This is a genomic window from Pseudomonas sp. UBT (assembly GCF_050915955.1).
In the GTDB taxonomy this organism is placed as follows: Bacteria; Pseudomonadota; Gammaproteobacteria; order Pseudomonadales; family Pseudomonadaceae; genus Aquipseudomonas; species Aquipseudomonas antarctica_A.
Genome location: NZ_CP168079.1, coordinates 4,686,061 through 4,743,731 on the forward strand (window position 1 = coordinate 4,686,061; position 57,671 = coordinate 4,743,731).

Consider the following 57,671-nt stretch of genomic DNA (forward strand, 5'->3'; position numbering starts at 1 on the left):
GGCGCACGGTTCTTCCAGGGTTGCACCCTGTCGTCATCGGCATTGGCGGTGGCCAAGGAAGTAGACAAGGTCGGCGGCGTGTTCATGACCCCGGTAGGTGCCGATGAAGTCACCGGCAAGGACTGCAACAAGGCGACCTTCCGCTGGTCGGTACCCACCTACGGCGCGATCCGCGAAACCATCGTGCCGTTGATCAAGCTGCTGCCGGACGCCAAGCGCTGGTACACCATCACCCCGCAATATGTATTCGGCGAAGCCTTGCTCGAAGGCGCGAAAACCGTGCTCAAGGACAACGGCCTGGAACACGTCGGCAACAGCTATCACTCATTACAGGAGCAAGAGTTCTCCGGCTACCTGACCAACGCCATCGCGGCCAAACCCGATGTGCTGGTCCTGCTCAACTTCGGCAGCCAGTCGTCCAACACGCTGCGCCAGGCGGTGAACTTCGGCATCAAGGAGCGCATGAAAGTGCTGCTGGTGTGGTCCGCCGGCCTTGATCAATTCCAGGAATTGGGCAGCGATGTGCTCGAAGGCGTGTACCTCGGTGCGCAGTATTGGCACCAGGTCGACAGCCCGCTCAACCGTGAACTGGTCAAGCTGACCCAGGCCAAGTACGGCATCAACCCAACCTACCCGTTGGCCGCCGACTACATCAGCACCAAGGTCATGCTCGACACCATTATCGCTACCGGCAGCTTCGACGGCCCGACCGTCGCCAAGGCCATGCAAGGCCTGAGCTTCGAAGGCCCGACCGGCAAGGAGCAAATCCGCGCCGGTGACCACCAGGTGATCAAGGACTACTACCTGATGATCGGCAAAGCCAGCGCCGACATGGCCGACAAGGACGACCTGGCCAAAGTGCTCAGCGCCGGCCAGTCCTTCCCGCCGGTGGAAGCCACGAGCTGCGTGCTCGGCTGATCCGCTGAACCATCACCGGTTGCACACGACAGGGCCGCCCCCGCGGCCACCTGTCCGAGGGTTTCTGCATGCTTAATCTTTACCTGTTCCAGATACTCAACGGCCTTGGGCTGGGGATGATCTACTTTTTGATCGCGGTCGGGCTGACGATCATTTTCGGTCTGCTCAACTTCGTCAACTTCGCCCACGGCGCGTTTTTCCTGCTGGGGGCCTACATCTGCTACACCGCCGTGAGCCTCACCGGCAACTTCTGGCTGGCGCTGCTGATCGCGCCGCTGGTGGTGGCCGCACTGGCCTGGGTCATCGAGCGATTATTGATCCAGCGGATTTATCACTTGCCGCACATGTTCCAGATTCTGGTGACCTTAGGGATTGCGCTGATCATCCAGGAAGCCAGCGTGATGATCTGGGGTCCGGTGGGCAAAAGCGTCGCCGTACCGGAACTGCTGCGCGGCGTGCTGGTGGTGGGTGATTTCGTCTACCCCTACTACCGCCTGTTTCTGATCGTGTTTTCCGGGATGGTGGGCCTGGGTCTGTGGCTGCTGCTGGAGCGCACGCGCTTTGGCGCCCTGGTGCGCGCGGGCAGTGAAAGCACTGAAACCGTATCGCTGCTGGGCACCAATATCTTCCGTCTGTTTTCGATGACCTTTGCCCTGGGCGTGGCCCTGGCCGGCGTCGCCGGCGTGCTGTTCGCTCCGTTGCGTGGCGCCCAACCCTTCGTCGGCCCGGAAATTCTCGGGGTCGCCTTCGTGGTGGTGGTGATCGGCGGCATGGGCTCCTTCAGCGGCGCACTGGTCGGCGGTTTACTGGTAGGCGTGGTGCAAAGCCTGATGACCACACTCTGGCCCCAAGGCGCGAGCCTGATGATCTACGGCGCGATGGCCGTGGTGATTCTGGTGCGTCCTTACGGCCTGTTCGGGAGAGCCTGACATGAGCGAGAAAAACCCCCTGCCGTTTGCCAAGACCCAGTCCAAGGCCATGCTGCTATGGGTCCTGGCGGTGCTGATCGGCCTGCCGTTGGTATTACCGTCGGCAACCCTGGCCACCGAAATCCTGATCTTTGCCATGGCCGCCCTGGCCTGCAACCTGTTGCTGGGCTACACCGGGCTGTTGTCGTTTGGCCAAGGCATCTTTTTCGGAGCGGGCGCCTATTGCGCGGCACTGTTGATGATCCACCTGCAACTGGGTCTGTTCACCGCCCTGCTCGGCGCCGCCGTGGCCGGTGGTTTCCTGGCGCTGTTGGTGGGTGCCCTGGCGATCCGGCGTACCGGCATTTACTTCGTGATGCTGACTCTGGCGTTCAGCCAGATGGCCTACTTCGTCGCCTACACCCTCAGCGACTGGACCGGCGGCGACAACGGCCTGCTCAGCGTGCCGCGCCCGGAAATCCGCGTCGGTGACACCGTGTTGTTGTCGTTGAGCGACGCCCGCGCGTTCTACGGCTTTGTCGCAGTGCTGTTCCTGCTGATCTTTATCGGCGCACGCCGCGTGATCGCGTCGCCATTCGGCAGCACCTTGATGGCGATCCGCGAAAACGAGACCCGCGCCTCGGCCATCGGCTACGACACGCGCCATTTCAAGATCCTGGTGTTCGTGCTGTCCGGCGCGGTCACCGGGATTGCGGGCGCGCTGTACGCCATGCTGCTGCACTTTGTACCCCTGTCGAATATCGACCTGGCGATGTCCGAGAACATCCTGATCATGACCATCGTCGGCGGCACCGGCTCGCTGTTCGGCTCGTTGCTGGGCGCCGGTTCCATCGTGCTGCTGGGGGACTTCCTCTCTGACCTGTGGCCGCGCTGGCTGATGCTGCTCGGGGTGATTCTGATCCTGGTGGTGATCTTCATGCGTGGTGGGTTGTGGGGCGGTTTGTCGTCGCTGTTCGAACGCGTACGTGGCAGCCGCAAAACCGCCGCCGTCGTCGTCAAGGAGGAAGGGCTATGAGCATCCTGCTGGAAACCAAAAACCTGGAACTGGCCTATGGCGCGTTCCACGCGGTGAATGGGGTCAACCTCAAGGTCGAAGCCGGCACCATCCACACCATCATCGGCCCTAACGGCGCGGGCAAGACCAGCCTGTTCCACTGCCTGACCGGCGAACGCCAGGCCACCGCCGGGGCGATTCATTTCGACGGCAAGAACCTGATGCGTAAACCCGCCCACGCCCGCGTCGGCCTGGGCATGGCGCGCTCGTTCCAGCTCACCAGCCTGTTCCAGAACCTCAGCGTGCGCGAGAACCTGCGCCTCGCGGCGCAAGGCCGCGACGGCGCCAAGGCGCTGAATTTCTGGCGTCGGGTGGACAGCAAGCGCGAACACCTGGAGATGGCCGACCAAGTGCTCGAACGCCTGCAGCTCACTGCCCGCGCCGACACCCTGGCCGGCGAATTGTCCCACGGCCAGCAGCGGGTGCTGGAGGTGGGCATGTCGATCTGCTCCAAACCAAAACTGTTGATGCTCGACGAGCCCACCTCGGGCATGGGCATCGATGACATCCCGATCATGACCCAACTGATCAGCGACCTCGGCCGCGACCACACGGTGCTGCTGATCGAACACAACATGAGCATCGTCATGTCCATCAGCCAACGCATCACGGTGATGAGCCACGGGCAGATCCTGGTGGAAGGCACGCCGGAATTCGTGCGCGCCGATGAACGCGTGCGCACCGCTTACCTGGGAGAAGCCGCCTGATGCTGATCGTCGAGAATATCCACTCCTACTACGACAAGAGCCACGTGCTCGAAGGCGTGTCGCTGACCGTCAACCCCGGCGAACTGGTGACCCTGCTCGGCCGCAACGGCGCCGGCAAGACCACCACGCTGCGCAGCATCCTCGGCATTATCTGCCCGCGTCAGGGCCAGATTCACTTCAACGGCCAGGCGCTGGTCGGGCAAAAAATCTTTGAAATCGCTCGCCAGGGTTTGGCATTGGTGCCGGAGAACCGCGGGATTTTCCGCCTGCTTACCGTAGAGGAAAATCTGCGCATCGCCGTGCGCAAGACCAGCCGCTGGCAGATGGACGACGTGTACGGCATGTTCCCGCGCCTCAAGGAACGCCGTAAAAACGCCGGCCACGCCCTGTCCGGTGGCGAACAACAGATGCTCGCTATCGCCCGCGCCCTGCTCAACGACCCCAAGTTGCTGATTCTCGATGAGCCCACCGAAGGCCTCGCCCCGGTGATCGTCGACGAGCTGGTGAAGATCCTGCGCAAGGTCAAGGACGATGGCCTGCCGGTGCTGCTGGTGGAACAGAACCTGGTGGTCTGCGACAAGCTCGCCGACCGCCATTACGTGCTCGAACAGGGCCGCGTGGTGTACGAAGGCAGCGCCGCCGCCTTCCGCGCCGACCCGACGATCAAGAACCGCTACCTGGCCCTGAGTGCCTGACCGGAGATTGCACATGAACAGTTTTGCGCAACCACTCAAGAGCAACGCCCCGCTGATCAACCGCGACCGCCTGTGGCAATCGTTGATGGACCTGGCCCAGCTCGGCGCCACCGTTAAAGGCGGCGTGTGCCGCCTGGCGCTCACCGACCTCGACCGCCAGGCCCGCGACCTGTTCGTGCAATGGTGCGAGGCGGCCGGGTGCAGCGTCAGTGTCGACGCCATCGGTAATATCTTTGCACGCCGGGCCGGGCGTAACCCCGCCCTGCCCCCGGTCATGACCGGCAGCCATATCGACACCCAACCCACCGGCGGCAAGTTCGACGGCTGCTACGGGGTGATGGCCGGGCTGGAAGTGATCCGCACGCTCAATGACTTGCAGCTGGAAACTGAAGCGCCGATCGAAGTGGTGGTGTGGACCAACGAAGAAGGCTCGCGTTTCCCGCCGTGCATGATGGGCTCCGGGGTGTTTGCCGGTAAGTTCGACTTGCAGGACACCCTCGACAAACAGGACGAGCAAGGCCTGTCGGTGGGTGCCGAATTGCAGCGCATCGGCTATGCCGGTTCGCGTGCGGTGCTCGGCCACCCGGTGGGCGCATATTTCGAGGCGCATATCGAGCAAGGCCCGGTACTGGAAGACCAGGCCACCACGATTGGCGTGGTCATGGGTTGCCTCGGCCAGAAGTGGTTCGACCTGACCCTAACCGGCGTCGAAGCCCACGCCGGCCCCACCCCGATGCACCTGCGCAAGGACGCCCTGGTGGGCGCCGCCGAGGTGGTCAGCGCGGTCAACCGTATCGCCCATCAGCAACAGCCCCACGCCTGTGGCACCGTCGGTTGCCTGAACCTGCACCCGGGCTCGCGCAACGTGATTCCCGGCCAGGTGCACATGACCATCGACCTGCGCCACCTGCATACCGACACCCTGCAGGCGATGGTGGATGAGGTACGCGGTGTGATCGAAGCCACGGCCCAACGCCACGGCCTGAGTTTTGAACTGACGCCGACCGCCGACTTCCCGCCACTGGACTTCGCCCCGACCTGCGTCAGCGCCGTGCGTGACGCCGCGAGCACCCTGGGCCTGAGCCATATGGACATTGTCAGCGGCGCCGGGCACGACGCGATTTTCGTCGCCGAACTGGGCCCGGCCGGGATGATCTTTGTGCCGTGCGAAGGCGGCATCAGCCATAACGAAATCGAAAACGCTGCGCCGGATGACCTGGCGGCGGGCTGCGCGGTATTGCTGCGCGCCATGGTCAACGCAGCCCAGGGGGACCTGGCATGAGTGAGATTGGCCAACTGACGGCAGTGCAACTGCTGGAGTATTTTCGCGACAAAACCCTGTCGCCGGTGGAAGTCACCGAGGACGCGCTGTTGCGTATCGAACGCTACAACCCGGTGGTGAATGCCTACTGCCATGTTGACCCTGAAGGGGCATTGCAGGCTGCGCGGGCGTCGGAACAACGTTGGATAAAAGGTCAACCGTGCGGGGCACTGGATGGGGTGCCGTCATCAATAAAAGACCTCACGCTGACCATTGGCATGCCCACCCGCAAGGGTTCACGCACCTCCTCAACCGAAGGCCCATGGGACGTGGACGCGCCCTTCTCGGCCTTGATGCGCAAAGCCGGCGCGGTACTGTTGGGCAAGACCACCACCCCTGAATTCGGCTGGAAAGGCGTCACCGATAACCCGTTGTACGGCATCACCCGTAACCCATGGGACACCCGCACCACAGCGGGCGGCTCGTCCGGTGGTGCTGGCGCGGCGGCGGCGCTGAACCTTGGCGTACTGCACCAGGGCAGCGATGCCGGCGGCTCGATCCGAATTCCGTGTGCATTCACCGGCACCTTCGGCCTCAAGCCGACCTTTGGGTATGTACCGCAATGGCCGGCCAGCTCCATGACGATCCTGTCGCACCTGGGGCCGATGACCCGCACCGTCGAAGACAGCGTGCTGATGCTGCAAACCGTCGCTCAACCGGATGCGCGCGATGGCCTGATCGGTGCGCCGCGAACCTCGCCGTGGCTCACGCCGAGTACGGACTTGAAGGGCCTGCGTGTTGCCTATAGCCCGACCTTCGGCTACGTGGATGTTGATCCGCACGTCGCCAAGGTGGTCGCACAAGCAGTTGAGGGCCTGGTGCAATTGGGCGCGCATGTCGAGCAGATCGACCCGGGTTTCAGCGACCCACTGGAGGTGTTCAGCACCTTGTGGGCCGCCGGTGCCGCACGCCTGACCGGGCCGATGAGCGAGGCGCAAAAACAGCTGCTGGACCCGGGCTTGCTGCGTATTGCGCAACGCGGCGAACAGCTCAGCCTCTGCGACTACAGCGCTGCCCTCGAAACCCGCGCGGCACTGGTCGCCAGGATGGCGGCCTTCCATGAGCACTACGACGTGCTGGTCTCGCCGATGATGCCGATCACTGCGTTCGAGGCCGGGCACAACGTGCCACCGGGTTCGGGCATGCATGAGTGGATGGAGTGGACGCCGTTTACCTATCCCTTCAACCTGACACAGCAACCCACGGCATCGGTGCCGTGCGGGTTGGCGGCGAATGGCTTGCCGGTGGGTTTGCATGTGGTGGGCGCGCGGTTTGCCGATGAGCAGGTGCTGCGGGTTTGCCAGGTGTATGCCAAGGCATTTCCCACCGAACACCTTGAAGCACCGCGCATGCTCTGAATGGCGCTTTTCGACCGGGGATTGCCGTGTGCATCACCGGTCGCGTTTGGCTTATAATTCGCGCCTCATTTTTTGTTGCGCGGATTGTTTCAAATGGTATTCACAAGGACCGTTCTGGCGAGTGCGCTGCTCACCCTCCTGCCCTTCATGGCCTGCCACGCGGCGCTGGACCTGACCTACACAGCCCCTGAGCCCAAGGCTGTACCGTCTGATGCAACACCCCAACCCAAATCGCTGTTCCCCATGCAAACCTTGCCGCCTTTGAAGCTCGAATACAGTTGCGAAGGCCCGCAGTGCCAATACGAAACCGATATCGACAAACGTCACGAAGACCAGACGACCCGTCACTGGTCGATCGGCATCCAATGATCAACTGGCTCAAGTCGATCTGGTGCACCACGCCGTCGCAGGCACTCGCCCTGATGATTCTCAGTACCCGACGTAACAAGAACAGGACAAGCCTGCTGCTGGTACTGATCATGGTGAGCACCGCGATCAACTATGCGCTGTTAATCCGTGAGGTGTTCGAGCCCGCCGACCAGACGAACCCGGCGATCTACTCCCTCATGACGTCCGATGAGTTTCGGCAGAATACCTCCGTCCTGTTCGATCAGTTGAATGCATACAACCGTGAGCCGAGCCAGGAACGGCTGGACGTGCTCTCCGGCTTCATCGTGCCCGACCGGGGCAATCTCTGGGTGTATGTCAGCCTTAGGTTCCAATTGCTCCCACAGGCCGAAAAAACCGGCAACTCGCTCCCCCGATACCGTTACGAACCGCAAATCACCATACGCCCGGCATTGCCAGGGCTGTTGCTGTTCATCCTCGTCGAAACCATCTTGCTGTTGTTGCTGATCTACACGAGGCTGAAAGAACCGGCGGCTATCCTCGCGTTTGAAGAGCGCCAACTGGCGCGTTTTTTTGATGATGAGCCGAACGCACCTGCCCCCTCGCCGCTCGACACCGTGCGGCACCTGCTGCATCACTTCCATCGTTTCTGTCTTGCTCTGAACCAGCGACAGAACGGCCGAACAGGCCTTTCGGTGAAAAACGAACCGGATGTGCAAGACCTTCTGCGCGCACTCCTGAGCCTGCACATCGCCGACGTGCGTGCCGAAGAGCCCGTGCCCAGCTGCGCAGGCGCCTCATCGCGTATGGACTTCCTGCTGCATGACCTGCAAGTCGCCATTGAGGTGAAGATGACCCGCGCTGGGCTGAAGGACAAAAAGCTGGGTGAGGAGCTGATTGTCGATATCGCCCGCTATGCGGAACATCCGCACTGCCAACATTTAATCTGTTTCGTCTATGATCCCGGCTACCTCATCCGCAATCGAGAGGCCTTGCAGGAGTACATCCTGCGCCAGGGGCATCGCATTGATGTCGAACTGATCTTTTCGCCCGCCTGAAGGCTTACACTGCCGGGCTTGAGCAACCAGCGAGACCTGCATGGACATCGAACTGGCACGCACTTTTCTCGAAATCACCCGCTGCGGCAGCCTGGCTGCGACGGCCGAGAAACTGCACGTCACCCAGACCGCCATCACCGCACGCGTAAAAAACCTCGAGAGCCAGTTGGGCAGCACGCTGTTTGTGCGCAACCGTGCCGGTGCGCGGCTGACCGCCGATGGCGAAGCCTTTGTGGTCTACGCCAACCAGTTGCTGCAAACCTGGGAATCCGCCAAGCGTGACCTGCCGCTACCGGATGGCTACCGCAATGTGCTGCATATCGGCGGCGAGGTGAGCCTGTGCAACCCGCTGATGCTCGGCTGGGCGCAGGCCCTGCGCGAACACATCCCGGGGCACGCCCTGCGCACCGAAGTGCGCGAAGGCGACTACCTGCTGCGTCAATTGGAACTGGGCGTGCTCGATGCGGCCTTGGTGTTCCAACCGCAGTACTGGCCGGGGTTGCAGGTGGAACAGGTGCTGGAAGAAAAACTGATCCTGGTGCAACTGGCGAGTCAGCCGGCCCCGTACGTCTACATCGACTGGGGCCCGGGTTTTCGCCAGCAACATGATGCTGCCCTGCCCGACAAAGCCCGTGCCGCGCTGAGCTTCAACCTCGGGCCGCTGGCGTTGCAGTACATCCTGGAGAATGGCGGTGCCGGGTATTTCCGCACGCGCGTGGTGCAGAGCTACCTGGACAGCGGCGTGATGCAGCGGGTGCCGAAGGCGCCGGAATTCAGTTTCCCGACCTACCTGGTGTACTCACGCGCACGCGATTGTGCAGTGTTGCAGCAGGCGGTGGCGCTGCTGCGCGATGTGGTCAAAGCCGAAGGTGACTGGTCACAACGCTGGGACCCGCTGATTTGAATCACCGTACACCACTGCGCGTGCTAGCCTGCGGGTGTTTCCTTTCGCAGCCTTACCGATGAACAAGAAAAAGTCTGTCACCATCAGCGACATTGCCAAACGGGTCGGCATGACCACCATCACGGTCTCGCGGGCGCTGAACAAACCTGATCAGGTCAAACCCGCCACCCTGGCGCGCATCCTCGAAGTCGCGCGGGAGTTGGACTATGTGCCCAACGCCTTCGCCCGTGGGCTCAAACGCAGTGAAAGCCTGATCATTGGCGTGATCACCGCCTCGGTGGACAACCCGTTCTACAGCGAAATGATCAAGGCGATTTCCCGCGAGGCGAAACAGCACGGCTACACCATCATGCTGGTGGACACCGACGAACTGGCCGAGCTGGAAAGCAAAGCCGTCGACACGTTGCTGGGCTACCGCGTGGCAGGGATCATCCTGTCGCCGGTCTCTGATGAGCCGAGCTACCAGCCCGATTACCTGGAGCGCCTGGGCAACGGCAAGACCCCGGTGGTGCTGCTCGACCGTACGATCCACGACAGCCCGTTCAGCCGCGTGGTGCTCGACAATTACCACAGCGGCATTCAGGCCGCGCACTACCTGTTGCGCCAGACGCCCGACCTCAAGCGCCTGCTGGTGCTGACCGGCCCCGAGCATTCACGGATCACCGTGGAGCGCCTCAAGGGCCTGCGCGAAGTACTGGCCGAACACCCCCACATTCAGGTCGAAGTGCAGGCCGGCGACTACACGCTGATGCCGTCTTACCTGCATACCCTCGACTACCTCGCCGAACACTGCGCGCCGGACGCGATCATGGGCTTTAACCAGTTGATCACCCTCGGCGCCCTGCGTGCCTTGCGCATGCACAACATCCCCCATGAAAGCCTGACCATCTGCGGCATCGACCGCCTGCCCTTCGCCGATATCTTTGGTGTGCCAATCGCCTGCGTGGCCCACGACGCCTCCCTGGCCGGCAGCAGCGCGGTACGCCTGTTGCTTGACCGCCTGGAAGACCCGTACAAGCCACGGGACAAGGTGGTCATCGCCGGCCAGTTGGAAAACGGCTAGCGACTGGTGTAGCCGCCATCGATCGGCAGGCTTATACCGCTGATCATGCCGGCGGCATCGCTGAGCAGGAACAGCACCGGCAGCGCCACGTCCAGCGTCTCAGCAAAACGCCCCAAGGGGATGGCTGCCAGCGCCGGGTCGCGCTTGGCCGGGTCGGACCAGGCCATGGCGGCCATCGGCGTGAGGGTGACCGTGGGGTTGACGCTGTTGACGCGAATGCCGAAGCGGCCCCACTCGGCGCATTGCACGCGGGTGATGGCGTCCAGTGCAGCCTTGGAGGCGCAGTAGCTGAGGTGATCATCCAACGCCACCAGCGAGGCCTGGCTGGAGACGTTGACGATGCTGCCGGCAATCTTTGCCTCGATCATTTTTGCAGCGACCCGGCTCGCGACCTGGGCGGCGGCGCGGGCATTAACGTTCATCACCTGGTCGAACGCGGCAGCGCTGATGGCGGCGGCGGGTTCAAGACGGGAAATGCCGGCGCAGTTGACCAGGCCGTGCAGTGGCGGCAGGTCGTGCAGGGCGTTGTCGAGGGCGGCGCTGTCGGCGATGTCCACGCATAAGGTGTTGCAGCCCAACTTGGCCAAGGCCTCGGCGTCGCGGCCGAGGGCGAAGACTTCGGCGCCGCTGTTGATGAGCTGAAGGGCAATTTCATGGCCAATGCCGCTGGTGGCGCCAGTGACGAGGATGCGCTGGTGGGTGAAGTTGAAGGTGGTGGTCATGGTCACTCTTCCATAGACAATAAAGGTCCACTGTGGGAGCTGGCTTGCCTGCGATTACGGTGGGTCAGTTAGCCCATTTGCCACTGATACACCGCTATCGCAGGCAAGCCAGCTCCCACATTCGGACCGTGTTGAATCAGTCGGATTGCAAGCTGTGCATGATCGGTTTCAGCGCGGGATACAGCTTCAAATACTCGCCAAACGCGCGGTCATAGGTCATGACATTTTCGCGCTTTGGCTGCGCGCGCAGCTCCAATTGCACCCAGCCCTTCTCCATCGCCCCATCACTCACCAACCCCACCGTATGCGCGGCCAGCAACGCTGCGCCCATCGCCGCCTCAACTTCTTGAACGATGGTGTAAACCGGGTACCGCGTGATGTCCGCAATAATCTGCATCCACAAATCCGAATGACTCGCGCCACCGACCACAATCAGGCGCGGGTCCAGCGATTGCGCGCCCTGGGTGCCGGCTTCGATATTGTGCCGCAGGGCAAAACTTACCCCCTCCAACACCGCGCGGTACAGGTGAATGCGGCTGTGATACAGGTTCAGCCCGACAAAACTGCCGCTGGCGTGGTCATCCCATACCGGGCTGCGTTCGCCCATCAGGTACGGCAGGAACAACAAGCCTTCGCTGCCTGCCGGGATCTTCATTGCGCTCTGTTCCAGCAACACCAGGCTGTCCTGGCCACTGGCCTGGGCCTGTTGCTCTTCGGCCTGGCAGAACTGCTCGCGAAACCAGCTGACCGATGCCCCGGCGGTGATTGCACCGCCGAAGATGTACAAGTCCTGATGGCCGTTGTAGACATGCGGCATGCTCACCAGGCCGTGGCGTGCATCGACGTGCTGGTTCAAATAACCCCAGCACATGCTGGTGCCGATCATCGCCACGTGATTGCCCGGCTGCGTAACGCCTGCGGCCAGAGTGGCCATGGCCGCGTCCACGCCACCGGCGAGGATCGGTGTGCCTGCCTGCAGGCCCAGGCGCAGGGCCCAGCTCTCCAACAGCCCGCCCACCACCTCACCGGAATACACCAGCCGCTCGGGCATCATCGCCATGGGAATCTGCAGCGCCGCGAGCATCTCCTCGGACCAGCCCCGCTGCGCCACGTCATAGACGCCGCCGATATTGCCGGCGCTGCTATGGTCCACCGCCAACTCACCGGTCAGGCACCAATTGATATAGCTGTTCGGCGGCAGCAGGTAACGCGTATTGGCCCACACCTGCGGCTGATGCTGCTTGAGCCAGAGCATCTTGGTGAAGCCGTAGTAGCTGTCCACCGAGTTGCCGGTGACCGCAAACAAGCGCTCAAGGTCGACATGCTCGCGCACCCAGGCCACCTGCTCGCCGGCACGGCGGTCCATCCAGATCAGGCACGGGTGCAGCGGCGTGATCTGCGCATCCACCGCAATTCCCGAGCCGCCGTACAGGCTGCTGATGCACAGCGCCTTGACCTGCTCCGCTGCCACGCCGGCCCTGGCCATGCACTGCGCCACGCAGGCCTCGACCGCATCGAGCCAGACCTGCGGCCATTGCTCGGCCCAGCGCACTTTCGGGGTATCCACGCGATACCCCTGGCTGTGCTGCGCGATGATCGTGCCTTGACCATCCACCAGCAGCGCCTTGGTGCTCTGGGTTCCAATGTCGACACCCATGACGTAGTTCATCTCAAAGCACCGGCTTCAACAGCACCTTGATCGACTTCGTCGAGTTGGCCAACTCGAACGCTTCGGCAAAGTTATCCAGCGGGAAGTCATGGGTGACGATGCCTTTGGAGGTGACCAGGCCGCGCTCGAACAGGTCAATGGCAATCGGGTAGCAATAGGGGCCCAGGTGCGCGCCGCGTACGTCCAGCTCCTTGCGGTCGCCGATGATCGACCAGTCGACACTGGTTTCGGCGCCGAATACGCTGAACTCGACAAAGCGCCCGAGCTTGCGGATCAGGTCCAGGCCCTGGGTCACGCCGGCCGGTACGCCGGTGGTTTCGATGTACACGTCGCAGCCGTAGTTGTCGGTGAGACCGTTGATGATCTCGCGGGCATTGTCGCGGGATGGGTTGATCACCACGTCGGCGCCGAATTGCCTGGCCAGTTCGAGGCGCTCATCGACCATGTCGATCACCACCAGTTTTTTCGGGGTCTTCAGCGCGGCCACCTGGACCATGCACAGCCCGAGGGTGCCCGCACCGGCGATCACCACCACGTCATCCAGCTGGATTTCGCCTCGGTTGACGGTATGAATCGAGCAGGCCATGGGCTCCACCAGCGCCGAGTCTTCCAGCGACACCGACTCCGGAATCTTGTGCACGATAGCGGTTTTGGGAATGCGCATGTACTGGGCCATGCCGCCTTCGGCCACTTCACGCTGGAAACCGAAGATGTTGTGCACCTCGCACATCCAGTATTTACCCGACTTGCAGAAGCGGCACTTGCCGCACGGCACGATCTGTTCGGCGATGACCTTGTCGCCGACCGCGACTTCAAAGTGCTCTTCAGCGCCCTCGCCCACTTCCACCACGTAGCCAAAAAACTCGTGGCCCGGCACCACGGGTGCCTTGACCCACGGGTTGTCGCCGCCCCAGAACATCGCCGCACCCGAGTGGCATTTGCAGTCGCTGGCGCAGATGCCGCAGGCGGCGATGCGGATCACCAGTTCATTGGGGCGTGCCTGGGGTTTGCTGATGCGTTGCAGGCGGTAGTCCTTCGGGCCGTGGCAGACGACGGCTTGCATTTCGGTGTGCTTGTCCATGGTGTTCGATCCTGTCTTGAGAGGCATTTATTTATGGCGCTGACGGCTGATAAAGATCGCCAGCAAGATGATTGCGCCCTTGATCACGCTCTGGACGTAGGGCGAGACGCCGAGCATGTTCAGGCCGTTGTTCAATACGCCAAGCAACATCGCGCCGAGCAACGTGCCGACGATCACGCCGCGCCCACCGGCAATCGAGGCTCCGCCGAGCACCACGGCCGCAATCGCATCCAGCTCGAACGACACGCCGGCATTCGGCTGGCCGCTCATCAGGCGTGAGGTCAGCACCAGCCCGGCAATCGCCGCCGTCAGGCCACTGATGCCGTACACCAGCAACTTGAAACGCGCCGCGCGCACCCCGGACAAACGCACCGCTTCTTCGTTGCCGCCGATGGCGTAGATGTAGCGGCCGATGCGCGTGTGTTGCAGCAACACGTAGGCGGCAAAGTAGGTGATCAGCATGATCAGGATCGGCACTTCGATGCCGAACAGGCTCTGGCGACCGAAGAAGCCGAACCACTCCGGCAGTCCGGAAATCGGGTAACCGTCGGTGTACATCAGGCCCAGGCCACGGGCGATGCCCATGGTCGCCAGGGTGACGATGATCGGCGGCATATGCAGGTACGCGACGAACAGCCCGTTGCCAATGCCAAAGGCCACGCCGATCAACATCCCGGCGCCAATCGCCAAGCCCGGCGGCAGGCCTGCGACCATCAGGCCGGCGGTCAGGGTGCCGGACAGCGCCATCACCGGCCCCACCGACAGGTCGATGCCGCCGGTGAGAATCACGCAGGTCATGCCCACCGCGATAATCGCGTTGATCGACACTTGGCGGGCGATGTTCGACAAGTTGCTGGCGGTGAGGAAAGTGTCGCTGGCGAGGATCATCACCAGGGTCACCACCACCAGTCCGACAAAGGGATAAAACGCCGGCGAACGCACCAGCCGCGCCAGGTTCAGGCGCAGTCGGCCGGTGTCGCCGGTGTTAATGGACGTATTCACTTGAGCCCCCTGTTGCATGGCGCATGACCTCTTGAGGATTGACGGAGGACGCTTCAAGTACCTTGACGATGGCGCCCTTGTGGAACACGGCGACGCGGTCGCACATGCCGATGACTTCCGGCAGTTCGGAGGAAATCATGATGATTGCGTAGCCCTGTTCGGTGAGGCTGCGCATGAGTGCGTAGATCTGTGCCTTGGCGCCGACGTCGATGCCGCGTGTGGGCTCGTCGAACACCAGCACGTCGCAGTGGTGGTTGATCCAGCGTGCAATCACCACCTTTTGCTGGTTGCCGCCGCTGAGGTTGAACACCCGGCTTTCGCCGCTGGGGGCTTTGATCGACAGCTGCGTCATGAGGCTGTCGACGCTGGCGCATTCGCGGCCCTTATCGATCAAGCCACTGGCGTTCTGGTATTTCGGCAGATTGTTCAGGGTAATGTTTTCGCGAATGCTGAAATCAGTGATCAGCCCTTCACTCTTACGGCTTTCCGGAAGCAGGCCGATGCCTTGGGCCAGGGCCTGCGCCGGGTCATCCAGCGTGACTTTTTCGCCGCGCAGCCAAACGTCTTTGCTCACTGACGGCAGCGCGCCCATCATGCCCAGCGCCAGTTCGGTGCGGCCTGAGCCCACCAGCCCGGCGAAGCCGAGGATCTCGCCTTTGTGCAGCTGGAAGCTGTTGTGGGGGCCGTTGCGCACCAGTTGGATGTCCTTGACCTCCAGTAACAGCGGGCCGCGCTCGGTAGTCGGCTTGGGTGGAAAGCTGCATTCCAAGCGGCGGCCCACCATCATCTCGACCAGGTGGTCGATATCGCTGTCGGCCACATCGGTCACGCCCACATTGCCGCCGTCGCGCAGCACACTGATGCGGTCGCACACCTGGAAAATCTCCTCCAGGTGATGCGAGATAAAAATCACCGCCACGCCCTGGCGCTTGAGCTCGCGCATGATGTCGAACAGCAGCTCGGCTTCGCTGGGCGTGAGGGTAGCGGTCGGCTCATCAAGCACCAGCAAGCGCGCATCCAGGGCCAGGGCCTTGGCGATTTCGACAAACTGCTGCTCGGCCACACTCAAGTGCTTGACCGCACATTGCAGGTCGATCGTCACGCCCAGGCGCTTGAACAACGCCTCGGATGCTTCGACCATCTCACGCTTGCGCAACAGGCCGAAGCGGTTGCTCAACTCATGGCCGAGGAAGATATTTTCCACGGCCGTGAGGTAGGGAATCAGGCTGAATTCCTGGAACACAATGCCGATACCGGCGGCAATCGCATCGCGGTAGGTCGCGAACTGCCGCGCCTGGCCGTCGATCAGGATTTGCCCTTCGTCCTGATGCTCGACGCCGCCGAGGATCTTCATCAGGGTCGATTTGCCCGCGCCATTTTCCCCGAGCAGCGCATGGATCTCGCCGCGCTCCACTTGCAGGTTGATGGATTTGAGGGCCTGTACGCCCGGGTAACGCTTACAGATATTTTCCAGCTTCAGAAGACTGCTCATACCGCCGACCTCGTATTCAGTAGGTGACCTTAAGCCCCACGGGTTGCGTGGGGCCTGGGCGAATTACCAGCTGAAGTCCTTGGCCTTGGCCTGATCGATCAAAGTGATGTCCACCGGGACAGTGGCGGGTACTTGCGAGCCCCACTTCCTGGCCAGGGCGATGCCCAGGGCGAGGCGGATCTGGTCGCGGGGGTATTGCGCCGAGGTGGCGATGAATTTGCTGCCGGGTTTCTGGATCGCCTTGATCGCTTCCGGCGCGCCGTCGACGCTGACCAATTTCACGTCCAGCCCGCTGGCTTCGATGGCCGAGAGTGCACCGAGGGAGCCGTTGTCATTCACGCTGAAAATACCCTTGAGCGTGGGCTGGGCCTGCAGCATGTTTTCGGTGACGGTCAGCGCCTGGTCACGTTCCTGCTTGCCATTCTGGATGCTGACGATCTTGATGTCGGGGTGCTTGGCTACGGCCTCTTTGCAACCGCGTACACGTTCGAGGATCGGCACCACGGCGATGCCGTCGAGGATCGCGATATTGCCTTTGTCGCCGATGTTTTTGGCCAGGTATTCACAGGCCTGGAAACCGGCGTCGAAGTTCTTCGAGCCGACGAAAGAGTCCAGCGGGCCATCTGCCTGGGCGTCTACTGCGACCACCACGACACCGGCCGCGTGGGCGGATTTGACCGCAGACTGTACGCCGACCGAATCGGTCGGGTTGATCAGCAGGATATCGATGCCTTTTTGCAGCATGTCTTCGACGTCGCTGACCTGCTTGGACACGTCGTGGCGGGCGTCGGTGATGATCAGTTTCGCACCGATGGTTGCGCCGGCCTCTTCGAGGGCGTTTTTCATGGTGACGAAATAAGGGTTGTTGATCTCCTGGAAGGAGGCGCCGATGCGGATGGGCTTGGCGGCGTCGGCGAAAGCGGGAGCCGCGTTGCCGAGGGTGATGCTGACAGCCAGTAAACACAGGGTTTTCGGGAGCATTTTCATGGCGTGGTTCTCTGTTTTGTTTTTATTTTTAGAGCAAATGTTATCGTTAACATTTTGCGAGAAACTAGCAAGTAAATGGGGGCTGTGCAAGAGGCCATTGGTCACTCGGGGCCGAATGGAACTCCAAATCGAACGAGATCAAATGTGACAGATGGCTTGCCCGCGAGGCCGACACCCCGGTGCATCAGGCATCCCGCGTGGATGCCATCGCAGGCAAGCCAGCTCCCAAAGAGGCTACGTGTACTGCGCAAAAACTCGCACAATCTCGCGCACCAACTAAGCTCAGCCTCCAACAAAAAAATACCGAGCTTCCCGCCATGGCACACCCCACCGAAACCTTTCGCACCCGCTACCGCAGCGAAGTGAACCGCCATTACAACCCATGGCTGCATGCAAGTTTTGTCCTCGGCTACGGCCTCTTTTGCATCACCCTGGCCTGGTGCTCCACCGAACACATCACCCCACTCCAGTGGCTGACCGTCCCCCTGACCCTAGTGTTTTTCAACCTCTGCATCTATCTCGTGCACCGCCACCTCGGGCACCACAAACACCCCTTCGCCCGCCTGTTCTACGCACGCCACACCGGCGATCATCACAGCTTCTTCACCCCCAGCCACATGACCTTCGACAGCCCCAAAGACTGGCGTGTGATTCTGTTTCCCGCCTGGTTGATCGTGCTGCACAGCCTGGCCATCACCCTCCCCGCGTGGTGGCTGCTCAAGCAGCTGAGCCCTAATGTGGCCGGGCTGTTTGCCGGGTGCATGATCCTCGGCTACTTGCTCTATGAAGTGTTCCATGCCTGCGAACACCTGCCCGCCCACCATCCAGTGGCGCGCCTACCGTGGATTCGCCAGATGCACCAACTGCACGCTCTGCATCACCGTCGCGAGCTCATGCAAGGGCGCAACTTCAATATCGTTCTACCGCTGATGGATTACCTGTTCGGCACCTTGCACTGGGAACCGAACGCCCACGACAACCAGGAATAGTCATGAGCGACCGCCCTAAAAACCTGCGCCATTTACTGTTCGTGCTTGCGCTTGCGGTGATCGCCTTTCTGCTGTTGATGCCGACCAACGTGCAACCGGTGAATTGGTCTGCGCCCAAGGCGCCGTCGATGAAGGAAGGCACCTACGCCGAGAACCAGCGGCTTAAGGCCGTGCAAAAGATTGGCGCACAAGACATTCCCGGCCCTGAAGCCCTGTTGCTGGATGCCCAGGGGTTTCTGATCAGCGGCTTGCATGACGGGCGCATCATCCGCACATCGCCCGACAGCCATACCCTGGAAGTGCTCGCCAACACCGGCGGCCGGCCCCTCGGCCTGGCGTTTCACCCGGATGGGCGCTTGATCGTGGCTGACGGGGTCAAGGGCTTGCTTGCACTCGATGCCAATCGCCAACTCACGCCGTTAAGCAGCGCCGCGAACGGCGTACCGTTTGGCTTTACCAATGACGTGACCATCGACGCCAGCGGGCGCTATGGGTATTTCAGCGATGCATCAAGCCGCTGGGGCTACGGCCAGGATGGCGAAGCCGTGATCGAGCATGGCGGCGACGGCCGCCTGCTGCGGTATGACTTCAGTAACGGGACCACCCAGGTGTTGCTCGACCATCTGCAATTCGCCAACGGCGTGGCCTTGGGCCCGGATGAAAACTATGTGCTGGTCAATGAAACCGGCGCCTATCGCATCAGCCGCTATTGGCTCAAAGGCGCTCGAGCCGGCAGCCACGATCTGTTTGCCGACAACCTGCCAGGCTTGCCGGACAACCTCAGTTTCAACGGGCGCGACCGTTTCTGGGTCGCCCTGTATTCGCCACGCAATCCATTGCTGGATGGTTTCGCCGGCTATCCCTTCTTGCGCAAGGTCATGGTGCGGGCGTTGATGGTGGTGCCCAAACCCATCGAGCACAAAGCCTTCGTGCTCGGGCTGGACACCAACGGCCAGGTCATCGCCAACTTGCAGGATGGCAGCCCGGGCAATTACTCGCCGATTACCACCGCGCGGGAATATGGCGATTGGTTGTACCTCGGTTCGTTGAAAAGCACGAGCATGGCGCGCTTGCCGTTGAAACAGGCGCTGGCTCGCGACTGACAAAAAAGGGGCAGCCCAATCAGGCTGCACCTTTTCCATGACTCAGCGTATCAGTGGATGATGTTCTGCGTGCAGATGTGCCCAAAGGTCACATAAGGCACATTGTCACCGCCGACACCCACCCCCGGGAACTCTGCCAACTCGATACGCCAGCCGCCGAAGTTGAAGGTGGTTTCCCAGTTGTACTTCACACCGGTGCTGCTGTCCGGGTATTGCACGCGGTATTCGCCGAAGCATTCACCGAGCGCGGCACTGGCCTGGGATGTGCCCGCACTGTTGGTGCTGGCCTTGAAGTCGGTCCAGTGGAACTCGGCGCCATCAAAGCGCTTGTCGACGCGCAGGACCGGCGTGACCCCCAACAGAGGCGCGCCAGTGGAGTCGGACCAATTGGTGCTCCAGTTCAACGTGCGTCCAGCCTGGGTCGCCATCCAGAATATCGATGCCGGCACCCGCACGATGTTGTCGCCCTTCACCTCCGACGTGTTCAACCGTGGCGTGGAGCCCAGGCTCAATGCGTACTGCTTGGTCGGGTCCTGCGTCACCGCAGGGTTGGCACGCACACGCACCTTGACGGTCGCGCCCGGCGTTACGCTCGGGTAAGTCGAGGTGGAACCGGCCGGCACAGTGACCCAATTGGTGCCATCGAAGCGGTCGAAGATCCACTGGTTGCGGCTGCCGCTCTCATCGCCCGCCAGGTACATGCTCACGCTTTGGCCACGCACGGCCTTGAAGTCGAAGTAATCGACGTCGTTGGCGTTGTCGAGGTTACCGGTCACCTTGTTCATCGAGTCCGGCAGCACAAAGGCGGTTTGCTCGGTGTCATTGGGCTCAAAGGCATCGATGTTGGTGTCCGCCGCCACGCCGAAACTGAACTGCGCGTTGTTCGCGGTCTTGGCCACCATGTACCAGTAGTAGTCCCCAGCAGGCAGTACGCCGCCCAGGTATTCATCGGCATTGCCCGGGTTGTCGGAGGTGTCGATCAACTGCGGATTACCCTGGCCGTCATCACGGAACAGGGTCAGCGACATATCGGCGCCGGCACTCTGATTGATCAACTGCACCAGCACCCGGGCGTTTTTCGGCAGGTTGAAGTGGTAGGGAAATTCCTGGCCGGTTTGCACCTCGGTGACGGTGTAAAGGGTGTTGATCTCCAGGGTGGGAAACAGCGGTTCAAAGGCGGTGACAGCAGCACTTTTAAGGCTGGCCTGGCTCGGTTTTTTCAACGCGCTGACGGCGGTGTTGAACGGCGCCGACTTGGCCGCCTTGGGGGTTGCGTTTACCTTGCCATTTTTGGCGTCCAGGAACTTTTGCCGTAGCTCGTCCGAGATCGGCACTGCAGTCAGTGTGCCGCCAGGTTTCAGCGCATCGATCACACCTTGGTTGACCGTTCCGGGGGTGAGTTGGGGAAGGGTTTGCTCGGCCAGGGCAGAGGCCGAAATGAAGCAGGAGGCCATCATGGCCGCGCCCAGCATCAGGGCTTTTGTGGGTTTCATTTTTTATCCATCCATAGTTAAAAAATTGAAGCTCGGGTGACCGGTGACATCCGGTCACCTGGGATGGACTGTAGGACATAGCTGTATGCATGTACAGTATTTTTTATATTGATATGGACTCGTTGCCTGCTGGCAAGAGAACAGGCGCGGTTAATACCCCGTCATCTCCAAATACCCCACGCCACCGTCAAACTGCACCGGCCCTTCCCAGTACGGAATACTCAGGTTCATCCACGCTTTCGGGTTGACGGCCTGGGTGGTTATATCCAGCTGTTTACCGGGTATTTTCAGCGACCAGCGCGTGGGAATAGCTCGCCCGTCAATGTCGATGGTGGCCAGCGGTGTGAGCTGGATATCGGCATTGTGCAGGGTCTGGGTTTGGCCCTGCTGGTCGATCCAGGTGCCAGTCAGGTAACCCGCGCCGTCTTTTTGCCGCACGCGAAACAGCATCAACTGCTCGCCATGGTCCAGGTGCAGCGAGAACCAGTCCCAACCGGTCTGGCTGGCTGCCAGGGGTTGGCTGCTCCATTCGCGGTCGAGCCAGGCAGGGCCGCTGACCTGGTAGGTTTTACCGTCGATGCTGACGCTGCCGGCCGCCGCAAAAAACGGCTGGCTGTAGTAGTAGGACGCCTGCCCCTGATCGGATTTGCGGCTGTAGCCCTTGTCACCTTGCAGCACCAGTGGACGGCTCGACGTCAGGTGCAAGTCGTAGGCGAACTGCGGGCCGCCGGCCTTGAGTTGCATATCCGCCAACGAGCTTGCCGCGCCTGGGCGGGTGACGAAATTCCAGTCATCGATCCAGGCATTGAACGGCACTGCCTGAGCACCCGCCTGGCCAATACCGCCACGGGCGTAGCGCTCGGCGGCGTAATGGTGGGTAGCGGAGGTGACGGCGGCATGGCCCAGCCAAATCGTCGAGTCGTGCCAGCCCGGCTGCGTAGGCCCGGCCTTCAACGCGTTGCGAAACAACGTCCACTGCACGCCGAACAGATTGCCTTGCGCGTCTTTGAGATTGGCAGTGACGTACCACCATTCGATGCGAAAGCCATCATGCGGGCCATGGTCCTCGGGGAAACTGAAGACCCTACCCGGCACCACTTGGGCAAAGTCCGCCGCATCGCTGCCAAGGCCCGCGAAGCTTTCTTGCGGCGCGGGCACTTTGTCGCACGCGCTCAACAGCAATACCGTTGCCCACAACAGCGCTTTAATCTTCATTGGCAAAGGTCCTCAGCAGATCGGCCGGGCGGCTGCGGCACAACTGCCATAGCGGCCAGGCCGACGCCAACAGGGTGGCGAGCATCGCCAGCCCCAACAATTGGGCAAGCTGCCACGGGAACACCTGCAACGGCAGACGCCAGCCGAACGCCTGCACATTGATCACTGCGTCCAGGCACCATGCCAGCAGCAGGCCCAACGGCAAAGCAAGCACCAGGGTCAATACGGCCAGCAGCCAGGTCTGGCCAAGGTTGAGCAGCATCAATTGCCGCCGCGTCACCCCCAGCGCCCAGAGTGGTGCGAGTTGACCCAGACGGCTCTGGCTCTGGGTCAGCAAGCTGATAAACAACGCCACACCGGCCACGCCGAGGGTGAGGCTGTTTAAGGCGGCGGTGGCGGCGAAGGTGCGTTCAAACACTTGGCTCGACCAGCCTTTGAGTTGCTGCTGATCGACGATGCGGTTGTCCTCCAGGGCAAATACGCGCTGTATTTCACGCACCAACGGTGGCACGTTCTGCGGCAGCACCCGCAGGTTGAAACGCGCCGGTGTCAGCGTCGGCCAATGCGCCAACAGGTGCTGCGCGTTGACCAGCAGATGGCCTTTGGGGTTGCCGTAGTCGGCGTATATCCCCACCACGTTGGGCGACCACTGGCCGGCAGGTGTGGGGATAGCAATCGCGTCCCCCAGCCGCACGCTTAACCGGCGCGCCAATTGCTCACTGAGCATCACGGTATCGCCTTGCAGCAACCGGTCCCAAGGCGCGCTCGCGGCCTCCAGCAATGGCCAGTGCTGGCGATAAGTCGGGTCGTCGACCACCCCAAATACATCCGCCGGCCAGCCCTGCAATTGCACCGCGACCTGCCACGTAGGCAGCACCGCTTGCACCAGCGGTTGCTGCGCCAACCAGGTCGTGAGCTGTTCGGCCTGGGCCGGGTTTTGCGGGTTGAGGTACAACTCGGCAGTCAGGCGTTGTTCCAGCCAGTGGTTGAACGTCTGGCGGAAGCCCGAGGTCATGGAACCCGCACCAATATTCGCCGCCAACGCCAGCAGCAATGCCATCAACGCCAGGCTCAAGGCAGGCAGTTGCTGGCGGCAGTCGGCGAGAAACCACTGGCCCAGCACTGAGCGGCTGCGCCCGAGCACCACCGTCAACACACCATTGAGCACCACCGGCAGGCCGAGCGCCGCCCCCAGCAACAGGCTGGCCATCAGCACGAACCCGGCGGCCAGGCTGTCACCCAACCACAGCGCCAGCAAGGCGATGACCAGCGCAGTCCCCGCCACCCAGCCCTGACGCCGCAACCAGCGCCCATGGGCATCGTGCCAGGCCTGGGCATTGGCCAGCGCCAGCAGGGGCAAACGCGTCGCGCGCCACAGGCTACTGCCGCCTGCGAGCAGCGCGCCCAGCAGGCTCAAGCCCAACCCAGCCAACCACCACCCTGGGCTGAGGCTTAATTGGCCCGGCACCTCAGCGCCGTAAAGACCGCGCAGGCTGGCGGCCACATCCGGCAGCAACAGGCTGGCCAACAGGTAACCGCTCGCGACACCGAGCACGCCGCCCAGCAGCGACAACACGCCGAGTTCGACACCCAGGCTGAGGATCAGCATCCGAGCGCTGACCCCACAAGCCCTTAAGGTGCGCAATAGCCCACGCCGTTGCTCCAGCGCCAGGCCAATGGCCGCGTGGACGATAAACAGCCCCACCACAAAGGACAAAAAGCCCAGGGCGTCGAGGTTCAGGTGAAAGCTTTCGGTGAGGCGCGCAAGGTTGTTTTCCTCACCCTGTTTGAGTTGCAGCGTGGCCGGCGGAGTGGGGTGGCTGGCAGCAAACGCCTTGTCCAGCAGCAAGCGTGACAGTCGCCCGGGCATCTCCAGCAAGGGCTGGGCAAAGCCGATATCGGTCAACAACACGTCGGGGGCCATGTCCTGCTGCACCTGCAACGGCGGCAACGCTCGCCCGCTTGTGGTCAGCGGTTGCTCACCTTCGTGCAAGCCCAGGGCCGACAAGGTTTGCGGGGCGATCCAGGTACGCCCCGGCGGATTGAAAAACGCAATCCTCTGGGCCTGGCTCAACCGCTGTCCCGCCACGGCCCCGCCGCCAGGCAACGACAACGGGTCGATGCCCATCAATTGCAGGCGTTGTTCTTCTTGCCCCTTGAGCACCAAACGCCCCTGCACCACCGGCGACACCGGCCACCCGGCGCGGCGCAGTTCGGCAAACAGTGTTTGGGGGAAGCTCGCACCGTCCGGCGCAGTGAGACTGGCCTGCGGCTCACCGCCAATCAGTTGGCTGGCACGCGCGTAGCTGTCTCGCGCCTGACTGTTGAGCGCCTGCACGCCGGTCAATAGCGCAGTGGCCAGCCACAGCCCGGTCAGCACGCTGAAAAACTGCACCGGGTGCCGCCGCCAATGGCTCAGCAGCGCGCGCAATGTCCAATAAAACACCGCCATCTCAACACGCGTCCGCAGGCACGACACGGCCACGGTGCAACACCACCTGCTGGTCCAGGCGCGCAGCGATGCGCGGGCTGTGGGTGACCATCAACAGGCTGGTCGGGCTGTCGCGCAGCAGGTCCAGCAATAATTGCAGCACATCATCACTGGTGGCTTCGTCGAGATTGCCGGTGGGCTCATCGGCCAGCAGTAAAGCGGGGCGCGACGCCAACGCACGCCCCACCGCGACCCGCTGCTGTTGGCCGCCGGACAGCTGTTCTGGATAGCGTTTGAGCAAGTCCCCCAGGCCCAGGCGCTCAACCAACTGCGCCTGCCACTGCGGGTCAAAGCGCCCTGCCAAGCGGGCCTGGAACGCCAGGTTGTCCTCGACACGCAAACTGCCGATCAGGTTGAACTGCTGGAACACCAGGCCAATTTCGGTACGACGCCAGCGGGCCAGTTGCGCCTCGCTCAGTTGATCCAGACGTTGCTCGCCCACCTGAATACGGCCGCCGTCCACCCGATCGAGCCCGGCCACCAGGTGCAGCAAGGTACTTTTTCCGCTGCCCGACTCGCCCATCAGCGCCAGGCTGCTACGCTCACCCAGGTACAAGTCGACGCCCGCCAGCACTGGCAACGGGCCTTGCGGGGTGACATAGCTTTTAAGCACACCTTGCACCTGCAACATAAGAACGCTCGTTTGAAGGACTCCGAACGAGAATAACGGCTGACTGTCAGCCCTACGCAAATTTTTCACATGGATTTCACCGCTTGCCCACCCTCGCCCCTCTAAATTGCCCTCCAAGCGTCGAAATTCGGCAACTTGTTAGTTGCCAACCGCGACTTCTTATAACCGCGAGATGTTCAGCGAAAAGACAGCAGCCCTGTGACAGCCTCTCACTCCCCTACGGGATTGCGTCGATGCGTTGCGCCTACTTAATAAAACACTGCCTACAGTGCCCATGGTGAATGATGTGGTTGACCTTACCCTGACCAAACCGCGCGTGCGCCGTGGCTATTTCAAAGGATTCAAAAAGTGGTGGGCAGGCCTTGCAGTCATCGTGCTGCTGCTCGCCGGTTTTATGCTGTGGCCAGCATCTCCGCGTGATCTTGGCATTGGCGATCGCCTGCTGAACTCACAAGTAGTGCCCGCATGGCGCAAAGGCGAATTGATCGTATTAGTGCGTCATGAAGAGCGCTGCGACCGTTCGCCCAACCCGTGCTTCGCAGCGCCTGAAGGCCTCACCGTTCTGGGCACCCAGCGTGCTCAAGAAGTGGGCAAGGCCTTCAAGGCCCTGGGTATGGAAAACAGCGACGTGATTGCCAGCCCGGCCTTGCGTACGGCACAGACTTCGCACTTCATGTTCGGCAAGGCCGAGTTGACCACCAGCGAAAAAACCATTTGCGGCAAAGCCATTGGCGAAGAATTGCTCAGCCACAAACAGCCTGGACGCAATCTGGTATTTGTCACTCACAGCGGCTGTATCTCCGACTTCGAAACAGCCTTGGGTTTCCCCCGTGCGAGGTTTTCCGAGTATGGCAGTGCCTTGTTTGTGCGGGTGCTGGCAAACGGCAAGTTCGAGACGCTGGGAAAAATCAACAGCGTGGCGTGGGCTAACGTGCTGAAGAAGCTCTAGACACTTTTCGACACACTTCGCAACATTCATGTTCAGCAAGGCGACAGCCCTCTTCTGGCATGTTTAGCTGCGCCCGTTACTTCAGGACGTCATGAATATTTTCAGCCACTTAGTGAACTTTGTGATGCTTTCCGTTATTACTTGTACACCCTCCTATGCAGCCATTAAACGTCAGGGAGCGACGTTTTCATGACCCGATTGAAACCCCTACCGCTATTGCTATTGGCCTTCGCGGTGTTTTACCTGTTGCCCATGGGCCTGCACGGTTTGTGGATCCCGGATGAAACCCGCTATGCCCAGGTCAGCCAGGAAATGCTCCTGAGCGGCAACTGGGTCGCACCGCATTTCATGGGTGTGCGCTATTTCGAAAAACCCGCCGCCGGCTATTGGCTGATCGCCCTGGGCCAGGCTGTGTTCGGCGAAAACCTGTTCGGCGTGCGTATCGCCTCGGCCTTGACCAGCGGGCTGAGCGTCGTACTGGCCTACCTCATCGCTCGCCGCTTGTGGAACGACCCACGCAAAAGCTTCGCCTGCGCCCTGCTCTACATGAGCTTCGGGCTGGTAGCCGGCCAGGCCGGATATTCCAACCTCGATCCGCAATTTACGTTCTGGGTCAACCTCAGCCTGGTTGCGCTGTGGTTTGCTCTGGACAGCCAAACCGCGCGTCGCCGGTTGGGCGCCTGGGCAGTGCTGGGCGTTGCTTGCGGCATGGGCTTTATGACCAAGGGCTTTCTGGCCTGGCTGTTGCCCGTGCTGATCGCCGTGCCGTACATACTCTGGCAGCGTCGCGTGGGCGAGTTGTTGCGGTATGGCCCATTGGCGATAGTGGTCGCCGCACTGGTCTGCGTACCGTGGGCCCTGGCCATTCACTTGCAGGAACCGGACTACTGGCGTTTCTTCTTCTGGCATGAGCACATCCGTCGCTTCGCGGCCGACAACGCACAGCACGCACGCGCATGGTGGTTCTTCCTGCCGATCATGGTCGTGGCATGCTTGCCGTGGGCCGGGTTGTTACCGGCGACCCTGATCAAAACCTGGAAAGAAAAAGCCCAGCCGCCCATCGTCTTTATCGCCTTGTGGATGCTGCTGCCCTTGGCCTTCTTCAGCCTGAGCCGCGGCAAGCTGCCGACCTACATCATGCCGTGCCTGCTGCCCCTGGCCCTGCTGATGGGCCACGCGCTGACTGACCTGATCAAACAAGGCAAAACGCGCACGATCCTGATCAATGGCCTCGTTAACGCCGTGATCGGCCTGGTGGCGATGGTGGGGTTGATCTACCTGCAAATCAGCAACCCGATGTACGGCAACAGTCACGCCGAGATGTTCAGCCTGTCCCTGGCCTTCATCGTGCTGTTGGCCTGGATCCTGGCCAACCTGCTGCAAGCGGTTCGCCCGCTGACATTGTGGGCGACACCGGCACTGGGCATCGGTTTGCTGGTGGCGTTGTTGCCGGCAGGTATGCCGGCAATGATCACCGATACCGAAATGCCTGATCAGTTCGTGCTTGAGCATCTGGATGAATTGCAACAAACCCATGCTCTGCTAAGCAACGAGCTGGGCTCGGCGTCGGCATTGTCCTGGCGTCTGCGTCGGCCTGAAGTGTCGTTTTATGACACCGAAGGCGAACTGCGCTATGGCCTGACGTATGCCGATTCGGTGCAGCGCAAGGTCGACCTCGACAGCGTCCAGACCTGGCTCGCCGAGGCGCGCCAGCAAGGTTCTGTGGGCGTGCTGATGCGGGTCAAGAGCACCAGCGAACACCGTGAAGAAGGCCAGCTACCACCGGGAGGCAAGCGGTATCGCAAGGGCGCCCTGTTACTGATCATCTATCCGAAGCTTCCTTAACGTTACGTCTGCTGTGAGAAAAGCCCATGAGCTTCTGGAAAACCGAACGCGGCGCCTTGGTGTTGCTGCTTGGCGTCTCGGCGTTACTCCTGCTGCTGGGCCTGGGCAGTCGCGACTTGTGGGGGCCGGAAACCCGCTGGGCCAACATCGCTCTGCAGATGCTGCAGAGCGGTGACTACTTCGACCCGTACCTCAAGGGCGCGCCCTATTACGATAAACCCCTGCCCTCTTACTGGCTGATCACCGGTTTCGCCAACGTGATGGGCGGGCTCGGCCCGTGGTCGCTGCGCCTGTCGTCGGTCATTGGGGCCTGGCTGAGTATCTGGCTGGTCTATCTGATTGGTGAACGCTTGTTTCGCAAAGGCACCGGGCTGATTGCCGGCTGGATGCTGGCCACCACCTTCTACTTTCTGTTCTGGGCACGGGTGGCCACCGCCGATGTGCTCACTGTGTGTGGTGTGCTGGCAGCTGTCTGGTGGTACTGGCGTGGGCCGGATGACACCCGGCTGGGGCGCTACACGGTATTTTTCCTGCTGCTGGCCGCGACGTCGCTGTTCAAAGGCTTGATCGGCTTTGTGCTGCCGGGCCTGGTGCTGTTACCGCACCTGCTCAGCGAACACCGCTACAAGCGTCACCTGAACCTGCGCCTGTTGCTGGCCATGCTGATCGCTGCAGCGTTCTACGCGATTCCTTTTGTGCTTTCCCACTTCTATGGCGCGCCAACTTACGGCGAAAGCGGCCTCGAACTGGTGTTCAAGGAAAACGTCGTACGTTTCTTCGACCCGTTCGACCACATGGGGCCGATCTATACTTACTTGATCTACCTGCCTGCCTACACCCTGCCATGGGCGCCGTGCTGGTTGCTCGGTTTGTGGCTGGCTGTGCGCCACTGGCGCCAGACGCCACCAAACGTGCGCTGGCTGGTATGGGGCTTGGGCCTGCTGTTTGTGTTCTTCACCGCCAGTGGCAGCCGCCGCAGCTATTACGTGTTGCCACTGGTGCCTTTCGCGCAGTTGCTGGCCGCCTGGTGGTTGAGTGAGCGTCTGGAGAAAAAAACCGCCAGCTGGCCACGCTGGCAAAAAGGCTTTGGTATTACCGCGGGCTTTTTGATGCTGGTGCTGGGTGTGATCTACCCCTGGACCACCGGCAATGGCGGCGTAACCCGCTTCGCCGAGGATGTACAAGCCGAAGCGGTCAAAAGCGCACCGTGGAACCAATGGCAGATGGTGCTGGTGGAAGTCGACAACAAGCTGCCGATGTACCTGCAGAACGGCGGCAAACCGTTCTACTACGTCAGCGAAACCCAGGACTTCCCACGCCAGGGCGACAGCGCTGCCTTGATGGCCTGGCTGGAACAAACCAGCGGCCAGGGCTTCGACCCGCAGCACACCATTATCGTCGCGCAGTATTCCAAGGACGACCCGACGCCATTGGCCTACCTGGGCAAAGATCACACGGTGGTCACTACTCAGCCAGACAATGGCGAGCGGATGTTCAAGAAGCGCTCAGGCGGCAGCGTGGCGTTTGTACCGATGGATAACTGACAGCACCTGACAAAGCCTGCTTTAAATTCTTGGCAGGCTTGCCGCGTGAATAAACGCCTCATCCAAACTGTTAGCACCATAAGCATTCATGAAGCCCTGCGCGTCAGTGAAGCGGTCGAAACGCTGCTGACTCAGCATGTAAAAGTCATCGCAATGAGCAACAATTTCATCAACGTTGTGTGATGAAACCAATACCGCAACCCCTTCCGCCGCCGCGCCCTCCAGACATCTCCAGATGTGGTAGCGAAATTCAGGATCCACGCCTGCAGTAGGCTCATCCAGAATCACAAAGTCCGCGTTGGCACAAAGCAGGGAAAGGGTGAAAAACCAACGTTTTTCCCCGTAGCTGCAAAGAGAGGACTTTTTGTTCCAGATTTCGCAGTATCGTTCTGCGATACCAGGGCTCCATTTTTCGATTTTATCGAGCGCATGTTGTTGGGTGACCTTTTTGTCGGAGCAAAAAAGCATGGTCATTTTGAAGACATCGAACATGCGAAATACGGGCGGTGTGCTGACGATTTGCGACAGGTAAAGCAGCTTGGAGAAGGAGCTGTTTATCTCACCGCCATTTATTTTCTTGAGACCACAAATCACATCAAAAAAGGTGGTTTTGCCAGAGCCGTTAGGACCCAGCAAACCCGAGATCATACCGGCTTCAACTCCCAACGAAGCGCTTTGGAACACGACATGACTGGCATACCTGACATGAAGTGAGCTTACGATAAGTCGCGCCATCAATAACGACTCCACACTGGATTAATTATTAAAAATCGAACCATCACCACAAATAAAAACACCAATAAAACGAAAACCACCAAAACAACAAGCCAGTATTCCGCGACCCCAGCCAACATCACCCTATTTGCCCACCACATAGGGTTAATAAACTTGACGTAAGCAAGCATTGGACTGGAGGAATTGAGACTGACTATTCCCAACGCCAACATCGCCAGAGACAACATGGAAAAAACAGTACTCGCATTCTGAAACCCTAGAGGGACCAATGTCAGCAACAGTGAGGGTATAGAGAACATCAGGAAACAGACATAAAATCGTCCAATAACGACTAGATACTCCGCAACTCCAGCACTACCGGCAACACCAGAGGCATTGCGTGTCAGCACGTAGAAAACAGAGCAGTACACTATCGAAACAACCGAATAGGCAAGGAACTGCCCAACAAGAAAGATAATTTTCGTGCGACCTGTATAAACGAAAGACCGCAGAAAACCACTTTCTCTTCGGCCCACTATATAAAACGCCAAACCAAACAATGCTACGCTTGAAGACACAAAAGCATAAAACCATGAGGTGATGGAAAAGTAATCGCTTGGCGCCTCACTCACTGGCGCCCTCGTGTACATGATCAGATAGTAGGTCACTACGGGAGAGATCACTGTCCAAAACAATGCCACAGGCTCTTTTAATTGCTCCTTCACAAATAGCGCAGCCAGCCTAACGGGCTTGAACAAGGAATACGGACTCATTATTCACCTCACGGAAACGGGACCATCTTTTCCAACCGGGAGCGCAGTATCGAGGACTTGAACCCTCTCGAATATTTATTCTTTAAATTGAAATTTTTCGAATTATTCATATGAAGGAACACGTCAGGAGAGACAAACTTAACAAAAACACAACCTACTCCATTGACCTCCTCGAACCTTGAATAAAAATAACCCAAAATATCCAACTGTTTGAGTATCGACAAGAATCCGGGAAGGGTAAATGGGTGCTGAGACGCCACACCTCCGCACTCTAGAACGTCGGTAATCTCCTGATAGGTTTTATACGTATTGCAACTCAGGAAATAACGAATATAGGAGTCTTCAAGCATCGCCTCTTCCGAATCAGTCGCCTTGAACAAGTCCATAAACCGAAACGTTTGCCATAGTTCAAGCAACGCCTTCTCCAAGGCGACAGGCAGGTCCGACGAATAGGACATCCCGGCACAATATTTTACGTGACGCTGAGTTTGTTTCTGTCCATAAACAACCAGTATACAAACGCCAGGAAACCTGGCATCGGATATATCAAAAAAGCTTATTTCTCCTGAAGCAGCCTGAGCGCTACATAAGTACTGAACACTTCTCCCCACTAGCATTTCACTCACGTGAGCAAGAGAAACTCGAGAGCGGCATTTCTTCGTCAGCCAGAACCTGATAAGCATTTGGCGTTCAAAGTATTCCTTAATTGCTCCCAAGAAGGCGACATCTGAATGCCAGTGAAAGCTACACCCACATCTATCTCGCAGGGGATAAAGCACGCTATCCTCATCTGCACCATACGACGAGAGCGAAATACAAGCGGTAGGAATAAAACACTTAGTAAAGTCCGACGCCCTAACCACTTCAGTCAAAGCAAAGTTATACTCTTCAATTTCCCCGATTGAAAATTTCCTAGACGCCGTCTGAATAAATGCTTCTGCAAAACGACACACCTCAGGCTCTGTTAAAAATTCACCAAGACAACCTCGTCGTATTGGAAGAACTTCTCTGTAAAAATGACGACGCTCAAAATACTCACCCAAACCTGTTTTAATTGAATTCGAACCATCCCCCACACCAGACCCGTTCGCGGACAGGGCATCTGACACTTCTACAGTATTAGGTAAGGAGCGCACGCACGCAGGCTGAAATAATAGTATTCCGGGGAGATCTGGCTTCTGCATTGCATTAATAAGTCTCATGCTGTTTACCTATAAAATGAACGCACATTGGAAAGAACAAAGCAGGGTTAATCCCGAGAACCTTACAAAGCATCGAGTCTGTATACGCAGACCACAGCCGACACGCCAGCCCCAGCTTTTTAGCTTGCAGTTCCACAAGCATATAAATTGAGCCAACTTCCATAAGTGCCATCCGGTACCCACGGTACCGATACTTGAACAAATTTTTCGGCATATAGCTTACGTAAATGAGCGCAAGGCTGGGTGTTCCGATGTCATGGGGAGAAGACAGCAGGGCCGCTTTTAGCGCTTCGATGTCCGTGTCAATCTGCATCACTTCAAACTTTCGGGATCTCGGGAGTAAATGCAAAATTTTCCCAGCGCAGGGCCAGTTAGAATTCTCCTCAGTCAGTGAACAGAGAAAAACTTCGGCAGGGTAAAGTGCACCGCCACTTGGATATCCTCTTTTGTGTGAATCATTCCTCCTTGAAAGCAATGGACACATCAATTTTTCAACATCCGTAAAATCTAAAGGCAGAGGTAAAAACCGTTCACACGATTCATTTCTGTACAACGATTTAACTCTTTCTTCCTGAGGCAAGGTGAACGTCACTGTCAAATCCAAGTCTGGATAAAAAGCCAATTCATTCCCTGTTAGTTGCCCGAGGTGCTTTTCATCCAACCGATGCAGACAGGTGCGATCCTTGATCGCCTTATGAAACGTAAAATTGCCTTTGCAATGAAATTCAAGCACTTCATCATACACTGCGGATTCTATGAATCTTAAATAGTAGTCATGAGGAATATTTTTCACTTTTCTCCCCTCAAGCAATCACACATGTACCAGTGCGAATTAGGCTCTTCGAAAATCTGGCCATCGGTTAATTGAAGGTATGCGCCATGCAGAATATTGTCCTGGTATTTACAACCGTCACTGTATTGAGTGAAAAATTTTATCATTCTGATAACCGCACCGACAACGATCATCTCTTGATAAAGGCTAAGTGACTTGGCAGGGACACCCACATGCTTTTTCCTACAAAAAGCCAGAACACTCGCCCAACTATTTTTGCCCGGCATCATCGACTCATTATTATTAAGCCTGTCGACGGTACAGAAATGACAAGGATTTCCTATCTCTGCAATATAGGGCTGCCCCATACAAAAAAAGTTACCCATTTGCCAGCACACGCTAATGGCGCTTTCGGGCGATGCGTACGCGAGTTCGAAATATAAACTTTTAACACTTTCATATTCATAGGAATGACACAACAAAACAATGAAGCATCTCTTACCCCGGACCCGCTCAACCATGCCACTTGAAAACGACTTAAATTCCAGACTGCCAGAAACATCTTTCTTAATCAACGCTTCAACATCAACCTGACCTTGCCAGTCATGGACAACTATCGTCTCTTCAAAATACACTTCCTCCACAAACTTAAAAGGAATAATTCTTTCTAGAAACTCAAACGCCTTATTTTTACTCAGGCCGTTTTCCGTTAGTACCTCATCAAACTCTACTCTCGTCATCACCTTCGACAGCTTTAGTTTACGTAATGCTTTCAGCAACGGCTGCGAGTGGACTTTCGACATTCCAAGCTCAGAAATGACTAGGCTTTCCGTTTCAAAATTTAGGATCTCATAATTGGGTATGATTATATTCATAGCACGATCTCCTGTAGAGGTTTTCTGTAGTACGCCAGAAAACCTCTTTAGGTGAGTGATTACTGAATCTACTCAGCCGCTGTTGGATGCTCCGTTATCGAATTATGACACCCACCACTTCCTCCGTTACATCCACCGCCGCCGCCACACCCTCCGCTACCACCGCAGCCTCCTTGACTGCCAGACGCACCGGCATTACCTGCATACGGGTTAAAACCATACTCCCCATCAAAACTAAAAATAAACTCTCCAAACTCTTCATTGGTCATTTCAACTCTCCAACTTCCGTACCTGCGTTGATCGTGAGCCACTTATTAACAAGCGACAAAAACACTCTAGCCCTACCTAAAAAAATGGCAACACTTTCAAAAACCTCATGTAGGAAGCCTGACTATCAACAACAGGAAGTTTCACTCAAAAAAATCGGACGCTTAATGGTTGTATAAAACACTAAAACCGCTTTTCAACTTAGATGACAACATCAAAACTTTATAAAATTAATACGTTACGCATTGTCGACCTATAAAAACAAACAAGTTCTATCGCAAACGTTTTTTGTAGGAAGAAGATCACATTCACAAAAATCAGGAAATAATCCGACAAATGGTTCAACTCAACCTGACCTTCCGAACAAAGATGCACCCCTAATTGGAATCCACTTCGTCACTAAGCAATCAATTCATCTTGTTGATGTGCACCGCCACCTGTCCTTTACCGCCCGACCGACACTCCGTCCCGTTACGAATAACCCCGAACCGAGTAAACCGCTCCGGAAGCGACACCGGCAAGGTCTTGTCGTGGGTTACTACAGGGTACTTGGCTACGTCCCCCACAGGATCTGGGCTGCCAGGCAAACACCAGGGGCAGCACCAGCGACTGTCTATCAGCCGGGCCCAGACGCTCAAACGGTTGTTGCAGCGGCAGGCATGGCGCTTGTAGATGCCCCTTGAATTCCGCTGGTTGATGCCCCTATGCACACCCGATTGGGGAGCGCGGCCAGAGCAATGGATTCAGTTAGCCCAGGCGGGTGAATGCGCCAGGCTCGATGATCTGTGGATTCCGGCAACTGCGTTGTGCTCGCCATACCCCGCGGGTCCAGTTGTCGGTGAGCGTGCCGCCGGAAGTGATGTTGCCGACGACGCTGGCGCCCCTCCCTCTGCAGAGCTTGCAATCGATCAGCAGCCATCGTGTGCAGTTGCACCTGCCGAACAGCAAGCGCACCGCATTTGGCGAATTGAAGTGCGCCCCATGTACAAACTGAACCACCGCAATCGGAAGCAAGCCCCCTCTCACGATTAATTGTATTTCAACTCAATCTTCAGATTCGGCGGCGGCGGTTGAGTTGGGGGATCGCGGTTTGAGGGGCCTCTACGCGTGACACCTGCGCCACCGTGCACGCGGCCAACTGCGCCAGTGTCGGCTGACTGAATAAGGTTCGCGCATCCACCGCCAGCCCTGCCTTGCGCAGGCGCGCCACCAGGTTTACCGCCAGCAAGGAATGCCCGCCCAGTTCGAAGAAGTGGTCGTGGCGCCCTACCCGCTCCAGCTTCAAGACGTCGGCCCAGATATCCGCCATCAACGTTTCCACTTCGCCTACCGGTGCTTCATAAGCACGACTCACCACCGACTCCAATCCGGGCTCCGGCAGCGCCTTGCGGTCGAGTTTGCCGGCGGGGTTGAGGGGTAATGCGTCAAGCTGGACAAAGGCCGCCGGCACCATGTATTCGGGTAATTGCTCCAGCACATGGGCGCGTAAGGTTTCCAGGCTCGGCGCCTGGCCGCGCAAGGTGAAATACGCCACCAAACGCTCATCGCGAATCAACACCGCCACCTCTCGCAACGCCGGGTGCGCCGCGAGGCGTGACTCGATTTCGCCCAGCTCCAGGCGCACGCCGCGCAATTTCACTTGAAAGTCATTGCGCCCCAGGAATTCCAGGTTGCCATCCGGCAAGTAACGCACCAGGTCGCCGGTGCGATACAGACGGTCGCCGACCACGAAGGGGCTGTCGATAAAACGCTCGGCAGTCATCTGAGCCAGCCCCAGGTAGCCGCGGGCAACGCCGACACCGCCGATATGCAACTGGCCGCTGACGCCCATTGGTACCGGTGCATCGTATTCATCCAGTACGTACAGGCGGGTATTGTTGATCGCCCGCCCGATCGGCAATTGCCGGGTGGGCACCGGCGCATCCGGCTCCAGGGTCCAGGCGCAGCTGTCCACGGTTGCTTCGGTGGGGCCGTAGACGTTGTGCAATCGCACCTTGGGCAAGCGCGCCTGCACGCCACGGGCCAACGCTTCGGAGAGTTCACCGCCGCCGCACAAAACGTCAGTGAGGCTGGTGCAGAGGGCCGACTCCTCCAGTTCGAGGAACTGCTGCAACATCGCCGGCACAAACTGAATCACGGTAATGTGCTGCTCGCGAATCACCTGTGCCAGGTAGGCCGGGTCGCGATGACCATCGGGCCGAGCCAGTACCAGGCGCATGCCATTGGTCAACGGCCAGAACAGCTCCCACACCGAACCGTCGAAGCTGAACGGCGCCCTTTGCAGCAACGCACCGCCCTCGGCGTTCGGGCACAGCAGGGAAGCCCAATGCATCAGGTTGCCCAGGCCGCGATGCTCAACCATCACGCCCTTGGGTGTGCCTGTGGAGCCGGAGGTGTACATCACATAGGCCAGGCTGGCGACGGTCAAGCCTTGCACCAATGGGTTACCGGTTGGCGCCTGGCTCCAGGCACAACGGTCGAAGTCGAGAACCGGGATCGACACTTCGCCCGGCAGATCGCGGGTAGCGGCCTGCACCAGCAGCACCACGGGGCGACTGTCTTCGAGCATGTAAAGGAGGCGCTCGCGCGGGTAGCCCGGGTCCAGTGGCACATAGGCCCCGCCCGCCTTGAGGATCGCCAGCAACCCCACCACCAGATCCAGGCCGCGCTCGACACACAGCGCCACCCGTGAATCGGGCTGCACCCCGCGCTCGCGCAGGTGGAAGGCCAACTGATTAGCGCGCTCGTTGAGCTCGCGGTAGGTCAATTGCCGGCTACCGGCTTGCACAGCGATGGCATGCGGAATGTGGCGCGCGTGGGCTTCGAACAATGCGTGTACGGTGAGGTTTTCGGGGTAGTCGGTTTCGGTCGTATTGAAGTCCACCAATAACCTGCGCAACTCACTGGCGGGTAACACCTGCACCTCGCGCAAGGGCGCTTTCGGCGTGTGTTCAAGCGCGTCCACGAGCCCGTTGAGCACGGTATCGAGATAGCCCCAGAGTCGTTCGGCGCCGACCTCGCGGGGCGCCATGACCTTGAGATCAAAGCCGTTAGCGACATCAATCACCGTGACCATCAGCGGATAGCTGAGGATATCTTCACTGCCGAGCAAAGCGACGCCTGGCACCAGCTTGAAATCCTTGTCGGCACTGGCGTGTCGGTAGTTGAGCAAGCTGTTGAACAGCGGCGACGCGCTGCTGCAACGCTGGGCGAGCGCAAGGGACGCCTGTTCATGCGCCAGCAAGGCACTCAGCTGCGCGTGAGTGTCACTCAGCGCGTCGAGCGCGGTTTGCCCGGCCAGGCGCAGGCGCAACGGTAAGGTGTTGATGAACATGCCCAGGGCACGGTCGGCGCCCTCGCCCGCTTGCAAACGGCCCAGCAGCACGGTGCCGAACACCACGTCGTCGCGCCCCGACACCTGCCTGAGTACCTGGGCCCAAGCCAGGTGAAACAGGCTGGCGGCGCTGACCCCAAGAGCACGCGCCTGGCCGCGCAGGCGTTGGCTGAAGGCGTCGTTTATCGGGCATTCAAAGGCTTCGATCTCAGCACGATCGACCTGGTGCTCCTGCATACCGAAGGCCAGGGTCGGCTCGTCGACAGTCGCCAATTGCTCTCGAAAGAACGCCTCGTGAGCGGCCTGTCGCTCAGTGCAGCGGCTCTGCGCCACGACATTGCGATACGGCACCGACGCGGGAAGCTGCGCCTGTTGACCCAGCATATGCGCGCGAATTTCGTCCGCCAGTACCGTCATTGAAGTGGCGTCATTGACCAGGTGGTGGAAGCGCAACTTGGCGATCCAGCGCTGGTTGTGCGGGTCTTCGGCATAATCCAGCGCCATCAGCGGGGCCTGGCGCAAGTCCAGCGGCGCATGCTGTTCGCTGAGCGGTCCGAGCGGCAAGCGAGCTTCGCGCCACACCACTTGCATCGGCTGCTCAAGAGCGTCCCACACCAGGCTGGTGCGCAGGATATCGTGGCGGTTGATCACTTGCTGCAAGGCCTGGGCAAACGCGTCCAACTGCTCGCGACGCGCAAAGCTGAACATCGCATGTTGCTGGTAGGGGTCGCGCTCGTCGGTAATGTGATGGTAAAGCAAACCTTCCTGCAATGGCGCCAGCGGGTAGATTTCCTGCACATTCGCCGCGCCACCGGGGATACCGGCGACAATGCGCTCAAGGCTGTCCGGGTCGAGTTCAGCCAGTGCGAGCATGTCTGCCGTGATATGGGTACAACCTGACGGAATCCGATTGGCAGGCACGTGCACGTCGCTGCCACCCGTGACCGCTGCCAGCGCGGCGAGCGTCGGCTGGCCGAACAGCACCTGCACATCGGCATGCAACCCTGCCTGACGCATGCGTTGTACCAACTGCACCGCCAACAGCGAGTGCCCGCCCAGCTCAAAGAAATGGTCATGCCGCCCGATCTGCCGCACTTGCAGCAGCTCGGCCCAGATCTGCGCCAGTCGGGTTTCCACACCCTCGCGCGGCGCCTCGAACAAGCGCGTGACAAACGCCGCCTGCGTGGGTGCAGGCAGCGCCTTGCGGTCGAGTTTGCCGTTGGCGGTCAGGGGCAGCACATCCAGCTTCACATAGGCCGCCGGCAGCATGTAGTCCGGTAGCGAGGCTTGCAGATGGGCCCGTAGCCCTTCGATGGCGACGCTGTGCTGCGCAATAAACCAGGCCAGCAGTTGACCTTCGCGATACTGCACCACCGCTTCCTTGACGGCAGGATGGCTGGCCAGCGCAGACTCGATTTCCCCCAACTCGATACGCACACCACGGATTTTCACCTGGTCATCATTGCGGCCCAGGTATTCAAGATTGCCATCGGGCATCCAGCGCGCGAGATCGCCGGTGCGGTACATCCGGCCTTGACTGAAAGGGTCGTGCAGAAAGCGCTCGGCGCTCAGCTCGGGACGGTTCAGATAACCGCGCGCCACGCCCTTGCCGCCGACGTACAACTCCCCCGCCACACCGATGGGCACCGGCCGTTGCTGTTGATCCAGTAAATAGACCGTGGCATTGGCGACTGGCCCGCCGATATGCAGCGGCCGGCCGACCTCGACACGCCCGGACGTGGCGACCACGGTGGCTTCGGTGGGGCCGTAGTTATTGATCACATCGAAGGTCTGCGCCCGCGTGAAGGTGCGCAAGCGGTCGCCGCCGATCAGCAAGGTGCGCAGGGTCGGATGTTCCAGCCGCTGGCTGAAGGCGTACTCGGCCACCGGTGTCGGCAGAAAGCACACGTCCAACGGCTGCGCGCGCCACCAGTCGAGCAGCGCGTCAATGTCTTCGGCGCCGTCGTGCGCCGGCGCCAGGTGCAGCGTCGCCCCCACGCACAGCGCCGGCCAGACCTCCCAGGCCATCGCATCAAAGCCGAACCCGGCCACGCTGGCGGTGTGGCTGCCCGCGTGCAGGTTGAACGCCCGGCAGTGCCAGTCCACCAGGTTCGACACTGTGTGGTGCTCGACCATCACACCTTTGGGCAACCCCGTAGAACCTGAGGTGTAGATCACATAGGCAAGGTTTGATGGTGTGACCACCACACGCGGGCTGTCACTGAGGGCGCAGGTTTGCTGATCCAGCCGGATCACCGGCACGTCCAGCATGGGCAGGCGCGGCAGCACGTCATGCTGGGTCAGCACCGCCACGGGTGAACTGTCGTGCAGCAGGTAGTTCAGGCGCTCGGCGGGATGGGCCGGGTCCACCGGCACATAACAGGCGCCGGACTTGAGAATCGCCAACAGCCCGACCAGGGTGTCCAGCCCGCGTCGGGCCACGATCGCCACGCGATCATCCGGCTGTACGCCGTGTTCCAGCAGTTGATGAGCCAGCGCATTGGCCTGCTGATCAAGTTGGGCATAGGTCAGTTGCAGCCCCTGGTACACCGCCGCGATAGCCTCCGGAGCGCGCGCAACTTGCGCTTCAATGCGCCGGTGCAGGGTTTGCGGTGTGGCATTGGGCTGTGCAGTGGCATTCCACTGCTGCAGCTGGGCCTGTTCGGAGGGTGTCACCAGGGAAAACTCGGCGACCGTCAACGCGGTGTTCTGCAACCCCTGCTCCAGCAGACTGGTGAAGCGCTGCGCCAACGCCTGTACCTCGTCGTGCTTGAAGTACGCCTCGTTGTACACGCAATGCAGGCACGCGGTGTCCTGGTAACGGTTGCTGCGCAGGTGGATGGCAATCGGCAGCGGCTCATGGTGGTTGGACACCTTGATCGCGCGAGCCTGGACCTGACCATAACGCAGGTCATGGTCGTCTTGCTCGAAGGACACCGACAGATCAAACAGCTGGCCGCGATCGGATCGTCGCAGGCCCAGTTCACGGTTCATCTCGCTCAAAGGGAAACGCTGGTGGCGAAAGTCCTGCTTGAGCTGGTCACGCACGCCACGCACGAGTGCGCTGAAAGGTAGTTGCTGATCGAACTGAAACCGCACCGCACTGACTTGGGCAAACAACCCTACTGTGGAGCGAAACCGCGCGTTGGAACGGTTAAGAATCGGCAACCCCACCACCCACTCATCGCGCTGGCTGGTGCGGGTGAAATACACGTACATCGCGGCCAGCAGCACATGGAATGCCGAGGCCTGGTAACGGTTGGCCACTTGTTCCATCCGGTTGAGCAGTGCCACCGGGAACGGCTCTACCAGGGTGTTACTTGGCGCCTGGGCGCTGTGCCGAGGTGCCAACAATGGCTCGGGTAATGCCTTGTATTTATCCAGCCAGTAGGCACGGTCGCGGGCATAACGGGCGGACTGGAGGTAGCGCTGGTCGGTGTCGATAAAGTCGATATAGGACGGCGCATGCGGCTCCGGTGGCCGACCCTGCTTCAGGTCGGTATAGAGACGAGCCAGGGATTGCAGCATCTGGCCGAAGCCCCAGCCGTCGAGGATCAGGTGATGGGCCTGGGTGCCGAGGCGGTAATGGTCGTCGTCGAGCTTGACCAGGAAAAAGCGAAACAGCGGTTCACCGGCCATGGCATAGGGCCGCGCCATTTGCGCTTGCATCAAGGCCTGGGCGGCCGTCTGCGGATCGGGCAATGCGCAGAAATCGTGGTGTGGCACCTCCACCTTCAACGTGGCGGCGAAGGTTTGCCGGGGCAAGCCGTTGGCGTCGCTGTGCAGTTGGGTACGCAAGGCATCGTGCTTGGCTACCAGCAGCTCGACGGCACGCTGGATCAGGTCCGGCACGATCGGGCCGGCGAAGTCGACATACCCACCAATGTTGTACAGCGGCGAGTTGCCCACGCGCAGTTGGTCGAGCCAGATGTCCTGTTGGGCGGCAGTGAGGGGGAAGCTGGGCGGCAGGCTGGTGGAATGCTTCATAAGATCCTTCTCATGGGGGTCAGGCACTGGCCGCGCAGGGGCCCATTACGCCGAAATTGCCGGATTTGAGCATGGGGGTCGGGGCCTGTCTGTCACCCTAAACCCGGACATCCGAGGGGACAGAACCGGGTCTGGCTGATGGTTCATTGCTGGATCGATTAAAGCGTTGTAGGAGATTGGCTATATCTGGCCGCTGTGGTTTTCTCCAGCGTGTTTAGCTGAAATTATTTTTCGTTAAATATCATATGGTTAAATAATCCTAAAATTCGTTTGTGGCTTTTCGTGGGTGGCATCCGCCGTCAGAAACGTCGAATTAATGACGTGGACTTTATGGCAGGTTGTGTCCCTCGTTTCCGCTACATACGTAGGACAAATCGCTATGGCTAAATAAAATCTCGAACGCCGAGTTACGTTCAAGGAGTACGGATAGCCCCACACAGACCCAGGGCGTCCGTTGACGGTTTTCGACATCAAGGATGAGATGGCTATGAGTCTGACCCGCAGTATTGGCGACACGCACAGCCCGCATTTCTATGCAGAAATGGGCGAGTTGATTTCTAACAGCGGCCAGGAAAACTTCGCCGCCAACATGCTGCATCTGGTGGATAAATGGGTACCAATTCACTTGGTCGACCTGAGTGAATGGACCCTGGACGAACTGCGCGACAACGTGCTCGACATCAAGCTGCTCGGCAGCGCCGGGCTGCAAAAGGACTGGTCTGCCCCGCAGACCGTGCATGCGCTGAATGACCATCCGCTGTTGCGGGAAATGCTGCGCATGCAAGACCCACTGCTGATCCAGATGAAGGCCAAAGCCAACAGCGCGCATCCGCGTGGCAGCTCGCACCAGTGCAATCTGGTATCGCGTCAGGGCAATCGGCGCTGCGTGATTTCGTTCTACCGCTCGCCCACCCAGCAGGGCTTTTCCCTGGCGCAGTTGTCGTTTCTCAAATGCTTGTCGGAGACCTTATTGCCCTTGCTGGAGCGGCATGCGCACCTTCTGCGTCTGACGCCGCACGCCGAGTCCGAGCCGGCCCAGAACCTGCTGGAACAATCGCAGTTGCAGCGCGAGTTCTACAAGCGTTTGTCCCTCAGCGATATCACCCTGTCGGCGCGCGAGCAGGAAGTTTGCCTCGGCCTGTTGACCGGCGGCACCGTGCCGCAGATGGCGGAAAAACTCAGCGTGAAAAACAGCTCGATCGAAACCTACCTCAAGCGCGCCGCAGCCAAATTGGGCGTGAGTGGGCGGCATGGATTGGCCAAATGGATGGTTGGCGCCTGATGAACAAATGGACACTCACCAGCGTAGGCGTGGCCTGGATGCTCGGCGGTTGTTCGCTGATCCCCGAGTACCAACGGCCTGCGGCGCCGACACCTGCGCAGTACCCCCAAGGCGGCGTCTACAGCCTGGCGCAGGCCGACACCGTGGCAGTAAAGCCGGACTGGCAGCAACTGTTTCACGACCCGGCCTTGCAACAGCTGATTGGCAACGCGCTGGTCAACAACCGTGACCTCAGGGTGGCCGCGCTGAATGTGGAAGCGTTCCAGGCCCAGTACCGCATCCAGCGTGCGGACCTGTTCCCGGCGGTGTCCGCAACAGGCGCCGGCAAACGCCAGAAGTTGCCGGCCGATGTAACCGGCACCGGCAAGTCGGCGATCACGTCCAACTATTCGGCCACGTTAGGGCTCAGCGCCTATGAGCTGGATTTGTTCGGCCGCGTGCGCAGCCTCAGCGAGCAGGCGATGCTCACTTACCTGGGCACCGAGGAAGCCCGGCGCAGCACACAACTGAGCCTGGTCGCCAACGTCGCCAATGCCTACCTGACCTGGCGCGCCGACCAGGAACTGCTGGCCCTGGCGCAGCAAACCCTGACGGCCAACGACCACAGCTGGCAACTGACCAGCCGCAGCAAAAGTGCGGGCAAGGCTTCGGCGCTGGAGGTGGTACAAGCCCGCACGGCCGTCGAAAGTACCCGCGCCAGCGTGGCCCGTTATGAGCGCCAGGTCGCCCAGGACCTCAACAACCTTGCCCTGCTGGTCGGCGGCCCGGTGGATGAGCACCTGCCGTCGCGGCCACTGGCCGATGATCTGGTGGCGCGCGTGCCCGCAGGCTTGCCCTCCGACCTGCTGCAACGGCGCCCGGATATCCTCCAGGCCGAGTACCAGTTGCAAGCGGCCAACGCGAATATCGGCGCGGCCCGCGCAGCGTTTTTTCCTTCGGTCACCCTCACGGCCAACGCCGGCAGCACCAGCACCGAACTGTCAGGGTTGTTCAAGGGAGGCACGGGCACCTGGACCTTCCAACCGCAAATCAACCTGCCGATCTTCAACGCCGGCAGCCTGCGTGCCAGCCTCGACTACGCCAAATTGCAGAAAGACATTACGGTGGCCCAGTACGAAAAATCCATCCAGACCGCGTTCCAGGAAGTCGCCGACGGCCTCGCCGCCCGTCAGACGTTCAACGACCAACTGCAGGCGCAACGGGATTTCGTCGCGGCCAACCAGGCCTATTACGACCTGGCCCAACACCGCTACCGCAGCGGTGTCGACAGCAACCTGACGTTCCTTGATGCGCAGCGCTCGCTGTTCAGTTCACAGCAGGCGCTGATCGTCGATCGGTTGGCCCAATTGGTCGCGGAGGTGAACCTGTATACGGCGCTGGGTGGCGCGTGGAACGTCAACTCAACCCCGACTGCCGCAGCCGGTACTCCCCCGGCGTCACCTGTGCGTAACGAAGGAAAAACCGGCTGAAATACGCTGGGTCTTTGAACCCCAGCTGGTAGCAGATTTCATTCGCCGAGCTGCCGGTAAACAGCAGCAGGCGCTTGGCTTCCTGCATGACCCGTTCCAGGATCAGGCGCTTGGACGGCAGGTCGGCCATGCGCCGGCAGACTTCATTGAGCCGCGCGACGGTGACACCGACCTCCCCGGCGTAACGTGCCAGCGGCCAATGCTCCAGGTAATGCGCTTCGATCAGTTCGTTGAAACGATGGAAGATACGCAGGTCTTCATGCCGCGTCGGGCGCGCCGGCAGCGAGTTGGCACACAGGCGCAGCAGGCGAATCATGATCAGGCGCGTCAGGCTTTCCAGTGCAGCGGCGCGCCCTGCCCACTGGGCGTTGATCTCGCTGCTTAACGCTTCGAACAGTTGATCCAATCCTTGGGCATCTGCCTTCAGCGCCACACACGCGGCCCCGGAGGCAAGGCTCGGGTCGGCGTCAATCAAGGCCCACACCCATTGCTGACGCACCGTCAGCACATGCCCGTCCGCATCCGGTTCAGTCACAAACGCATGGGGCACCGTGGGCGGTGTGAGAAAAAACATCGGCCCTGATTCAACGTACTGGCGATCATCCAGATACACCCGCACCGCGCCGCTCTTCACGTAATGCACCTGGAAAAATCGGTCATGCCGATGCACGGGCATATTGCGCCCGAAAAATCCTGCCAGGTTGGCGAGCTTGTCGTAATGCACCTCGGCATCGCTGTAACGCTGGTCGTAGACCTGCCCGATGTTGATGTTGGGAATCGGCTTCACAGTGCACTCTTCTTGTTGTTCGGATGCTGCTGGATTTTGCCATGCTTGACGGTAGTTAACATATTAATTATAACGTTAATACATTAACGAACTGCCTATGCAGCAGTCGCCACCGCCAGGAGAAACGCATGAGCCGTACCCTGCATGATGTTGCCAGCGGCACCCTGTTCGGCGTTGCGCTGAACTACCAGGGCTTGCTGGACCAGCATCTCGCCGCCTTCCAGCAGGCGCCCTATCAGCAGCCGCCGAGCAAACCGGTGCTGTTTATCAAGACCCCGAATACGCGCAATGAGCACGACGGTGTGGTGGTGTTTCCTCAGGGTGAACGCCTGCAACCAGGGCCGGCCCTGGGTGTGGTGATCGGCCAGCGTGCCAGCCGCGTCAGCCTGGAAAACGCCATGGCGCATGTGGCCGGTTATGTGGTGGTGAATGAATTCAACCTGCCGGAAGACAGTTACTACCGCCCCGCCGTGAAAGCCAAATGCCGCGATGGTTTTTGTGCCTTCGGGCCGGATTGGGTCGCGCGGGATCAGGTGACCAACCCCAATCAACTGAGCCTCAGACTCTTCGTCAACGGCGAACTGCGCCAGCAAAACTCCACCGCCAATTGGGTACGGGATATTGCGCAATTGATCGCCGAAATCAGCGAGTTCATGACCCTGCACCCTGGCGACGTGCTGATTACCGGCACCCCGGAAGGTCGCGTGGATGTGCAGCCTGGAGACAGGGTTGAAGTTGAAATCAGCGGTGTCGGTCGCTTGGCCAACACCGTGCAGGCGGAGGCAGCGCGATGAAACACGCCCGTATTCGTTTTGAAGGCGCGATCCATGCCGTGCACGTGGAGGCGGATTACAGCGTGCGCCTGAGCGATGGCCGGTTGCTCGCCGAAGAACACGTGGAGTGGCTGCCGCCCGCCACCGGCACGATGTTCGCCCTGGGCCTGAACTACGCCGACCACGCCGCCGAGTTGGCATTCAAACCGCCCACCGAGCCCCTGGCATTCATCAAGTCCGTCGGCACCTACACCGGCCACCGGCAGGTTACCTGGCGCCCGGACAACGTCGCCTACATGCACTACGAGTGCGAGCTGGTGGCGGTAATCGGCAAGACTGCGCGCAACGTCAAGCGCGCCGACGCCCTGGATTACCTGGCCGGTTACACGGTGTGCAACGACTACGCGATCCGCGACTACCTGGAAAACTACTACCGCCCCAACCTGCGCGTTAAAAACCGCGACGCCACCACCCCGGTCGGCCCGTGGATCGTCGATGTGGCGGATGTGCCCGACCCGAGCAACCTGACCCTGCGCACCTGGATCAACGGTGAGCTGCGCCAGGAAGGCAGCACCCGCGACATGATTTTCGACATTCCCTACCTCATCGAATACCTGTCCAGCTTCATGACCCTGCAACCCGGCGACATGATCGCCACCGGCACGCCCGAAGGCCTGGCCGATGTGGTGCCGGGTGACGAAGTGGTGGTGGAAGTCGAAGGCGTGGGCCGCCTGGTCAACCGAATTGTCAGCGAGGCGGAATTCTTTTCCACCCGGAAAGAGGCTTGAGCACCATGATCAAACACTGGATCAACGGCCGTGAGGTCGAAAGCAAAGACACCTTCATGAACTACAACCCGGCCACCGGCGAGGCCATCGGCGAAGTCGCCAGCGGTGGGCCTGAAGAAGTCGCGCAGGCTGTCGCGGCCGCTAAAGAAGCGTTTCCCAAATGGGCCAACACCCCGGCCAGGGAGCGCGCACGCTTGATGCGCAAGCTCGGTGAGTTGATCGAGCAGAACGTACCGCGCCTGGCCGAACTGGAAACCCTCGACACCGGCCTGCCGATCCACCAGACCAAAAATGTGCTGATCCCGCGGGCCTCACACAACTTCGATTTTTTCGCAGAAGTGTGCACACGCATGGACGGCCATAGCTACCCGGTGGACGATCAGATGCTCAACTACACCCTCTACCAGCCGGTGGGCGTGTGCGGGTTGGTGTCGCCGTGGAATGTGCCGTTCATGACCGCCACCTGGAAAACCGCGCCGTGCCTGGCGCTGGGCAATACGGCGGTGTTGAAGATGTCGGAACTGTCGCCACTGACCGCCAACGAACTGGGACGCCTGGCGGTGGAAGCCGGAATTCCAAACGGCGTGCTCAATGTGATTCAAGGCTACGGCGCCACCGCCGGTGACGCGCTGGTACGCCACCCGGATGTACGCGCCATTTCGTTCACCGGCGGCACCGCCACCGGCAAGAAAATCATGCAGACCGCCGGCCTGAAAAAGTACTCGATGGAGCTCGGCGGCAAGTCGCCGGTGCTGATCTTTGAAGATGCCGACCTTGAGCGCGCGCTCGACGCCGCGCTGTTCACCATCTTTTCGCTGAATGGTGAACGCTGCACCGCCGGCAGCCGGGTCTTTATCCAGGAAAGTGTCTACCCGCAGTTTGTCGCTGAGTTTGCCGCGCGGGCCAAGCGGCTGATTGTGGGCGACCCTCAAGACCCCAAGACCCAGGTCGGTTCGATGATCACCCAGGCGCACTACGACAAGGTCACCGGCTATATCAAAATCGGCCTCGAAGAAGGTGCCACTCTGCTCGCCGGCGGCCTGGAACGCCCGGCCAATTTACCGGCGCACCTGAGCAAAGGTCAGTTTATCCAGCCCACGGTGTTTGCCGATGTGAACAACAAGATGCGCATCGCCCAGGAAGAAATCTTCGGCCCGGTGGTGTGCCTGATTCCGTTCAAGGACGAAGCCGAGGCGCTGCAATTGGCCAACGATACCGAGTACGGCCTGGCGTCGTATATCTGGACGCAGGACATCGGCAAGGCCCATCGCCTGGCGCGCGGGATTGAAGCCGGCATGGTATTTATCAACAGCCAGAATGTGCGTGACCTGCGCCAGCCCTTCGGCGGCGTAAAAGGTTCCGGCACCGGGCGCGAAGGCGGCCAGTACAGTTTTGAAGTGTTTGCCGAGATCAAGAACGTGTGCATTTCCATGGGCAGCCATCACATCCCGCGTTGGGGCGTGTAACCCTCACATTGCACTCCAACAAGAATAAATACTCAGGAGAATGATCATGGGCGAAGTGGTCCTGGCGGCGAAGATCTGCCACGTACCGTCGATGTACCTGTCGGAACTGCCCGGCAAACATCATGGCTGTCGCGAAGCGGCGATTGCCGGCCACACGGAAATCGGCCGCCGCGCCCGAGAATTGGGGGCGGACACAGCCGTGGTGTTTGACGTGCACTGGCTGGTCAACAGCGGCTATCACGTCAACTGCGGTGAGCATTTCCAGGGCACCTACACCAGTAACGAGCTGCCGCACTTCATCAAGAACATGGAATACGCCTACCCCGGTTGCCCCGAGCTGGGCGCGTTGATCGCCGCCGAGGCCAACCTGGCCGGTGTGCGCACCATGGCCCATAACATCCCGAGCCTGGAGCTGGAATACGGCACGTTGGTGCCCATGCGCTACATGCACATGGGCGTGCCGGAGGATGAAAAACTCAAGGTCATTTCCATCGCCGCGTGGTGCGCCTGGCATCGCCTGGAAGACAGCTTTGCGTTTGGTGCCGCCGTGCGCCGGGCTATCGAAAAGAGTGACCGCAAGGTGCTGGTGCTGGCCTCCGGCTCACTCTCCCACCGTTTTTCGGATGACCGTGAAGCCGAGGCGAACATCCATAACTGGACCCGTGAATTCGATAAGCAGATGGACCTGCACGTGGTGCAAATGTGGCAGCAAGGCCGCTTCAAGGAGTTCTGCGCGATGCTGCCGGACTACGCCGAACACTGTTTTGGCGAAGGCAAGATGCACGACACCGCCATGCTGCTGGGCCTGCTCGGCGGGCCGGACTATGCCAAACCGGCCGAGATCATCACGGCGCCGTTCGGCAGTTCGGGCACCGGCCAGGTCAACGCGATCTTTCCCCTGTAACCCTGGGAGGCAACCATGCCGCACTTTATCGCCGAGTACACCGACAACATCGAACCACAGGCCGACCTGCCCGGCCTGTTTGAAAAGATCCACCGCGTGCTGGGGGACAGTGGCGTGTTTCCCCTTGGCGGCATCCGCAGCCGTGGCGTGCGCCTGGACACCTGGCGCATGGCCGATGGCAAGCACGACTACGCCTTTGTGCATATGACCCTCAAGGTGGGTCATGGCCGCGACCTGCCCACGCGACAGGCGGTGGCCGAGGCCGTGTTCGCGACGATCAGCGCGCACTTTGCCGAGCTGCAGGCGCAACGCTTGCTGGCGCTGTCATTCGAGATGGTCGAACTGCACCCGCAGCTCAACTTCAAGCAGAACAACGTGCATGCATTTCTGAACAACCCGGCGGGCTGAGTCCCGCCCTCCCCTCACGGCCACTCAGACAAAAAGTACAACACCATGAGCACAGCCAATTCCACTGCCAGCCTCGTGCTGGCCGAGCACGACCGCACCCATCGTTTAGTCACCTGGCGCCTGATGCCGCTGTTGTTGGTCTGTTACCTGTTCGCCCATCTGGACCGCATCAACATCGGCTTCGCGAAGATGCAGATGAGCAGTGACCTGCACTTCAGCGACACGGTCTACGGCTTTGGCGCCGGGCTGTTTTTTATCGCCTACGCGCTGTTCGGCGTACCCAGCAATATGGCACTTGACCGGGTCGGGCCACGGCGCTGGATCGCCAGCCTGATGGTGGTGTGGGGCCTGTTGTCCACCGGCATGTTGTGGGTCGAGAGTGCCCGTGGTTTCTATGTGCTGCGCTTTTTGCTGGGGGTGGCCGAGGCCGGGTTTTTCCCGGGCATCCTGGTGTTTCTCAACCGCTGGTACCCGGCACGCCGGCGTGCCCAGGTCACCGCGCTGTTCGCCATTGCAGTGCCGATGGCCGGCGTGTTGGGCGGACCACTCTCCGGGGCGATTCTGGAGAACTTCCACGACGTGGGCAGCCTGCGCGGCTGGCAGTGGATGTTTCTGATCGAAGGCGCGCCGGTGGTGCTGCTGGGGCTGGTGGTGCTCAAGTGCTTGCCGGACGGTTTCGACTCGGTGAACTGGCTGACGGCCGAGCAAAAACAGCAACTGCGCGCCCAACTGAGCAGCGAAGAACAGCGCAAGACCATCACCTCGTTCAGCGGCATCCTGCGTGACCCGCAGGTGTGGCTGTTGGTGGCGGTGTACTTTGCGGTGATGCTGGCGGTAAACACCCTGGCGTTCTGGATGCCGACCCTGATCCACGGCGCTGGCATCGGCCGCGACAGCCAGGTTGGCCTGCTCAGCGCCGTGCCGTATCTGGCCGGGTGCTTCTTCATGATCGGCTGCGGACGCTCGTCCGACCGACACCGCGAACGTCGCTGGCACCTGTGTGTGCCATTGCTGATGGCCGCCGTCGGTATCGCCGTGACCGGCCTGGCGCCAGGCAATCCGCTGCTGGTGATGAGCGGGCTAGTGGTCGCCGGCATGGGCGCCAGTGCCGCCCTGCCGATGTTCTGGCAACTGCCGCCAGCGTTTCTCTCCAACACCACCCAGGCCGCCGGCATCGCCATGATCAGCTCGTTCGGCAGCGTCGCCGCGTTCCTCGCGCCGTACCTGATCGGCTGGATGCGCGACGCCACCCAGAGCGCCAGCCTCGCGCTTTACGTACTCGCCCTGTTTATCGCCCTCGGCGGCCTGCTGGTGCTGCGCACCCACGCCGCCATCGTCAACCCACACTAGAGACCGTTGCCATGCTCGACTCACAGCACATCCATGAGGCCGCTACCCGTCTGGACCGCGCCGAACGCAGCCGCGAACAGGTGCGCCAGTTCTCCCTCGACTACCCTGGCATCACGATTGAAGACGCCTACGCCATCCAACGCGCCTGGGTCGCGCAGAAGATCAAGGACGGCCGTACCTTGAAGGGTCACAAAATCGGCCTGACTTCACGGGCCATGCAAGTGTCATCGAACATCACCGAACCCGACTATGGCGCGCTGCTCGATGACATGTTTTTCGACGAAGGCAGTGATATTCCCTTCGAGCGTTTCATTGTGCCTCGGGTGGAAGTGGAACTGGCCTTCATCCTCGGCAAACCGCTCAAGGGCCCGAACTGCACGGTGTTCGACGTCCTCGACGCCACTGAGTGGGTGATCCCGGCGCTGGAGATCATCGACGCGCGCATCCAACAGGTCGACCCACAGACCCACGCGACCCGCAAGGTCTTCGACACGATCTCCGACAACGCCGCGAATGCGGGAGTGGTGATGGGCGGCCGCGCCGTGCGGCCCACCGACATCGACCTGCGCAAAGTGCCGGCGGTGCTGTACCGCAATGGCGTGATCGAGGAGTCCGGGGTGTCGGCTGCGGTGCTTAACCACCCGGCCAAGGGCGTGGCGTGGCTGGCCAACAAGCTGGCGGCGTATGACGTCACGCTGCTGCCCGGGCAAATCATCCTCGGTGGCTCGTTTACACGCCCGGTGGCGGCACGCCCCGGCGATACCTTCCATGTCGACTACGACACGCTCGGGTCGATCGCCTGCCGTTTCGTCTGACCACTGGAGATTGTCATGGACATGCCTGTCAACCGCTTCAAACAACGCCTGAACAAGGGCGACGTACAGATCGGCCTGTGGCTCGGCCTGGCGGATGCCTACTGTGCCGAACTGGCCGCCAACGCCGGTTTCGATTGGTTGCTGATCGATGGCGAACACGCGCCCAACGCTCTGCCAGGCATGCTTGGCCAATTGCAGGCCATCGCGCCCTATCCCAGCCAGGCGCTGATTCGCCCGGTGATCGGCGACAGCGCGCTGATCAAGCAACTGCTGGATATCGGCGCTCAGACATTACTGGTGCCAATGGTTGAAAGCGCCGCGCAGGCCCGCGAACTGGTGCGTGCCATGCGCTACCCGCCCCAGGGCATTCGTGGCGTCGGCAGTGCTTTGGCCCGCGCTTCGCGCTGGAACAGCATCCCCGGTTACCTCGACCAGGCCGATGAGCAGATGTGCCTCCTGGTGCAGATTGAAAGCGCTGAAGGCCTGGCCAATCTGGACGCCATCGCCGCAGTCGAAGGCGTGGACGGTGTGTTTATCGGCCCGGCGGATTTAAGTGCGTCCATGGGGCATCGCGGTAACCCGGGGCACGTTGCGGTGCAGGCGGCAATTGAACAGGCAATCACGCGCATCGTACACGCGGGCAAGGCGGCGGGAATTCTCAGTGCGGATGAAACGCTGGCGCGGCGCTACATCGAACTGGGTGCGACGTTTGTGGCGGTGGGTGTGGATACCACGGTGTTGATGCGTGGCTTGCAGAGTTTGGCGGGGAGATTCAAGGGCGCTCCCGAAGCCTCACACACCGGTGGTGTCTACTGAGATCTCATGTGGGAGCTGGCTTGCCTGCGATGGCGGTGGGCCAATGGGGTTAGTTGTCACAGGTACACCGCTATCGCAGGCAAGCCAGCTCCCACACTTTGATGTGTGGCGTTTGAGCAATTGTTTCAGCGCTTGATGTTCTTCAAGTCATCCAGCAGGCCCAACAGGGCCTCGAACTTCTCCGTACCGAATTGATCCTGCAAGCGCTGGTAGTTGGCTTCCATGCAATGGCTCATGGACTCGAAACTCGCCTTGCCCTTGTCGGCCAGGGTCACCAGCACACGGCGCTGGTCCTGCTCGGCCTTGCGCCGGTGCACCATGCCGGCGGTCTCCATGCGCACCAGCACGCCGGTCATGCTCGGTTTGAGGATGCAGGCCAGTTCCGCCAGTTGGTAAATCTCCAGCTCACCGTGTTGCTCAAGGATGCGGATGATCCGCCATTGCTGTTCGGTCAGGCCGTGTTCATTCAGGGAGGGCCGGAAAAAACTCATGGCAGCTTCGCGGGCTTGCAGCAGGGCCAATGTCAGGGATTGTCGAGGTTTAAGCATAGGGATCAGGGTCACGGGTTATTTAGTTAATAATTTAACGAAACTCTAGCATTCCCGGCCAGTGAGCGCGCTATAACTTGTTTGCCGCACCTGCCCATGGCGCGCTGAATCAAAAGCCTGGGCACGCAGGGTCAAGACATCCGTCCCGCCAGGGCCCCTAATGGAGGCATCCGCTTTAGCGCCTTCCTTCACCTTTTCAGGCTGCGCCATGATCAACATCGAAACCCCCACGTATTACACCGCCACCAAGAAATACAACCTCAGCTTCCCCACGCTGGAGCAGGACATCGACGCCGATGTCGTGGTGATTGGCGGCGGTTTCTCCGGTATCAACACTGCCCTGGAACTGGCGGAAAAAGGCATCACCAATGTTGTGGTGCTCGAAGCGCGCTACCTGGGCTTTGGCGGCACCGGGCGCAACGGCGGGCAAATCATGGCGGGCATCGGCCATGACCTGGAGAAGATCAAGAAGGATGTGGGCGAAGACGGCCTGCGCCAGGTGTTCGAGATCAGCGACCTGGGCGCCGACATCATCAAGAACCGCATCGCCAAGTACAACATCGACGCGGATTTCTGCCACGGCTATGGCTACATGGGCTTCAACGCCCGCCAGGAAAAAACCCTGCGCGCCTGGGAAAAGGACTTCAAGTCGATCAACAGCCAGCATGAGATCCGCTTTCTCGGCGGCGCCGACGTGCAGCAGATCATCGGTTCCACAGCCTATACCAGCGCCCTGCTGCACATGGGCGGCGGGCATGTGCACTCGCTCAACCTGCTGTTGGGCGAAGCCACCGCCCTGGCCAGCCATGGCGTACGGATTTTCGAGAACAGCCCGGCCCTGGACGTCAGTTATGGCGAGCGCATCACCGTGCGCACCGGCCGCGGCTCGGTCCGCGCCAGCAAGTTGCTGTGGGCCTGCGACAGTTTCCTCAACAAGCTGGAACCGGAGCTGCACCGTTCGACCATCAACACCTACGCGTTCCAGATGATGACCGAGCCGTTGTCCGAGGAGCTGATCCAACGCATCAGCCCGATTCGCGGGGCCTACAGCGACATTCGCCCGGTGATCGACTACTACCGCGTAACCAATGAAAACCGCTTGCTGTTCGGTGCCGCGACGCCACTGGTGGAGCATATTCCCGGCGACCTGAAGGCCTGGAACCGCAACCTGATGCTGAAGATTTTCCCCTACCTCAAGGACGTGAAAATCGACCTGGCGTGGGGCGGGCCGATGGCGTGCAGCCCTAATCTGTTTCCGCAGATCGGCACTTTGCCAGGGCGCAGCAACGCGTTTTTCGTGCAGGGCTATTCAGGTTTTGGCGTCACCCCCAGCCACATCATCTGCAAGGTCCTGGCCGAAGGCATGAGCGAAGGCTCGGCGCGGTATGACCTGGTCAGCTCGATTCATCGCCCGACCATCATCGGCAAGGACGCGATCCGCCCCTTGCTGCTGACGGCAGGCAAATCCTGGCACCAACTTTCCGGCTACTGGAACGGGCGCCGCTAATTTTCATTTCCTTATCAGGAGCAACTGCCATGACCCTTACCACCCTCAAGCACAACGTGCAGCTGTCGGAACTCGACGCCTGGGGTACCGTGGCCGATCTCGGCTCAGAGATCCTCGAAGGCGAGGTGCGTGCCTTCGGCAAGATGACCTTCGGCGCGCCTACCGATCCGGTCAGCAGTGCTTACTTCGGCACCACACAGGGCAAGTTCCGCATGGTCTACCCGTTCGCTGAGCAGGCCACAGTGGTGACCGGCGAAGTGGTCCTGACCGACGAATCCACCGGCCAATCCGCGCGCTACAAGGCCGGCGACAGCTGGTTCGTGACCAAGGGCACACCCGTGCTGTGGGAAGTGGTCAGCGAGAGTTTCGTCAAACACTACTTCGCCGTTGCCTAAGGGAGCGTTGCCATGACGAGTTCCCCAGACTGGATCACCGTGGGCGCCCTGGCCGACGGGTTTGCCCCGCAAGCGTTTATCCTGCCCAACCTCGCCGAACTGGCCGGCAAGACGTTTACCCTGCACTTCGCCAATGGCTGGCAGATCGAGCACCGTTTCGAGCAGGACCGCCTGGCCTGGCAGGCCGCCGACGGGCACTCCAGCGGCAGCGCGCCCTACCGCGCCACCTCGATTCGCCCGGGGTTGTACCTGGTGGACTTCATCAAGCATGAGGCCGGGCAAAGCTGGTCGATCAGCCTGGTGCTGGATACACCGGGCGAGTCGTTTACGGCGGTGATCGGCCGCCTGCCCGAACAATCGGAAACCCACGAAGGCCTTTACCACCGAGCCCTGGCCGGTAAACCGCTGAGCTCGGTGCAGGTCGACTTCCTGCACGGCAGCCTCGACCGCCCGTGGCAAGACGGCCACTGCCTGCATGCGCCAACCGACGAACTGCTGGGCCTGCGCAATCAATATCGCTACAGCCCCAGCGAAATCTATGAGCACATCTACCTCAACCCACGCTTCTATGCCTGGCAATGTTTGAAGGGCGTGGAGCAAGGCTTGTGCGACACCGACCGCTGCCACTACTACAAGATCGCCGAACAGCTGTACCTGTTTGTGTGGCAAGAAAAAATCGTACCCACCCTCGGCCTGGTGCTGATCGACCTGCAACAGCACCGCAGCGACGGCAAAATTTTTGGCTACGCCGGGGCGTCATTCGATGCGCTGTCGAACTTCCCCATCAGCTCCTATTGCCAGGTGCTTAACCGCACGGAGTACCCTCGTGACTGAGCCGCGCACGGTCGTCATCACGGGTGCCGGCACCGGTATCGGCGCTGCGTGTGCGCGGTTGTATGCCGAGGACGACGCGCGGTTGGTGCTGATCGGCAGGCGCCGTGAGCCGCTGGAACAGGTGGCCCGACAAACCGGCGGGCTGATCCTGGTGGGCGACGCCGCCTGCCCGGACACCTGGGACGGGTTTATCCGGCAGATCCGCGAACACTACGGGCGCCTGGATGTGCTGCTGGCTTGCGCGGGTGGCCATGGCGTGGGCAGCGCGACCCAGACCAGCCCGGCCACTTGGGAAAGTGCACTGCGCAGCAACCTCGACAGCGCGTTCTACAGCGCCCGCGCCTGCCTGCCGATGTTGCAGGAAAGCGCGGGCAATATTGTGCTGATCGGCTCCATCGCCTCGTTGGCGGCAGGGCCCGACGTGTGCGGCTACACCACGGCCAAGCATGCGCTCCTCGGGCTTAACCGCTCTCTCGCGCGGGATTATGGGCCCCACGGCGTGCGGGTGAACACGGTATGCCCGGGCTGGGTGCACACCCCCATGGCTGATGCGGAAATGCAGCCGCTGATGAATGCCTATGGCGATACGCTGCAACAGGCTTATGAACGGGTGTGCGCCGATGTGCCGCTGCGCCGGGCCGCACGCGCCGAGGAAATCGCCAAAGCCTGTCGCTTCCTGGCGTCCAGTGATGCATCGATCATCACCGGGGCGACGTTGGTCGCCGACGGCGGTTCGAGCATTGTCGATGTGCCCACATTGGCCTTCACGCGACTGGAGCCCAGCCATGGTGAATGACCTGGATTTCAGCGGACGTGTGGTGTTGGTCACCGGCGGCGCGCAAGGCATTGGGCTCGGTATCGTCGAAGCGTTTGCCCGTCGCGGCGCGCAGGTCGTGATTGCCGACCGCCTGCTCGCGCAAGCCCAGGAGGTTGCCGCCGCACTCTGCGTGCAGGGTTACCGCGTCGAAGCCGTGGGCGTCGACCTGGCGGAGTCAGAGGCGGTGTTCGCCTGTGTTCAAGGGTTGGCGCGGCTGGATGTCCTGGTGCACAACGCCGGGTATTTTCCGCTGACGGCGTTTGCCGACATCACCCCGGCCATCCTGCAACGGACCTTGGCGGTCAACCTGTCAGCATTGTTCTGGCTGACCCAGGCGGCCTTGCCGGCGTTTCGCGCGCAGGGTCGTGGTTGCGTGCTGGTGACGTCTTCGGTCACCGGCAATCGGGTCGGCTATCCAGGGCTCAGTCATTACGCGGCGTCCAAGGCCGGGGTCAACGGCTTTATTCGCAACGCGGCGCTGGAATTGGCGTCGCTGAAGGTGCGGGTGAATGGTGTGGAGCCGGGCATGATCGTCACGCCGGCGATGGGCAACCTGGGCGACGCCGCGCTGAATGCCAGCATCGCCAGCCGCGTGCCGCTCGGGCGCCTGGGCTCGGCGGCGGATATCGCCGGCGCCATGCTGTTTCTGGCCTCCGATCTGGCCGGCTATATCACCGGCCAAACCCTGGTGGTGGACGGCGGGTCGACCTTGCCGGAAGTCTGAAACCCGGCTCGCTTCCAATGTGGTCGCAAGCCCCGCCCCACATTAGCGTTGAAGACCCGGGTTATGCTCCCGCTGCCTGCAACCGGCTAGACCGGAAATCCTTGGGCGACACCTCGAATTGCTTCTTGAACGACCGGCTGAAATGCGCCGAGTCAGTAAAGCCCCACTTGTAGGCAATCGAGGTGATCGACTCACTCCTGAGGAACGGGTTGGTCAAATCATCCGCGCTGCGTTTGAGCCGCGCCCGCTGGATATAGCGACAGACGCTGTCGTCTTGCTCCTCAAACAACCGGTACAGGTGTCGCACCGAAATATTCAGCCGATTGGCCAACCCGATCGGGCTCAGGCCGGGCTGGCTGAGCGACTCATCAATCACCTTCTGCACATAACTGCGCAGGTTATTCCCCTGCAACGCCGCCAAGCCTTCACGGCACTCATCGCCCTGCTCCAGGGCCGAACCCAGCAGCGAGACGAACGCGGTTTGCAGCGCCTCGAC

Annotated in this window: 50 protein-coding genes (2 of these 50 only partly in view); 31 read left to right on the top strand and 19 right to left on the bottom strand. The window is 60.4% G+C overall.

Going from position 1 to position 57,671, the window contains the following annotated elements:
* The 11 genes from ACDZ94_RS21590 to ACDZ94_RS21640 form a co-directional block, all read left to right on the top strand.
* Positions 1-918, top strand: partial view of an ABC transporter substrate-binding protein gene (locus ACDZ94_RS21590; RefSeq protein ID WP_221295167.1) — the 3' portion only. The gene continues 285 nt to the left of window position 1, outside the view; only the last 918 of its 1,203 coding nucleotides appear in the window; its start codon lies beyond the left edge, outside the window; its stop codon occupies positions 916-918.
* A gap of 68 nt (positions 919-986) precedes the next feature.
* Positions 987-1,847: a branched-chain amino acid ABC transporter permease gene (locus ACDZ94_RS21595; protein WP_262665406.1), complete on the top strand. Its 861-nt coding sequence runs from the start codon at positions 987-989 to the stop codon at positions 1,845-1,847.
* Position 1,848: 1 nt separating this feature from the next.
* Positions 1,849-2,862, top strand: coding sequence for a branched-chain amino acid ABC transporter permease (locus ACDZ94_RS21600; protein WP_262665407.1), 1,014 nt, complete (start codon positions 1,849-1,851; stop codon positions 2,860-2,862).
* Entirely contained in the window at positions 2,859-3,608 is a 750-nt protein-coding gene (locus ACDZ94_RS21605; protein ID WP_064453057.1) for an ABC transporter ATP-binding protein, read from the top strand. The genes ACDZ94_RS21600 and ACDZ94_RS21605 overlap by 4 nt, the downstream gene beginning before the upstream one ends.
* Positions 3,608-4,303 (top strand): ABC transporter ATP-binding protein, encoded by a 696-nt coding sequence (locus tag ACDZ94_RS21610; RefSeq protein ID WP_064453058.1) that lies wholly within the window; start codon positions 3,608-3,610, stop codon positions 4,301-4,303. Before ACDZ94_RS21605 ends, ACDZ94_RS21610 begins: the two co-directional genes overlap by 1 nt.
* Before the next feature lie 13 nt (positions 4,304-4,316).
* The gene (locus tag ACDZ94_RS21615) at positions 4,317-5,585 is read left to right on the top strand and encodes a Zn-dependent hydrolase (protein ID WP_064453059.1); all 1,269 of its coding nucleotides are present in this window, start codon (positions 4,317-4,319) and stop codon (positions 5,583-5,585) included.
* Positions 5,582-6,982, top strand: coding sequence for an amidase (locus tag ACDZ94_RS21620; RefSeq protein WP_407016661.1), 1,401 nt, complete (start codon positions 5,582-5,584; stop codon positions 6,980-6,982). The genes ACDZ94_RS21615 and ACDZ94_RS21620 overlap by 4 nt, the downstream gene beginning before the upstream one ends.
* A gap of 93 nt (positions 6,983-7,075) precedes the next feature.
* A complete protein-coding gene (locus ACDZ94_RS21625; protein ID WP_432750794.1) occupies positions 7,076-7,351 on the top strand; it encodes a hypothetical protein in 276 nt (91 codons plus the stop codon).
* Complete coding sequence (locus ACDZ94_RS21630) at positions 7,348-8,388, top strand: hypothetical protein (RefSeq protein WP_432750795.1); 1,041 nt, start codon at positions 7,348-7,350, stop codon at positions 8,386-8,388. The genes ACDZ94_RS21625 and ACDZ94_RS21630 overlap by 4 nt, the downstream gene beginning before the upstream one ends.
* 40 nt (positions 8,389-8,428) lie before the next feature.
* Positions 8,429-9,292, top strand: coding sequence for a LysR family transcriptional regulator (locus tag ACDZ94_RS21635; RefSeq protein ID WP_432750796.1), 864 nt, complete (start codon positions 8,429-8,431; stop codon positions 9,290-9,292).
* A gap of 58 nt (positions 9,293-9,350) precedes the next feature.
* Complete coding sequence (locus ACDZ94_RS21640; RefSeq protein WP_432750797.1) at positions 9,351-10,355, top strand: LacI family DNA-binding transcriptional regulator; 1,005 nt, start codon at positions 9,351-9,353, stop codon at positions 10,353-10,355.
* On the opposite strand, the gene ACDZ94_RS21645 is transcribed toward ACDZ94_RS21640, so the two are convergent.
* From ACDZ94_RS21645 to ACDZ94_RS21670, 6 genes are all read right to left on the bottom strand, one after another.
* Positions 10,352-11,077 (bottom strand): SDR family oxidoreductase, encoded by a 726-nt coding sequence (locus ACDZ94_RS21645; RefSeq protein ID WP_432750798.1) that lies wholly within the window; start codon positions 11,075-11,077, stop codon positions 10,352-10,354. The two genes, ACDZ94_RS21640 and ACDZ94_RS21645, sit on opposite strands and share 4 nt — an antisense overlap.
* A gap of 136 nt (positions 11,078-11,213) precedes the next feature.
* A complete protein-coding gene (locus ACDZ94_RS21650) occupies positions 11,214-12,746 on the bottom strand; it encodes an FGGY-family carbohydrate kinase (protein ID WP_432750799.1) in 1,533 nt (510 codons plus the stop codon).
* Position 12,747: 1 nt separating this feature from the next.
* On the bottom strand, positions 12,748-13,827 hold the full coding sequence (locus ACDZ94_RS21655; RefSeq protein ID WP_432750800.1) for an alcohol dehydrogenase catalytic domain-containing protein: 1,080 nt from the start codon (positions 13,825-13,827) through the stop codon (positions 12,748-12,750).
* A 27-nt stretch (positions 13,828-13,854) separates the two neighbouring features.
* The gene (locus ACDZ94_RS21660) at positions 13,855-14,847 is read right to left on the bottom strand and encodes an ABC transporter permease (RefSeq protein WP_064453067.1); all 993 of its coding nucleotides are present in this window, start codon (positions 14,845-14,847) and stop codon (positions 13,855-13,857) included.
* The gene (locus ACDZ94_RS21665) at positions 14,813-16,321 is read right to left on the bottom strand and encodes a sugar ABC transporter ATP-binding protein (protein ID WP_064453068.1); all 1,509 of its coding nucleotides are present in this window, start codon (positions 16,319-16,321) and stop codon (positions 14,813-14,815) included. The genes ACDZ94_RS21660 and ACDZ94_RS21665 overlap by 35 nt, the downstream gene beginning before the upstream one ends.
* A gap of 63 nt (positions 16,322-16,384) precedes the next feature.
* Positions 16,385-17,308: a substrate-binding domain-containing protein gene (locus ACDZ94_RS21670; RefSeq protein WP_262665423.1), complete on the bottom strand. Its 924-nt coding sequence runs from the start codon at positions 17,306-17,308 to the stop codon at positions 16,385-16,387.
* 317 nt (positions 17,309-17,625) lie between these two features.
* On the opposite strand from ACDZ94_RS21670, the gene ACDZ94_RS21675 reads away from it, so the two are divergent.
* Entirely contained in the window at positions 17,626-18,297 is a 672-nt protein-coding gene (locus tag ACDZ94_RS21675) for a sterol desaturase family protein (RefSeq protein WP_432750801.1), read from the top strand.
* A gap of 2 nt (positions 18,298-18,299) precedes the next feature.
* Positions 18,300-19,400 (top strand): SMP-30/gluconolactonase/LRE family protein, encoded by a 1,101-nt coding sequence (locus ACDZ94_RS21680; RefSeq protein WP_407016655.1) that lies wholly within the window; start codon positions 18,300-18,302, stop codon positions 19,398-19,400.
* Positions 19,401-19,450: 50 nt separating this feature from the next.
* On the opposite strand, the gene ACDZ94_RS21685 is transcribed toward ACDZ94_RS21680, so the two are convergent.
* The 4 genes from ACDZ94_RS21685 to ACDZ94_RS21700 all read right to left on the bottom strand — a co-directional run bounded on the left by ACDZ94_RS21685 (position 19,451) and on the right by ACDZ94_RS21700 (position 25,230).
* Entirely contained in the window at positions 19,451-20,893 is a 1,443-nt protein-coding gene (locus tag ACDZ94_RS21685; protein WP_432750802.1) for a hypothetical protein, read from the bottom strand.
* A 150-nt stretch (positions 20,894-21,043) separates the two neighbouring features.
* On the bottom strand, positions 21,044-22,108 hold the full coding sequence (locus ACDZ94_RS21690) for a lipocalin-like domain-containing protein (protein WP_432750803.1): 1,065 nt from the start codon (positions 22,106-22,108) through the stop codon (positions 21,044-21,046).
* On the bottom strand, positions 22,098-24,560 hold the full coding sequence (locus ACDZ94_RS21695; protein ID WP_432750804.1) for an FtsX-like permease family protein: 2,463 nt from the start codon (positions 24,558-24,560) through the stop codon (positions 22,098-22,100). The genes ACDZ94_RS21690 and ACDZ94_RS21695 overlap by 11 nt, the downstream gene beginning before the upstream one ends.
* 1 nt (position 24,561) lies before the next feature.
* Positions 24,562-25,230 carry an ABC transporter ATP-binding protein gene (locus ACDZ94_RS21700; protein WP_064453075.1) on the bottom strand — a complete coding sequence of 223 codons (669 nt, stop codon included), beginning with the start codon at positions 25,228-25,230 and terminating at the stop codon, positions 24,562-24,564.
* Between the two features lie 274 nt (positions 25,231-25,504).
* Between ACDZ94_RS21700 and ACDZ94_RS21705 the strand changes: the two genes are divergently transcribed.
* The 3 genes from ACDZ94_RS21705 (at position 25,505) to ACDZ94_RS21715 (ending at position 29,568) form a co-directional block, all read left to right on the top strand.
* Entirely contained in the window at positions 25,505-26,179 is a 675-nt protein-coding gene (locus ACDZ94_RS21705) for a hypothetical protein (RefSeq protein WP_064453076.1), read from the top strand.
* A gap of 189 nt (positions 26,180-26,368) precedes the next feature.
* Positions 26,369-28,024 (top strand): lipid IV(A) 4-amino-4-deoxy-L-arabinosyltransferase, encoded by a 1,656-nt coding sequence (gene arnT, locus ACDZ94_RS21710; protein ID WP_432750805.1) that lies wholly within the window; start codon positions 26,369-26,371, stop codon positions 28,022-28,024.
* Between the two features lie 26 nt (positions 28,025-28,050).
* Positions 28,051-29,568: an ArnT family glycosyltransferase gene (locus tag ACDZ94_RS21715; protein ID WP_432750806.1), complete on the top strand. Its 1,518-nt coding sequence runs from the start codon at positions 28,051-28,053 to the stop codon at positions 29,566-29,568.
* A 21-nt stretch (positions 29,569-29,589) separates the two neighbouring features.
* On the opposite strand, the gene ACDZ94_RS21720 is transcribed toward ACDZ94_RS21715, so the two are convergent.
* From ACDZ94_RS21720 to ACDZ94_RS21745, 6 genes are all read right to left on the bottom strand, one after another.
* Complete coding sequence (locus ACDZ94_RS21720; RefSeq protein ID WP_432750807.1) at positions 29,590-30,303, bottom strand: AAA family ATPase; 714 nt, start codon at positions 30,301-30,303, stop codon at positions 29,590-29,592.
* Positions 30,303-31,055: an ABC transporter permease gene (locus ACDZ94_RS21725; protein ID WP_432750808.1), complete on the bottom strand. Its 753-nt coding sequence runs from the start codon at positions 31,053-31,055 to the stop codon at positions 30,303-30,305. The genes ACDZ94_RS21720 and ACDZ94_RS21725 overlap by 1 nt, the downstream gene beginning before the upstream one ends.
* A gap of 8 nt (positions 31,056-31,063) precedes the next feature.
* On the bottom strand, positions 31,064-32,257 hold the full coding sequence (locus ACDZ94_RS21730) for a YcaO-like family protein (protein WP_432750809.1): 1,194 nt from the start codon (positions 32,255-32,257) through the stop codon (positions 31,064-31,066).
* A complete protein-coding gene (locus ACDZ94_RS21735) occupies positions 32,244-33,050 on the bottom strand; it encodes a SagB/ThcOx family dehydrogenase (RefSeq protein WP_407016645.1) in 807 nt (268 codons plus the stop codon). Before ACDZ94_RS21735 ends, ACDZ94_RS21730 begins: the two co-directional genes overlap by 14 nt.
* Positions 33,047-33,904: an McbB family protein gene (locus ACDZ94_RS21740; protein ID WP_064453083.1), complete on the bottom strand. Its 858-nt coding sequence runs from the start codon at positions 33,902-33,904 to the stop codon at positions 33,047-33,049. The genes ACDZ94_RS21735 and ACDZ94_RS21740 overlap by 4 nt, the downstream gene beginning before the upstream one ends.
* 1,318 nt (positions 33,905-35,222) lie before the next feature.
* A complete protein-coding gene (locus ACDZ94_RS21745) occupies positions 35,223-41,492 on the bottom strand; it encodes an amino acid adenylation domain-containing protein (RefSeq protein ID WP_432750810.1) in 6,270 nt (2,089 codons plus the stop codon).
* A 487-nt stretch (positions 41,493-41,979) separates the two neighbouring features.
* Here ACDZ94_RS21745 and ACDZ94_RS21750 point away from each other — a divergent pair, with 487 nt between their 5' ends.
* Both ACDZ94_RS21750 and ACDZ94_RS21755 read left to right on the top strand, forming a co-directional pair.
* A complete protein-coding gene (locus ACDZ94_RS21750) occupies positions 41,980-42,774 on the top strand; it encodes a helix-turn-helix transcriptional regulator (RefSeq protein ID WP_432750811.1) in 795 nt (264 codons plus the stop codon).
* Positions 42,774-44,243: an efflux transporter outer membrane subunit gene (locus ACDZ94_RS21755; protein WP_432751530.1), complete on the top strand. Its 1,470-nt coding sequence runs from the start codon at positions 42,774-42,776 to the stop codon at positions 44,241-44,243. The genes ACDZ94_RS21750 and ACDZ94_RS21755 overlap by 1 nt, the downstream gene beginning before the upstream one ends.
* Here ACDZ94_RS21755 and hpaA read toward each other — a convergent pair.
* Complete coding sequence (hpaA, locus tag ACDZ94_RS21760) at positions 44,170-45,030, bottom strand: 4-hydroxyphenylacetate catabolism regulatory protein HpaA (RefSeq protein ID WP_064453086.1); 861 nt, start codon at positions 45,028-45,030, stop codon at positions 44,170-44,172. The two genes, ACDZ94_RS21755 and hpaA, sit on opposite strands and share 74 nt — an antisense overlap.
* Positions 45,031-45,158: 128 nt before the next feature.
* Between hpaA and ACDZ94_RS21765 the strand changes: the two genes are divergently transcribed.
* Genes ACDZ94_RS21765 through hpaI form a run of 8 tightly spaced genes read left to right on the top strand, consistent with a single transcriptional unit; the run spans position 45,159 to position 52,350 of the window.
* The gene (locus ACDZ94_RS21765) at positions 45,159-45,824 is read left to right on the top strand and encodes a fumarylacetoacetate hydrolase family protein (RefSeq protein ID WP_432750812.1); all 666 of its coding nucleotides are present in this window, start codon (positions 45,159-45,161) and stop codon (positions 45,822-45,824) included.
* Positions 45,821-46,591, top strand: a complete 771-nt coding sequence (locus ACDZ94_RS21770; protein ID WP_432750813.1) for a fumarylacetoacetate hydrolase family protein — start codon at positions 45,821-45,823, stop codon at positions 46,589-46,591. Before ACDZ94_RS21765 ends, ACDZ94_RS21770 begins: the two co-directional genes overlap by 4 nt.
* A gap of 5 nt (positions 46,592-46,596) precedes the next feature.
* The gene (hpaE, locus tag ACDZ94_RS21775) at positions 46,597-48,057 is read left to right on the top strand and encodes a 5-carboxymethyl-2-hydroxymuconate semialdehyde dehydrogenase (RefSeq protein WP_432750814.1); all 1,461 of its coding nucleotides are present in this window, start codon (positions 46,597-46,599) and stop codon (positions 48,055-48,057) included.
* 46 nt (positions 48,058-48,103) lie between these two features.
* The gene (hpaD, locus tag ACDZ94_RS21780) at positions 48,104-48,961 is read left to right on the top strand and encodes a 3,4-dihydroxyphenylacetate 2,3-dioxygenase (RefSeq protein WP_064453089.1); all 858 of its coding nucleotides are present in this window, start codon (positions 48,104-48,106) and stop codon (positions 48,959-48,961) included.
* Positions 48,962-48,976: 15 nt separating this feature from the next.
* Positions 48,977-49,369, top strand: coding sequence for a 5-carboxymethyl-2-hydroxymuconate Delta-isomerase (locus tag ACDZ94_RS21785; protein WP_064453090.1), 393 nt, complete (start codon positions 48,977-48,979; stop codon positions 49,367-49,369).
* A 45-nt stretch (positions 49,370-49,414) separates the two neighbouring features.
* Positions 49,415-50,719 carry an MFS transporter gene (locus tag ACDZ94_RS21790; RefSeq protein ID WP_432750815.1) on the top strand — a complete coding sequence of 435 codons (1,305 nt, stop codon included), beginning with the start codon at positions 49,415-49,417 and terminating at the stop codon, positions 50,717-50,719.
* 11 nt (positions 50,720-50,730) lie between these two features.
* A complete protein-coding gene (gene hpaH, locus ACDZ94_RS21795) occupies positions 50,731-51,534 on the top strand; it encodes a 2-oxo-hept-4-ene-1,7-dioate hydratase (RefSeq protein ID WP_064453092.1) in 804 nt (267 codons plus the stop codon).
* Positions 51,535-51,549: 15 nt separating this feature from the next.
* Positions 51,550-52,350, top strand: a complete 801-nt coding sequence (gene hpaI / locus ACDZ94_RS21800) for a 4-hydroxy-2-oxoheptanedioate aldolase (RefSeq protein ID WP_432750816.1) — start codon at positions 51,550-51,552, stop codon at positions 52,348-52,350.
* A 125-nt stretch (positions 52,351-52,475) separates the two neighbouring features.
* Here the strand turns inward: hpaI and hpaR are convergent, their stop codons facing one another.
* A complete protein-coding gene (gene hpaR, locus ACDZ94_RS21805) occupies positions 52,476-52,898 on the bottom strand; it encodes a homoprotocatechuate degradation operon regulator HpaR (protein ID WP_064453094.1) in 423 nt (140 codons plus the stop codon).
* A 208-nt stretch (positions 52,899-53,106) separates the two neighbouring features.
* Between hpaR and ACDZ94_RS21810 the strand changes: the two genes are divergently transcribed.
* From ACDZ94_RS21810 to ACDZ94_RS21830, 5 genes are read left to right on the top strand one after another with little or no spacing between them, the layout of a single operon-like run.
* Positions 53,107-54,405, top strand: coding sequence for an NAD(P)/FAD-dependent oxidoreductase (locus tag ACDZ94_RS21810; RefSeq protein WP_432750817.1), 1,299 nt, complete (start codon positions 53,107-53,109; stop codon positions 54,403-54,405).
* A 29-nt stretch (positions 54,406-54,434) separates the two neighbouring features.
* Complete coding sequence (locus ACDZ94_RS21815) at positions 54,435-54,800, top strand: cupin domain-containing protein (RefSeq protein WP_064453096.1); 366 nt, start codon at positions 54,435-54,437, stop codon at positions 54,798-54,800.
* A gap of 12 nt (positions 54,801-54,812) precedes the next feature.
* On the top strand, positions 54,813-55,634 hold the full coding sequence (locus tag ACDZ94_RS21820) for a molybdenum cofactor biosynthesis F family protein (RefSeq protein WP_064453097.1): 822 nt from the start codon (positions 54,813-54,815) through the stop codon (positions 55,632-55,634).
* Positions 55,627-56,430 (top strand): SDR family NAD(P)-dependent oxidoreductase, encoded by an 804-nt coding sequence (locus tag ACDZ94_RS21825; protein ID WP_432750818.1) that lies wholly within the window; start codon positions 55,627-55,629, stop codon positions 56,428-56,430. Before ACDZ94_RS21820 ends, ACDZ94_RS21825 begins: the two co-directional genes overlap by 8 nt.
* Complete coding sequence (locus ACDZ94_RS21830; RefSeq protein ID WP_262665446.1) at positions 56,420-57,175, top strand: SDR family oxidoreductase; 756 nt, start codon at positions 56,420-56,422, stop codon at positions 57,173-57,175. The genes ACDZ94_RS21825 and ACDZ94_RS21830 overlap by 11 nt, the downstream gene beginning before the upstream one ends.
* A 61-nt stretch (positions 57,176-57,236) precedes the next feature.
* Here the strand turns inward: ACDZ94_RS21830 and feaR are convergent, their stop codons facing one another.
* On the bottom strand, positions 57,237-57,671 hold the final stretch of the coding sequence (gene feaR, locus ACDZ94_RS21835) for a transcriptional regulator FeaR (protein WP_432750819.1). 507 nt of this gene lie beyond the right edge of the window; only the last 435 of its 942 coding nucleotides appear in the window; its start codon lies off the right edge, out of view — the gene reads right to left on this strand; its stop codon occupies positions 57,237-57,239.

Coding starts and splice junctions, on each gene's coding strand:
- ACDZ94_RS21595 (WP_262665406.1), top strand. CDS start 987: ATGCTTAATCTTTACCTGTTCCAGATACTCAACGGCCTTGGGCTGGGG.
- ACDZ94_RS21600 (WP_262665407.1), top strand. CDS start 1,849: ATGAGCGAGAAAAACCCCCTGCCGTTTGCCAAGACCCAGTCCAAGGCC.
- ACDZ94_RS21605 (WP_064453057.1), top strand. CDS start 2,859: ATGAGCATCCTGCTGGAAACCAAAAACCTGGAACTGGCCTATGGCGCG.
- ACDZ94_RS21610 (WP_064453058.1), top strand. CDS start 3,608: ATGCTGATCGTCGAGAATATCCACTCCTACTACGACAAGAGCCACGTG.
- ACDZ94_RS21615 (WP_064453059.1), top strand. CDS start 4,317: ATGAACAGTTTTGCGCAACCACTCAAGAGCAACGCCCCGCTGATCAAC.
- ACDZ94_RS21620 (WP_407016661.1), top strand. CDS start 5,582: ATGAGTGAGATTGGCCAACTGACGGCAGTGCAACTGCTGGAGTATTTT.
- ACDZ94_RS21625 (WP_432750794.1), top strand. CDS start 7,076: ATGGTATTCACAAGGACCGTTCTGGCGAGTGCGCTGCTCACCCTCCTG.
- ACDZ94_RS21630 (WP_432750795.1), top strand. CDS start 7,348: ATGATCAACTGGCTCAAGTCGATCTGGTGCACCACGCCGTCGCAGGCA.
- ACDZ94_RS21635 (WP_432750796.1), top strand. CDS start 8,429: ATGGACATCGAACTGGCACGCACTTTTCTCGAAATCACCCGCTGCGGC.
- ACDZ94_RS21640 (WP_432750797.1), top strand. CDS start 9,351: ATGAACAAGAAAAAGTCTGTCACCATCAGCGACATTGCCAAACGGGTC.
- ACDZ94_RS21645 (WP_432750798.1), bottom strand. CDS start 11,077: ATGACCACCACCTTCAACTTCACCCACCAGCGCATCCTCGTCACTGGC.
- ACDZ94_RS21650 (WP_432750799.1), bottom strand. CDS start 12,746: ATGAACTACGTCATGGGTGTCGACATTGGAACCCAGAGCACCAAGGCG.
- ACDZ94_RS21655 (WP_432750800.1), bottom strand. CDS start 13,827: ATGGACAAGCACACCGAAATGCAAGCCGTCGTCTGCCACGGCCCGAAG.
- ACDZ94_RS21660 (WP_064453067.1), bottom strand. CDS start 14,847: ATGCAACAGGGGGCTCAAGTGAATACGTCCATTAACACCGGCGACACC.
- ACDZ94_RS21665 (WP_064453068.1), bottom strand. CDS start 16,321: ATGAGCAGTCTTCTGAAGCTGGAAAATATCTGTAAGCGTTACCCGGGC.
- ACDZ94_RS21670 (WP_262665423.1), bottom strand. CDS start 17,308: ATGAAAATGCTCCCGAAAACCCTGTGTTTACTGGCTGTCAGCATCACC.
- ACDZ94_RS21675 (WP_432750801.1), top strand. CDS start 17,626: ATGGCACACCCCACCGAAACCTTTCGCACCCGCTACCGCAGCGAAGTG.
- ACDZ94_RS21680 (WP_407016655.1), top strand. CDS start 18,300: ATGAGCGACCGCCCTAAAAACCTGCGCCATTTACTGTTCGTGCTTGCG.
- ACDZ94_RS21685 (WP_432750802.1), bottom strand. CDS start 20,893: ATGAAACCCACAAAAGCCCTGATGCTGGGCGCGGCCATGATGGCCTCC.
- ACDZ94_RS21690 (WP_432750803.1), bottom strand. CDS start 22,108: ATGAAGATTAAAGCGCTGTTGTGGGCAACGGTATTGCTGTTGAGCGCG.
- ACDZ94_RS21695 (WP_432750804.1), bottom strand. CDS start 24,560: ATGGCGGTGTTTTATTGGACATTGCGCGCGCTGCTGAGCCATTGGCGG.
- ACDZ94_RS21700 (WP_064453075.1), bottom strand. CDS start 25,230: ATGTTGCAGGTGCAAGGTGTGCTTAAAAGCTATGTCACCCCGCAAGGC.
- ACDZ94_RS21705 (WP_064453076.1), top strand. CDS start 25,505: ATGGTGAATGATGTGGTTGACCTTACCCTGACCAAACCGCGCGTGCGC.
- arnT (WP_432750805.1), top strand. CDS start 26,369: ATGACCCGATTGAAACCCCTACCGCTATTGCTATTGGCCTTCGCGGTG.
- ACDZ94_RS21715 (WP_432750806.1), top strand. CDS start 28,051: ATGAGCTTCTGGAAAACCGAACGCGGCGCCTTGGTGTTGCTGCTTGGC.
- ACDZ94_RS21720 (WP_432750807.1), bottom strand. CDS start 30,303: ATGGCGCGACTTATCGTAAGCTCACTTCATGTCAGGTATGCCAGTCAT.
- ACDZ94_RS21725 (WP_432750808.1), bottom strand. CDS start 31,055: ATGAGTCCGTATTCCTTGTTCAAGCCCGTTAGGCTGGCTGCGCTATTT.
- ACDZ94_RS21730 (WP_432750809.1), bottom strand. CDS start 32,257: ATGAGACTTATTAATGCAATGCAGAAGCCAGATCTCCCCGGAATACTA.
- ACDZ94_RS21740 (WP_064453083.1), bottom strand. CDS start 33,904: ATGAATATAATCATACCCAATTATGAGATCCTAAATTTTGAAACGGAA.
- ACDZ94_RS21745 (WP_432750810.1), bottom strand. CDS start 41,492: ATGAAGCATTCCACCAGCCTGCCGCCCAGCTTCCCCCTCACTGCCGCC.
- ACDZ94_RS21750 (WP_432750811.1), top strand. CDS start 41,980: ATGAGTCTGACCCGCAGTATTGGCGACACGCACAGCCCGCATTTCTAT.
- ACDZ94_RS21755 (WP_432751530.1), top strand. CDS start 42,774: ATGAACAAATGGACACTCACCAGCGTAGGCGTGGCCTGGATGCTCGGC.
- ACDZ94_RS21765 (WP_432750812.1), top strand. CDS start 45,159: ATGAGCCGTACCCTGCATGATGTTGCCAGCGGCACCCTGTTCGGCGTT.
- ACDZ94_RS21770 (WP_432750813.1), top strand. CDS start 45,821: ATGAAACACGCCCGTATTCGTTTTGAAGGCGCGATCCATGCCGTGCAC.
- hpaE (WP_432750814.1), top strand. CDS start 46,597: ATGATCAAACACTGGATCAACGGCCGTGAGGTCGAAAGCAAAGACACC.
- hpaD (WP_064453089.1), top strand. CDS start 48,104: ATGGGCGAAGTGGTCCTGGCGGCGAAGATCTGCCACGTACCGTCGATG.
- ACDZ94_RS21785 (WP_064453090.1), top strand. CDS start 48,977: ATGCCGCACTTTATCGCCGAGTACACCGACAACATCGAACCACAGGCC.
- ACDZ94_RS21790 (WP_432750815.1), top strand. CDS start 49,415: ATGAGCACAGCCAATTCCACTGCCAGCCTCGTGCTGGCCGAGCACGAC.
- hpaH (WP_064453092.1), top strand. CDS start 50,731: ATGCTCGACTCACAGCACATCCATGAGGCCGCTACCCGTCTGGACCGC.
- hpaI (WP_432750816.1), top strand. CDS start 51,550: ATGGACATGCCTGTCAACCGCTTCAAACAACGCCTGAACAAGGGCGAC.
- hpaR (WP_064453094.1), bottom strand. CDS start 52,898: ATGCTTAAACCTCGACAATCCCTGACATTGGCCCTGCTGCAAGCCCGC.
- ACDZ94_RS21810 (WP_432750817.1), top strand. CDS start 53,107: ATGATCAACATCGAAACCCCCACGTATTACACCGCCACCAAGAAATAC.
- ACDZ94_RS21815 (WP_064453096.1), top strand. CDS start 54,435: ATGACCCTTACCACCCTCAAGCACAACGTGCAGCTGTCGGAACTCGAC.
- ACDZ94_RS21820 (WP_064453097.1), top strand. CDS start 54,813: ATGACGAGTTCCCCAGACTGGATCACCGTGGGCGCCCTGGCCGACGGG.
- ACDZ94_RS21830 (WP_262665446.1), top strand. CDS start 56,420: ATGGTGAATGACCTGGATTTCAGCGGACGTGTGGTGTTGGTCACCGGC.